This is a genomic window from Cryobacterium sp. Hz7 (assembly GCF_004402815.1).
GTDB lineage: Bacteria > Actinomycetota > Actinomycetes > Actinomycetales > Microbacteriaceae > Cryobacterium > Cryobacterium sandaracinum.
On the sequence record NZ_SOFB01000023.1, the window covers coordinates 1 to 46,418 of the forward strand.

The window sequence follows — 46,418 nt, forward strand, 5'->3', positions numbered from 1 at the left end:
TCGGCTTCAAATCACCCGACGCCCTCATCGCCCTCGCCATGCTCAGCCTCGGCGGCCACAAACCAGTGCTCCCCGGCCGGGATTAACCCACAGAAGCAGCAGGAGAGCCGAGATTTTGCCTGTATCGGCCACGGACAGCCGGAAAACCGGCCATTTCCCGAAATTCTCCGTCGAATTCGTGCAACGCCGGATGCGATCGGGTGGCGTGACCCGATCCGCTGCCGAGGGTGCTGCCGAGGGTGGTAGCCTGCACTTATGTTTTTCGGTGAGCTGCTTCTTCGCTGCCGCGACGAGTCCTAATCTGAGGCCTCCCTCGTCGCGGAGTTCGTCGTTGGCTACCCACCATTCGCGAGGAGATCCCAGATCATGAAAAACAATCAGACCGCATCCCAGATGCCGATTCACAAGTACCGCCCGTATCAGGAGCAGTTCACGATCAAGCTGCCCGACCGCACCTGGCCGGACAAGCACATCACCGCGGCCCCGCGCTGGTGCGCCGTCGACCTGCGGGATGGCAACCAGGCGCTGATCGATCCGATGAGCCCCGAGCGCAAGCGCATCATGTTCGACATGCTCGTGCGGATGGGCTACAAGGAGATCGAGGTCGGCTTCCCGTCGGCCAGCCAGACCGACTTCGACTTCGTGCGCAGCCTGATCGACGGAAATGCCATTCCAGACGACGTGACCATCCAGGTGCTCACCCAGGCGCGCGAGCACCTGATCCGGCGCACCTACGAGTCGATCGCGGGCGCCAGGCAGGCCATCGTCCACCTCTACAATTCCACCAGCGTGCTGCAGCGCAAGGTCGTGTTCCGCGAAGACAAGCAGGGCATCATCGACATCGCGTTGGCCGGCGCGCGTCTCTGCCGCGCCGCCGAGGCATCCGTCCCCGGCACCACGGTCTACTACGAGTACTCCCCGGAGAGCTACACCGGTACCGAGCTGGGATTCGCCGTCGACGTCTGCAACCAGGTGCTGGAGGTCCTCGAGCCCACGCCGGAGCGCAAGGTCATCATCAACTTGCCCGCGACCGTCGAGATGGCCACACCCAACGTCTACGCCGACTCCATCGAGTGGATGTCCCGCCACCTCGCCCACCGCGAGAACGTGCTCATCTCCCTGCACCCGCACAACGACCGCGGCACAGCCATCGCGGCCGCGGAATTGGGCTACCTGGCCGGGGCCGACCGCATCGAAGGCTGCCTGTTCGGCAACGGGGAGCGCACGGGCAACGTCGACCTGGTGGCGTTGGGCGTCAACCTGTTCACCCAGGGCATCGACCCGCAGATCGACTTCAGCAACATCGACGAGGTCAAGCGCACCGCGGAGTACTGCAACCAGCTGCCTGTGCCCGAGCGCAGCCCCTGGGCCGGCGACCTGGTCTTCACCGCGTTCAGCGGCTCGCACCAGGACGCCATCAAGAAGGGCTTCGAGGCCATGGCAGTGGATGCCGCCACGCAGGACTGCGGCGTCGACGACCTGCTCTGGGCGGTCCCGTACCTGCCGATCGACCCGAAGGACCTCGGACGCAGCTACGAAGCCGTGATCCGGGTCAACTCCCAGTCCGGCAAGGGCGGCGTGGCCTACCTGCTCAAGACCGACCACGCCCTGGACCTGCCGCGCAAGCTGCAGATCGAATTCTCCGGCGTCGTGCAGTCCAAGACCGACCAAGAGGGCGGCGAGGTCACCAGTGAGCAGATCTGGGAGATCTTCAACGACGAGTACCTGCCGGCCAGCCACACCACGCCCGACGCCAAGTGGGGTCGGTTCGAGCTGCACGCCACGCGCACCTCGAGCGACCTTTCCGGTTCGGTCGAACTGTCCGTTGACCTGCGCGACGACACGACCGTGTCCAGCGCGGTCGGCGCGGGCAACGGCCCGATCGCGGCGTTCCTCGGCGTGATGGCCGAACGCGGCATCGCCATCACCCTCTACGACTTCGTCGAGCACGCCATGTCGGCAGGCGGCGACGCCCTCGCCGCGGCCTACGTCGAACTCGACGTCAACGGCACGCGGTTCTGGGGCGTCGGCATCGACGCGGACATCTCGACCGCCTCGCTCAAGTCGGTGGTGTCGGCGGTCAACCGCGGCATCCGCGCCGAGGCCGGCAAGCGGTCTCTGGCGGACGCGACCACCTGACCCCGGGTAGCCTCAGCCGGCACGTGAACTCATTCGGCGCGTGAACTCAGTCGGCGCGTGAGCAGAAAATCGTCAGCCCGGCCGAGTGCCTTCCCCGGGGGAGGCGCTCGGCTGGAGCGGTGGTTCTCGGCTGCGTGCTGTCAGTCCGGCTCTAGACCCGCGCCGTGTCCTTCGTCTTCGCCCGGTGCGTCGGAGCGACGTGAATCGGGTCGGCAGTCGCCCTGGCCGGTCGTGCCTTGGGCGCAGGGGTCAGCACCATCGTGCAGTCGTCGATCGCGCCGGCGAGCAGGTCGTAGAGCTGGCCGTCCGGGTCGGGAACGCACGCTTCCGCGATGCCCTGCACGGACACCCGGATGATGGTCTCCGCCGTGCGGTCCGTGAACTTGCTCCGAGACCAGGATCCCATCGAGGCGATGAAGTCTCGCGCCCACCGTTCGGTCGCCGGTGCCGCGTCAAACGAATTGCGGATGCGCAGGGCGACGTCGTCGGGAATGGTGCCGTTGGCCTCGGTCAGGTACCGTTCGCAGTTGAGGATCCCCACGGCAAGGGCCCGTTGGTGGTCTGCACTTGTGACCGGGAGCGCGGATGTGGCCGCCCGCAGAGCGATCAGCAGGCGCACCCGTGCGTTGTCCCCGCGCAGACCGATCACCGACGGGATCAGCGGGACCAGCCGGGCCCGGGCGGTGTCCGACGTGCAGTCGTTCACCATCCGAGCGACGGAGGCGAGTAACGGATGAGTGCAGGCAGGGTGGTCACTCCAGGCCACTCCGGCGAGATAGGAGGCGAACTCCATGAAACAGGCGCCGGAACGTGGGTTTCTGTGCTTGCCTCGGGACAGGACCGGCATCAAATCCGGCATCGAATCGGGCACGTTGCCCTTCATCATGTTCATGAGGTTCCTCCAAACGACGTGAGATCTTCTTACCAGTCTGACCCGGGACGCAATGAAAGGCGAGAGCGGAATCCGTCGTTTGTGGACCAGTTTCGGGCCCGTTCGGGGCCTCAGGCGCCGCGGTTCCTGCGCCGCCGGAAGGCGACGATATTGTCGCGCCGCCACCGGGGCCAACTGCCGATCGCGCGCTGCTGCGGAAGGCTCCAGCCGTACCGCGCAGCGAGGATCCGGATGACCGTCGTCACCACGACGCAGGCGATCCCGGCGATGGTGATGGGCACCTGCAGCATGAAGAGCACCACGAGCAGGCCGCTGCCGACCCCGGCCGCGACGGCGTAGAACGAGCCGACGTGCATCACGGCGATCGGCACGTTCAGCATCATGTCCCGCAGGGCCGACCCACCCACCGCCGTGACGACCCCGACGAACAGGGCGGGGATCTCCGGCAGGCCGGCGGCGAGTGCCTTGCTCGTGCCGAGGGCGCCGAACAGCCCGATGGTCACGGCGTCGAGGGCGATGATGAACGGGCCGAGCCGGTTGAACAGGCTCTGCAGCAGCATGCCGAGCAGAGCCGCCCCCGCGCACACCGGCAGGTACCAGTTACTCTGCAGCGCGGCCGGCACGCCGCCCAGCAGGATATCGCGGAGCAAACCGCCGCCGAGCCCCACGGTGACGCCGATCAGCGCGATGCCGAGCAGGTCGAAGCGGCGGTCGGTGAAGCGGCCGGCGAACATGGCGCCCTGCACGGCTCCGATGGCCACGGCCGTGAGGTCGAGCCAGAGCGGGATGAAGAATGAGGTGGAGGGCACCCCTAATGAAACCACTGAAACGGTGGGTATCGGCGCGCTTGACGACCCCGCGCTCCCGCCAGGTGGGAGAATTCAGGGGTGCCTGTCTACCGTGATGATGTCGTCGTGCTGCGCACCCAGAAACTGGGCGAAGCCGACCGCATCGTCACCATGCTCACGCGCCAGCACGGGAAGGTGCGCGCGGTGGCCAAGGGTGTGCGCCGCACCGCGTCGAAATTCGGGGCCCGGCTCGAACCGTTCATGGTCGCCGACGTGCAGCTTTGGGAGGGGCGGAGCCTCGACGTCATCACGCAGGCGGAGTCCATCGCTTCTTACGGAGCCCTGATCACGGCCGACTACCCGAGCTACACGGTGGCCAGCGCCATGGTCGAAACCGCCGACAAGCTCACCGAGGCGGAGGGTTCGCTGCAACAGTACCTGCTGCTCGTGGGTGCCCTCCGGTCGCTCTCCCGCCGTGAGCACGGCGCCGGCCTCACCCTCGACTCCTATCTGCTCCGAGCACTGTCGATGGCCGGCTGGGCACCCAGTTTCCAGGACTGCGCCCGGTGCGGAGCCCGGGGAGCCCACTCAGCGATGGTTGTGCAGGCTGGCGGGATCGTCTGCGACGATTGCGCAGCCCCTGGTTCGCCGAGGCTCGATCCGGCCACCATCACCCTGCTCGGCTCCCTCCTGACCGGCGACTGGGAGCACACCAAATCCACCCCTCCCCAGACCAGAGCCCAGGCCACCGGGGTTGTCGCCGCCTACACGCAGTGGCACCTCGGGCGCGGCCTTCGATCGTTGGAACACGTGAGTCGATGACCCCTGCGCCCTTCCTCAATCCTTTCGGCCAGAAGCCCCTGACCCACAAGGATGCGGTGCCGTTCAAACCCTTGGACTGGACGGGCCTGTACCCGCCCGCCCTGCCGAAGCAGGCCGTTCCCGAGCACGTGGCGGTCGTGATGGACGGCAACGGCCGGTGGGCGAACGCGCGCGGGCTGCCTCGGGTGGAAGGCCACAAGGCGGGGGAGGCCGCGCTTCTCGACGTCGTCGCCGGGGCCATCCAGATCGGCGTCAAACACCTGAGCGTCTACGCGTTCTCCACCGAGAACTGGAAGCGGTCACCCGACGAGGTTCGCTTCCTGATGGGATTCAACCGGGACGTCCTGCACCGCCGGCGCGATCAGCTCAACGAATGGGGGGTGCGCGTGCGGTGGGCCGGACGCAAGCCCCGGCTGTGGGCATCCGTCATCAAGGAACTGCAGTTCGCCGAACGGCTGACCACCGGGAACGACGTGCTCACCCTCACCATGTGCGTGAACTACGGCGGGCGCACCGAGATCGCGGATGCCGTGCGCGCCTTGGCTGAGGACGTGGCCGCAGGCAGGTTGAAGCCCGCCGGGATCACCGAGAAGTCGATCCAGCGGTACCTGTACACCGCGGACCTCCCCGACGTGGACCTGTTCGTGCGCAGTTCGGGGGAGCAGCGCACCAGCAACTTTCTGCTCTGGCAGAGCGCCTACGCGGAGATGGTGTTTTTGGACACCCTCTGGCCGGACTTCGGCCGGGGGGACCTGTGGCGGGCGATCGAGCTCTACGCGGCCCGTAACCGCCGCTACGGCGGCGCCGTGGACGCGCCGACCGTCTAGGCCGGGAATACAACGTGGGGCTCCATCGGTTGACCTCACAGTGAGTGAAGCCATCAAAGTAGACATCTGGTCCGACGTTCAGTGCCCCTGGTGCTACATCGGAAAGCGCAAGTTCGAGGCCGGGGCGGCCCTGTTCGACGGGAACGTCGAGGTTGAGTATCACAGCTTTGAACTCGCCCCGGATACCCCGGTCGACTTCGATGGCAGCCCCGTCGACTATCTCAGTCAGCGCAAGGGCCTGCCGGTCGCCGAGGTCGAGCAGATGCTCGAGCGCGTCACCGGCATTGCCGAGAGCGTCGGGCTGCACTACGACTACGACTCCGTGCATCAGACCAACACTGTCATCTCGCACGAGCTGCTGCACTACGCGAAGGCGCACGGCCGCCAGCTCGACATGAAAGAACGACTGCTCAAGGCCTACTTCGTCGACGGCCGCCACGTCGGCCGGATCGCCGACCTCGCAGACCTCGCCGCCGAAATCGGCCTGGACCGTGACGACGTCATCCGCGCCCTGACCGCCCACGACTTCCTCGCGGATGTCAAGGCCGACGTCGCTCAGGCCAACGCCTACGGCATCCAGGGGGTGCCCTTCTTCGTCATCGACGGCAAATACGGGATCTCCGGCGCCCAGGACCCCGACACCTTCGCCCAGGCCCTCCGCCAGGCGCACACCGAAAAATCCGAGGAGAAAAACAAATGAGCGACGCACCAGATACCACCGCCCCGGTCGCCCCCGCCGAGGCCGCGTCCGTTCCCACGATCGAACTTCTCGGCCAAGCCGCGGCCGGCGGATGCTGCGGCGGCGGCTCCTGCGGCGTCTAGCCGGGGCGTCAGGTAGGCGTTCCGGCGTGGGGGAGAATTGAACGGATGACTTCCGTAACCCAGACCAGCCCGGCGAACCTCACGATCGGCCCGCTCACGCTCGACGTGCCCGTCGTTCTCGCGCCCATGGCAGGGATTACCAACACGGCGTTTCGTCGTCTGTGCCGTGAATACGGCGCAGGCCTCTATGTCAGCGAGATGATAACCTCCCGTGCGCTGGTCGAACGCACGCCGGAGTCGATGCGACTGATCAACCATCACGAGAGCGAAAAGACCCGCTCAATCCAGCTGTACGGCGTGGACCCGAAGACCGTCGCCGAGGCGGTCACCCTGCTTGTGGCCGAGGACCGGGCCGACCACATCGACCTCAACTTCGGCTGCCCGGTTCCCAAGGTCACCCGCAAGGGCGGCGGCGCCGCCCTGCCCTGGAAGCTCGGGCTCTTCCGTCAGATCGTCGAGGGTGCCGTCACCGCGGCCGGTGACGTGCCGGTTACCGTCAAGATGCGCAAGGGCATCGACTCCGATCATCTGACCTATCTGGAGGCCGGCAAGGCGGCCGAGGGCGCCGGTGTCGCGGCCATCGCCCTGCATGCCCGCACGGCCGCCGAGTACTACTCCGGCCAGGCCGACTGGTCCGCCATCGCGACCCTCAAGAAAACCGTCACCAGCGTGCCCGTGCTCGGCAACGGTGACATCTGGTCCGCCGAGGACGCCCTGCGCATGGTCGCGGAGACCGGCTGTGACGGCGTCGTCGTCGGGCGTGGCTGCCTGGGCCGCCCCTGGCTGTTTGGTGACCTCGCCGCGGCTTTCCGCGGCGGCGAGTTCGGCGCGGCGGCTGCCAGGATCCAGCCCAACCTGGGCCAGGTCGCCGACGCCTTCCGCCGCCACGCGGTGCTCTTGACCGAATTCTTCGAGAGCGAGGAGCGAGCCTGCCGGGACATCCGCAAGCATGTGGCCTGGTATTTCAAGGGCTACCCGGTCGGCGGCGACCTGCGGGCGAGCCTGGCCTCGGTCGTCTCGCTCGCGCAGCTCGACGATCTGCTGGGCACCCTCGACGGCGATCAGGACTACCCCGGCGAGGGCGCCGAGGGGCCCCGGGGTCGGGCCGGCAGCCCGAAGAAAACCTCACTTCCTGAACACTGGCTCGACTCCCAGGAGCTGGTGTCGGCGGAACGCGCCAATCTGACCGAAGGTGAAGGGGACACAAGCGGTGGCTAATGAGACCGGATACAGCAGGCACGACGAGGAACGCTGGCTGCCTGAGGAGCACGGCTCCAGGCGCAGCGATTTCGCTCGCGACCGGGCCCGGCTTTTGCACTCGAGCGCTCTGCGCCGGTTGGCCGCGAAGACCCAGGTGCTGAGCCCGGCCGCCGGTCTCGATTTCGCGCGCAACCGACTCACCCATTCTCTCGAGGTCGCCCAGGTCGGGCGCGAACTCGCTCTGCGGCTGGGCCTCGACCCGGACATCGTCGACACCGCCTGCCTGGCGCACGACATCGGCCATCCGCCCTTCGGCCACAACGGCGAGAAGGCCCTCAACACCTGGTCCGCAGACATCGGCGGCTTCGAGGGTAACGCGCAGACGCTCCGCCTGCTCACCCGACTCGAACCCAAGGTCTTCGGCCGTCACGGCCGCAGCTATGGGCTCAATCTCACCCGGGCGAGCCTCGACGCGAGCTGCAAATACCCCTGGCCAGCCGACTCGTCGGTCGCCGATCCGAGCGGCCGCGCCAAGTACGGCTTCTACCCGGACGACAGGGAGGCCTTCGAGTGGATGCGCGCCGGCGCCGCGGAGCGCCGGCGCTGCATCGAGGCGCAGGTGATGGACCTCTCCGACGACATCGCGTATTCCGTGCACGACTTCGAGGACGCCGTCGTCAACGGCTACATCGACGTCGGCCAGCTCGGCAGCCGGACCAACCACGAGTCGCTTCTGGCCACGATGACCGAGTGGACCGGCGATGGTCTCTCCGAGGAGGACCTGGCCGACGCCTTCGACCGGCTGGACTCGCTCAACGCCTGGCTTGAGACCTGGTCGGGCAGCCGCCGCGACCAAGGCCTGCTGAAGAACTTGACCAGCCAGCTGATCGGCCGCTTCAGCGGTGCCGCCGTGCGCGCCACCCGCGACGCCAACCCGGGGGGCGACCTGATTCGGTTCGGCGCCCACGTGGTCGTGCCGCGGGAGGTCGAGGCGGAGATCGCCGTGCTCAAGGGCATCGTGGCGACCTTCGTGATGACGCGACAGACCCGCAAGCCCATCTATGTGGAGCAGAGGCAGGTGCTCACCCTGTTGGCGCGCACGCTGCACGCGACGGGGGACGAACACCTCGACGCGGGATACCGGGAGGACTGGCACGCAGCCGCCGACGCCGCAGCCCGCAAACGCGTCGTCGTCGACCAGGTCGCCAGCCTTACCGACCAGTCCGCGCTGGCCTGGTACGAACGCCTGGTAAAGCACTGACCCGCGCGATCAACAGCACGGACAGCACGGGCAGCACCGCACAGAACGACGCCACTACACCGAACACCGACACGGGCAGGACTAACATTCAGCTATGGCAGGCCTGATTCGACAAAACGACATCGAAGAGGTCAAGTCCCGCACCAACATCGCCGACATCGTCGGCGACTACGTGAGTCTCAAGTCCGCCGGCGTGGGATCGATGAAGGGGCTGTGCCCCTTTCACGACGAGCGCAGCCCAAGCTTCCACGTGCGCCCACAGGTCGGTTTCTACCACTGCTTCGGTTGCGGCGAGAGCGGCGACGTCTACTCCTTTCTGCAGAAAATGGACCACGTCAGTTTCAGTGAGGCCGTCGAACGGCTCGCCGGCCGGGTCGGTATCGAGTTGCACTACGAGGGCGGCGCCGGCGAGGCTCCCGACCACACCAATCGGGCCCGCCTGTACGCCGCCAACCAGGCCGCGGCCGACTTCTTCGTGGAACGCCTCGGCAGCCCCGGCGCCCTGGTCGGGCGTACCTTCCTCGGCGAACGCGGCTTCGACTCCCTCGCGGCCGCCCGGTTCGGGGTCGGCTTCGCCCCGAAAAGCTGGGACGAGCTCACCAACCACCTGCGCGCCAGGGGGTTCTCCACCGAGGAACTCACGCTGTCCGGTCTCGTTTCCAGCGGCGACCGCGGCGTGTACGACCGGTTCCGCGGCCGCCTGGTCTGGCCGATCCGGGACATCACCGGGCAGACCATCGGCTTCGGGGCGCGTCGGCTCCTCGACGACGACAAGGGACCCAAATATCTGAATACCCCCGAAACGCCGATCTACCACAAGTCCCAGGTGCTCTACGGGCTTGACCTCGCCAAACGCGACATTTCCCGAGGCCACCAGGTCGTCGTCGTGGAGGGATACACCGACGTCATGGCCTGCCACCTTGCCGGGGTGACGACCGCGGTCGCCACCTGCGGCACATCCTTCGGGGTCGATCACATCAAGGTGCTGCGTCGCGTGCTCGGCGACGACAGCGGGGTCGGCGAGGTCGTGTTCACGTTCGATCCGGATGCCGCCGGCCAGAAGGCCGCCGTGCGCGCATTCAGCGAGGAGCAGCGTTTCTCCGCCCAGACGTACGTGGCCGTCGCGCCCGAGGGACTGGACCCGTGCGACCTGCGACTGCACCGCGGCGATGACGCCGTGCGCCGACTGATCGACTCGAAAAAGCCCATGTTTGAATTCATGATCCGGCAGTTGCTCGGCCAATACAACCTCGACACGGTGGAGGGTCGCGTCGCCGCGCTTCGCGCCGCGGCGCCGATCGTCGGCGACATCCGTGACCCGACCCTGCGACCCGGTTACACGCACGAGCTGGCGCGCATGCTCGGCATGGAGCTCGGCGAGGTCGGCAAGGCCGTCTCCGCCGCTCTGTCGCGCTCCCGGAGCACCAGTACGGCCACTCCGGGAGCTCGGCCGGGGGAGAACGAGCCGGTGCCCCGGGAGCAGCCGTTCTCCATGATCGACCTGGCGACCGACCCCGTCACCCGGCTGGAACGCGACGGCCTGATGGCCATGCTGCAGCGCCCTACCGTCGTCGGGGTGGATCTGATCCAGCGCGCCGCGGCCACGAACTTCGTGAACACCTCCCTGGCAGTGGTGCGCGACGCCATCGCGGCCACCGCGCCCCACCACGACGCCGTCGACTGGCTCGACCGCATCGTCGCCGAGGTCCCGGCCACGCTGGAAAACCTGGTCAAGGAGTTGGCGATGGCTTCCCTGCCCGAACGGTCCGAACGCGAAATCGGCCGCTACGTGCGCGACATCACCGTGGCCCTGATCGACCGGGACCTGCTTCGCCAGAAGGCCGAACTGCTCGGTCGGCTCCAGCGCGCGGATGCGACCAATCGCGACGTCTATGTGGCGCTCCAGCGGGAGCTGGTGCGAGTCGAGGCCGAGCGCCGCAACCTCCGGGAGGATTAGACCGGGCTCGTCTCGCCCGGCTCCTCCTTGGTTGCAGCTCGATAAAGATGCATCGTATTGCGCCGGGACACCGCGCATTCTGTGCTACTTCTTTTCCTACAGCAATGCTGGCCGTGCACGATTCCTGCGCCCGGCATCGGTTTTCTAGAGGAAGAGGCTCACGGCTATGGCATTCTCATCCACTTCACGCGCGAGAGGGCTCAGTGCCGCCGCGGTTGTCGCGGTCGCCGCGTTGACCCTGGCGGGCTGCTCCGCCGGCGGAACCGACGACGAGACCAGCTCGGGTGGCGAAGCCATCACGATCGGCACGACCGACAAGATCACGTCGCTTGACCCGGCCGGTTCCTACGACAACGGCTCGTTCGCGGTGCAGAACCAGGTCTTCCCATTCTTGATGAACACGCCCTACGGCAGTCCGGACGTCGAGCCCGACATCGCCACGGCCGCCGCGTTCACCAGCCCCAACGAGTACACGGTCACCCTCAAGCCCGGTCTGAAGTGGGCCAACGGCAACGAACTCACCTCCTCCGACGTCAAGTTCACCTTCGACCGCCAGCTGGCGATCGCGGACGACAACGGCCCCTCCTCGCTGCTCTACAACCTGGACAGCGTCGCGGCCCCCGATGACACCACGGTTGTCTTCACCCTCAAGCAGGCGGACGACCAGATCTTCCCGCAGATCCTGTCCAGCCCGGCTGGCCCCATCGTCGACGAGGACACCTTCTCGGCCACGAAGCTCACGCCGGACCAGGACATCGTCGACGCCAACGCGTTCGCCGGCCAGTACGTCATCACCAGCTACGACTTCAACAACCTGGTCGGCTACAAGGCCAACCCGGACTACGAGGGTCTCCTGGGCGCGGCCAAGACCGACGTCGTCAACGTGAAGTACTACGCCGACGCCTCCAATCTGAAGCTCGAAGTGCAGCAGGGTGATATCGACGTGGCGTTCCGTAGCCTGTCGGCCACCGACATCGAGGACCTGCGCGGCAACGACAAGGTCAAGGTCGTCGACGGACCCGGCGGCGAACTCCGCTACATCGTCTTCAACTTCGACACCCAGCCGTTCGGCGCCAAGACCGCCGAGGCCGACCCGGCCAAGGCCCTTGCCGTGCGCCAGGCCGTGGCCGACCTGGTCGACCGCGACGAAATCGCCGAGCAGGTCTACAAGGGCACGTACACCCCGGTGTACTCCTACGTTCCCGCCGGACTGACCGGTGCCACCGAGTCCCTCAAGGGCCTCTACGGCGACGGTGAGGGTGCCCCCGACGTCGACAAGGCCGCGGCAACCCTCAAGGCCGCCGGCGTGACCGGTCCGGTAAAGCTCAACCTCCAGTACAGTAACGACCACTACGGCCCGTCGTCCGGCGACGAGTACGCCCTGGTCAAAGACCAGCTGGAAGCCTCGGGCCTCTTCACCGTCGACCTGCAGACCACCGAGTGGGTTCAGTACTCGAAGGACCGCACGACGGATGTCTACCCCATCTACCAGCTCGGTTGGTTCCCGGACTACTCTGACGCCGACAACTACCTGACCCCGTTCTTCCTCGAAGGCGGCTTCCTCAAGAACCACTACAGCGACACGGTGGTCGACGCCCTGATCCTGAAGCAGGCCGTCACCGCCGATCCCGCCGAGCGCACGAAGCTGATCGAGGAGATCCAGGACAAGGTCGCCGCGCAGCTGTCGACCGTGCCGCTGCTCCAGGGCGCCCAGGTTGCCGTCACCGGCCCCGATGTGACCGGAACCAGCGACACGCTCGACGCGTCGTTCAAGTTCCGTTACGCGGCACTGGTCAAAGGTTAGTTCGTCAACCGGTTAGCATTTTCTAATTTGAAACCCGGGGGCATCCAGCCGCTTGCGCGCTGGGTGCCCCCGTCACGTTCTAATCGCACAGTCCTATCGTTAGGCAGGAATGACCACTGTGACCACGCGCCCCCCGTCGCCCCGCGCGACGGGACGCAAGAAACGTCCCGCAACTGACGGCGGGATCGGCCGGTACATCCTGATCCGCTTTCTGCTGATCTTTCCCACCATCTTCATCCTCGTGTCCATGGTCTTCTGGCTGATGCGCACGACCGGTGACCCGATCACGGCCGCTCTCGGCGGGCGTCTCGGGCCCGAACAGCTGGCCGAGCGCATCCAGGCCGCCGGCTACGACCGGCCCATCTTCGTGCAGTACATCGAGTACCTGGGTCAGGTGTTCACCGGCAACTTCGGCACGACCATCAGCACCAACCGTCCCGTCTCCGAGATCCTGGTCACCTATGGGCTGGCCACGTTCGAGCTCGTCTTCTACGCCCTCGTCGTCGCGTTCATCGTCGGGATTCCCCTGGGCATGGTCGCCGCCTATTGGCGGGACAAATCCGCGGACGCCTTCCTCCGGGTTTTCGCGATCCTCTGCTACGCCACGCCGGTGTTCTTCTCCGGGCTGTTGTTCAAACTCGTCTTCGCCGTCTACCTCGACGTGCTTCCCGTCTCCGGGCGGGCCTCGACCGGTTCCGAGCTGCAGATGCAGCTGTTGCCGAACCAGACCGGCCTGTACACGATCGACGCCATCCTGACCGGGGACCCGACCGTGCTCGGGGACGTTCTCGAGCATGCCGTGCTCCCCGCGCTGACGCTCGGGCTGCTCACTGCGGGGGTCTTCCTCCGCCTCGTGCGCACCAACGTGATCGGAACCCTCGGCACCGATTACGTCGACGCCGCTCGCTCGCGTGGGGTGAGCGAGTTCCGCCTGGTGCGGAAGCACGCCTACCGGCCGGCCCTGATCCCGATCATCACCGTGATCGGCCTCCAGATCGCCCTGCTGCTCGGCGGCGCCGTGCTGACCGAGACCACCTTCGAATGGAAGGGCCTGGGCTTCATGCTCTCCGAGTTCCTCAAGGCCCGGGACTTCGTGGCCGTGCAGGGGATCGTCGCCCTGCTCGCCGTGATCGTCGCCCTCTCCAACTTCGTCGTCGATATCATCGCCGCACTGATCGACCCGAGAGTGAGGTACTGAGATGAGTGACGCCACCGTGATCTCCGCCCGGCAGAAGCGCAGCGTCTGGTCCCGCCTCCCCGTCGTGCACCAGCTCAGGCAGAGCATCGGACTCCAGCGCGGGATGCTGGTCGCCGGCCTGGTGATCACCACTCTCTTCGTGCTGACCGCCATTTTCGCCCCCGTGCTCGCGCCCTACGGCTTCAGCCAACTGCGCGACGCCGACGGCGCCTTCGGAGCCCAGCAGCCGCCCGGGGGCGCGCATCCGCTGGGCACCACCGTCAGCGGCTACGACGTGCTCTCCCGGGTGCTGTGGGGTGCCCAGACCGCCCTGTTCGTGATCATTGTGGCCGTCCTACTGTCGATCTTCGCCGGGGTGTTCCTCGGACTGGTGTCGGGCTATTTCGGCGGCTGGCTCGACCGGATCCTGGTGGTCGTCTCCGACGCCGTCTACGCGTTCCCATCGCTGCTTCTCGCCATCGTGATGTCGATCGTCATCTCCGGGGGCAAGTCCAACCTGATCGGCGGTGTGCTGGCGGCGGCGATCTCGATCACCGTGGTCTTCATCCCGCAGTACTTCCGAGTGATCCGCGCCGAAACGGTGCGGATCAAGGCGGAGGCCTACGTGGAATCCGCACGCGTGCTGGGTGCCGGCAGCGGCCGGATCATGTTCCGGCACGTGTTCCGCAATGCCACCCGCACCCTTCCGCTGATCTTCACCCTGAACTCGTCGGAGGCCATCCTGACCCTCGCGGGCCTCGGCTTTCTCGGGTTCGGCATTGAACCGACGGCCGCCTCCGAGTGGGGCTACGACCTCAACAAGGCCCTCTCGGACGTCACCAGCGGCATCTGGTGGACGTCACTGTTCCCCGGCCTGGCCATCGTGCTCGTCGTGCTCGGCATTACGCTGGTCGGCGAAAGCCTCAACGACCTGGCCGATCCCCGCCTGCGCGGACGCCGCGCAGTCGGCCAGTCGGCCGGGATCGTCGCGCAGACCTCGGTCGTTCCCGGTGGCACCCTCGTCGCCGGCCCCGGCGGTCTCGACGGACTGGAAGGCGCCGCAACCCATCACACCGAAGGACTCGAGGAGCGACCATGACCGACGTGCTCACCATCACCGATCTGGGCATTTCGTTCGCGACCGACGCCGGAGCCGTTCGGGCCGTTGACGGCGTCACCCTGCGGGTCGCTCCCGGCGAGGTCCTGGCCATCGTCGGCGAGAGCGGGAGCGGCAAGACCGTCACCGCCAAGACCATCCTCGGGCTGCTGCCGGAGACGGCGACCGCCTCCGGGGCCGTCATCCTCAGCAGCAAGGACGGCTCGAGCGAGAGCAACGTCATCGCGCTCAGCACAGCCCAGCTGCGGCAGGTTCGCGGCACCGACGTCTCAATGGTGTTCCAAGAACCCTCGACCGCGCTGAACCCCGTCTTCACGGTGGGTTGGCAAATCATGGAGGGCATCCGCGCGCACGGCCAGTTCAGTCGCAAGGAAGCCCGCAAGAAGGCCATCGAGGTCCTCGGGCGGGTCGGTATCCCCGACGCGGAAACCCGCGTCGACTACTACCCGCACCAGTTCTCCGGTGGCCAGAAGCAGCGCGTCGTGATCGCCATGGCCCTGGTGCTCGACCCCGGCCTGATCGTCGCCGACGAGCCGACCACGGCGCTCGACGTGACCGTGCAGGCCGAGATCCTGGACTTACTGCGCCGCTGCCGCGATGAATTCGGCACGGCGATCGTGCTCATCACCCACAACATGGGCGTGGTCGCAGACCTCGCCGACCGGGTTGCGGTGATGTACCAGGGCAAGGTCGTCGAAGAGGCGGATGCCCAAACCCTCTTCCGCTCGCCGCAGAACGACTACACGAAGAAGCTGCTCGCCGCCGTGCCTCACGTGGGCCAGGGGGTCGTGCACGCCGCCGCCCGTGCCACGGCCCGCGCGGCCGGCTGGGAGCAGCAGGCGCCGGTCGTCGTCGCCGACCAGCTCCGAATCGAATACCCCGGCCGGCTCGGCCGGTCCGGTTTCACCGCCGTCGACGGCGTGAGCTTCCTGATCCGGCCCGGTGAGGTTCTCGGTCTGGTGGGGGAGAGCGGTTCTGGCAAGACCACGATCGGGCGGGCCATCGCCGGCCTGACCCGGGTGACCGGTGGCTCTCTGACCGTGATGGGCCACGAGATGAACGGGTTCAAGGAGCGTGCGTTCCGGAAGTTCCGCAGCGACATCGGGTTCGTCTTCCAAGACCCGGCGTCGAGTTTCAACCCGCTGCTGACCATCGCCGACTGCGTCGCTGAACCGCTGGTGGTGCACGGTCGGGCGAAGAACGCCGCCCACGCTCGCCCGCGGGTCAACGAGCTCCTCGAGGCCGTGCAGCTGCCGCGTGCCTACGGCGACCGTTACCCGCACGAGCTGAGCGGCGGCCAGCGCCAGCGCGCGAGCCTGGCGCGGGCGCTCGCCCTGGAGCCGCCACTGCTGATCGCCGACGAGCCCACCAGCGCTCTCGACGTCTCCGTGCAGGCGCGGGTGCTGGAGCTGTTCGCCGAACTCCAGCGGGAGTTCGGCTTTGCCGCGCTGTTCATCAGTCATGACCTGGCTGTCGTCGACCTCGTCGCGGACCGGATCGCGGTGCTGTACCGAGGAAAACTGGTCGAGGAGGGCACCAGCGCCGAGGTTCTCGGTGCACCCAAGGATCCCTACACCCAGCGGCTCCTGGCCTCCTTGCCCGTGCCGGACCCGGCCGAGCAGGCCCTGCGCCGGGAGGGACTGCGCCGGCTGCGTGAGGCAGGATAGACACATGATCCGCGGCGCCGCACCGACAAGTCCGACAAGTCCGACAAGTCCGATCTCCACCAGTGACCTGACGGTCGAGTACCCGCCGCACGGTGCCAGCGGCGCATTCACGGCCGTGCGTGGCCTTACCCTGCAGGTCGGGGTCGGCGAGGTGCTCGGACTTCTCGGGCAGAGCGGTTCGGGCAAGAGCACGCTGGCCCGGGTTCTGTCGGGCGCCGCGTTCAGCCACGGCGGCGGAGGCACCGGCGACGTTCGACCAGAGATCACCGGGGGAGAGGCGACGGTGCTCGGGTACCGGCTCCGCGGCATCCGTCGGCGCAAGCTGGCCCGGCTCACCTTCGGGGTGGGGCACCTCGCCCAGGATGCCGCCGACACGCTGCCCTCGACTCTGACGGTGGCGGAGATCGTGGCCGAGCCCGTGCTCGACCGAGACCGGCGCTACGACCGGCACATCCTCGACGAGCAAGTGGCGACCATGGTCGACGCGGTGCGGCTTCCGTTGTCGGTGCTCACCAAATTCCCCTACGAGCTGAGCAATGGTCAGCGTCAGCGGGTGGCGCTGGCCCGGGCGCTGGTATTCGGGCCGTCGGTCCTGATCGCGGACGAGCCGACGGCCGGCGTCGATGCCACCGTCCGGGACGCCGTGGTCGACCTGATCGGCGAGCTGCAGCGCGAGCGGGCCTTCTCGGCGCTGGTGATCAGTTCCGATCTCAGCGTGCTTCGCCGGGTCGCAGACCGAATCGCCGTGCTGCACCAGGGCGTGCTGGTGGGGCTGGGCACGATCGACGAGGTGTTCGACGACCCGTGGCATCCGTATGTCGCCGGCCTGGCTGCGGCTCTGATGGGGGAGGCGCCGGACGAGGAGAACGACGACGACAACTACGATTACGAGAGTGAATCCGACGAACATGTCATCGAAAACTGAATCCGTGCAACACCAGGCCGTTCTCACCGACGAGGTCACGCCCCTTCCGGCGCACCGACGACCGGCCCCCGGTCCGATCACCATCCTGCCGCGGCCGGAACCGGCCTTCTCCCGGGCGGTCGAGGCTGCCGGGGGAACCGTGACGGAGCTCTCCGGCGAGACCCGCGGACTGATCTGGCTGGACTACGGCCGGGCCGACGAGCTGCGCGCCACCCTGCACGCGTATCCCGGCATCGGGTGGGTGCAGCTCCCCTGGGCGGGCGTCGACGCCTTCAGTGGGGTGCTTGCCGGCCTGGACCGCCCGGACCTTCTCTGGACCAGCGCGAAGGGCGCGTACGCGCAGCCCGTCGCCGAACACGCCCTGGCTCTCACCCTGGCGCTGTTGCGGGTGCTGCCGAAGCGCGCTCGGGCCGAGGGCTGGAGCACGCTGTCCGAGGGGCGCTCGCTCTACGGCCTCAACGTGACCATCATCGGCGCTGGTGGGATCGCCCGTGAGCTGATCCGCCTGCTCGCGCCGTTCGGCACCCACGTCACAGTGGTGCGCCGCAGCACCGAGCCGGTGCCCGGTGCGGCTCAGACGGTGGTGACGGACGCCCTCTCCGGCGTTCTCCAGACCAGCGACGTCGTCGTCGTGGCCGCTGCGCTCACGGGCGGCACCCGCCACCTGATCGGCCGGGCCGAACTCGAGCTGATGCGGCCCGAGACCGTGCTCGTCAACATCGCCCGCGGCCCGCTCGTCGACACGGACGCTCTGGTGGCAGCGCTGGCCGCAGGAACCATCGCCGGCGCGGCCCTCGACGTGACGGATCCGGAGCCGTTGCCGCAGGGGCATCCGCTCTGGGCCGAGGCGCGGTGCTTGATCACGCCGCATTCGGCCGACACGCCCGAGATGACCGCCCCGCTCCTGGCCGAGCGGATTCGCCTGAATGTGGGTGCCTTCCTTGCGGATGGGCGGTACGTCGGGGTCGTTGACCCTCAAATCGGCTACTGACGGTTGACGCCGATTTGGCAGATCACCAACTTTTGATAAAGTAACAGAGCTGTTCAAGCGACATTCCTCGATAGCTCAATTGGCAGAGCAGCGCACTGTTAATGCGCAGGTTCTTGGTTCGAGTCCAAGTCGGGGAGCGAAAGGCCACCAAGGGCTCCACCCCTGGTGGCCTTTTTTGTATCCCGTTCATTTCCGTGCGACGCGGTCGCAGAAAAGGCGGCATCCGTGGAGTCCTGGCTCACCGTGAGCACCGTTCTGGCCGTGCTCGTCGTCGGGCTGCTCGCCCTCTGGCTGGTCACCCTTGTCCGGGCTCGGCGCGTGGTCTTCGACCGCACGGCGGCCGAACGGCTACGCATTGACCTGCAACTGTCTCTTGCCGAACAACAGGGCCGGCTCGGCATCATCCGGGATCTTCAGGACGTGGCCGTGCTGTCCGTCGCGCGGCTGATCACCCGTGCCGAAGGTGCCCGCTACACGGCCGAGAGCGACCCGTCCAGCGCCGTGCGGGTGGCGACGGCATTGGTCGACGATGGCCGGGTGGCGCTGGCCGACATGCGCCGCGTGCTGACGATCGTGCGCGAGGGTGAATCTGTCTCCGCCGCCCAGCCGGGCCTGCAGTCGGCGAAGGACCTGTTCCGAGTCATGCGTGACGCGGGCGTCACCGTGGTCTTCACCGAGTCAGGCGAGCGGTTCCCGCTCAAGCCGGGCGCCGAGCTGGCCGTCATCCGTATCCTGCAGAGCGCGCTGGCCAACACCCTCACTCATGGAGGACGAGGCACGGAGGCTCGGGTCACGATCTCGTGGACTCAGGACGGGCTGCAGCTGCTGGTCGCGGATGACGGCATCCGTGCGGTGGCTCGCCGGGACAGTGCCGACGCCGCCGACTTCGCCGCGCGCACGAAGTACACGATCGACGACGACCTCAAGGCGCTGAGTGCGAACGTAGCCGGGGCAGGCATCACCCAGATGCGCGAGCGCACCGCGATGTTCGGTGGCATCTTCAACGCCGGGACCGTGCCCGGCGTCGGGTTCACGGTCACGGCCATCTTCCCGTCATTGCGCTTCCACAACGGCATCCACGGAGTGGACCTCGACCGCGGCTGATTCTTTCGCCGGGCCAGCGGATCAGGCCGGGCCTACCTGGTCAATCTTCAAGGTTGTCGACGCCGGGCATCCAGCTGAGCCCGGGCGTGCCCCAGCCACGCTTGCGGGTCACCTTGAAGGCGATCTTGGCGTAGAAGTGCTCGAGGCGATCCACGTACAGGGTGCCGTCGAGGTGGTCGTACTCGTGCTGGAAGATGCGGGCCAGCCAGTCTTCGGCGTGAATCTCGAAGGGCTTCTGCTCAAGGTCCACCGCGCGCAGGCTGGCGGAGGGGGAGCGTAGCAGCGGGAAGCGTTCGCCCGGATAAGACAGGCAGCCCTCGACGTCCTCGTTCTCGTCGGCCTCGCCCGAGGGAACCGGGGTGATCCACAGTTCCGGGTTGATGGCCGCGCCACGCCACAGGTGGCCGTCGTCATCGAGGTAGTTGTAGGTGAAGAGCCGGAGCGGCACTCCCACCTGCGGCGCCGCCAGACCGACGCCGGGCGCGGCATCCATTGTCTCGAACATGTCCCGCACGAGTTCATGCAGATCATCGTCGAAATCAGTGACGGGAAGGGCGGGGAAGTGGAGAACGGGATCTCCTGAAATTGCTATCGAACGAACGGCCATTCTTCAAGGATAACGGGCCGGTTCTCGATAGGCTCGTTTGAGTGAACCCCGACCTGACCGACCTGGCTGCGGAAATCGCAATCAATCCACGTCAGGCAATAGGGATTCCGCTCGCCCTGGTGGGTGCCGTATTCCTGTCGCTGGGAGCTCAATTCCAGCATCGCGGCGTCACGAAGGTCGAGGCCAAAACGGCTGAGGTCACCGGGGGACTCAACCCGCGCCAGTTGATGCTGCTGCTCGGTCGGCCTTCCTGGGTCTTCGGCACGATAATGCTCGGGCTGGCGATCGTTTTCCAGCTCTCCAGTCTGGCCTTCGCCCCCATCATCATGGTTCAACCGCTCGGCGCCGTCGCCCTCGTGATCACGTCCATCCTGAACTCCCGCATCACCCGGGTCCCCGTCAACCGCGCGTCGAAGATCGCGATCGCGATGTGCGTCGGCGGCGTGGCCCTTTTCGTCACAGTGGCCGCGTTCACCGCCGTGGACAAACCAGTCACCGACGGCAACCTGATCACGATCCTGATCGTGCTCGGCGTCGTGTTGTCTCTCTTCGGCGTCGCGTTCCTCAAGCTGCGTACCCAGTTCAAGGCGATGTTCTACATTGTCGGCGCCGGGGTGCTCTACGGGTTCGTCGCGACGCTGGCCAAGGTCGTCATCAACCGAACCCAGAACGGCAACTTCGAGTGGCTGACCCTGACCTGCGTCATCGGGCTTTTGCTGGCGGCGGTGCTCGGCGCCTACTTCGTGCAAAACGCTTACGCGTCCGGCCCGCCGGACCTGGTCATCGCCGGACTCACCGTGATCGATCCGCTGATCGCCGTCGGCATCGGCATCGTCGTTCTGGGCGAGATCGAACAGGCTCCGCCGTGGGCGGCTGTCGCCTTCCTCGTCGCGGGTGTCGTCGCCATCGTCGGGGTCTTCCTGTTGGCCCGGTATCACCCTCTCGCCGACGACTGACGGCGCTCCAAGCACTCCGTTGGGCGTCCGCGTGGGCGCGCCGCCCCCGGTATGGCTGTTGCAGCACCGGATTAGAATAGGGTTCTAGAAGACTTCGTCAGCGTACGCGCCGTCGAAAACATGATTTATCGCCGGATGACGAACTCCGGCTCACTTACGTTGGGACATTGTCTTTTGTCAGATTTGACCGATTTGCCGAGCGAGTCGTGCCCCCGCGAGCCGGCGAAGAAGCCTCTCCGCATCCTGATCGCGGCGGACACCTTTGCCCCCGACGTGAACGGCGCGGCCCGGTTCGCCGAGCGTCTTGCCGCCGGGATGGTGGGCCGCGGGCACGAAGTGCACATCATGGCTCCAGCCGCGTCACGCAAGTTCGGCACGTGGACCGAGGTGCATGAAGGCCAGCCGATGGTCGTGCACCGTCTGCAGAGCTGGCGCTGGTACCCGCACGATTGGCTGCGGTACGCCCTGCCGTGGTTCATTCCGCGAGAGACCCGGAAAATCCTTGATACGGTCAAGCCGGATGTCGTCCATTTCCAGTCCCACATCAACGTGGGTCGTGCCGTCACGATCGAGGCAGCGAAGCGCGGCATCCGCATCATCGGCACGAACCACTTCATGCCAGAGAACATGCTGGAATTCACCCTTGTCCCAAAGGGCCTGCACGATCGCCTCATCAAGGCCGCCTGGCGGGCTGCGAGGCGTACCTACGGCCGGGCGGAAGCGGTCACCACACCGACCCTGCGAGCCGCCCAGTTCCTGGAGCGCTACACCGGCCTCGAGGGCGTGCTGGCGATCTCATGCGGCATCGACGCCCACAACTACTCGCCGACTTTCGCGCCACGCACCGAGAACCGCATCCTTTTCGTTGGCCGCGTGACCGGCGAGAAACAGATCGACGTGCTGCTGCAGGCCGTGGTCCTGCTCTCGCCCGACCTCAATGTGAAGGTGGAGATCGTCGGTGGCGGCGACCAGAAGCGCAACCTCGAACATCTGTCGCAGACGCTCGGACTCAGTGGTCGGGTCACGTTCACGGGTTATGTGACGGATGCCGAACTGGCGACCGCCTACACCCGCTCGACGGTGTTCGCGATGCCGTCGATCGCGGAGTTGCAGAGCATCGCGACTATGGAGGCGATGGCGTCTGGATTGCCGATCGTGGCCGCCAACGCCATGGCGCTCCCACACCTCGTGCACGATGGCCAGAACGGCTACCTGTTCGAGCCCGGAAACGCTCAGGACCTCGCCGACAAGCTCACGACAGTTCTGACAGCCGCACCCGACGACCTGAACGCGCTCAAAAACAGTTCCCTCCGGCTCATCGGTGTGCACGACATCAACCGCACCCTGAACACGTTTGAGTGCCTGTATCGCGGGGAACCGGTTATCGACGCGGTCACCTCCGACGCGGCCGCCCACGGCGCGGAGTAGGCGGGCGAGCCCGCCTTTCGAGCCTGTATCGTTGAACCCGGTGATCCACCCGATCACCACAGAATCGGTCGCACACTCGTCAGAGCAGTTGCGTCGATTGGGGCGGTAGCTCAGCTGGTTAGAGCAGCGGACTCATAATCCGTCGGCCGTGGGTTCAAGTCCCACCCGCCCTACAAAAAAACTTCACTTGATCAGGGTGTTTAGTTTCCGCAGCAGAAGCGAGATTCAGACCCATCAACTGACTTTCCTGGATTCAAATACCGGCTGCTTCGCCCGAAGTGCCTTGTGATCAGCAAATCTTGCAGTCATTGGATGGGCGAGCACTCGAGACGGGTACCGTTTATCCACCGTTTATGCCGCCACGCTGGCCTGTTCCGGTCGCTCGTTCACAAGGTGCACGGTCCAGTTGGGATGGCCTCGAGTGTCCTCGAGAGACCACGTGATGGGCCTGGGCTCGAGCGGCTGAGCTCGGAGACGAGGGAGAATTGGGAAAGTACCGAAGCTGGCGATGACGGCTTCACGGAAGGAAACACAACATGACACAGGGACTCAATACCGCCGATGGCATCACAGATGCCGCCATAGAGAGCACCACGGGACACGTTCTCCTCGACCGGGTTTTCGATGCGGTCCTCTTCGATATGGACGGCACCCTGGTCGACTCGACGCGGGCCGCGAATCGCTCGTGGTTGCGTTGGGGTGCGGAAGCGGGCCTCGGGCCCTCGTTCACCGGCGTGGAGCACGGCGTGCCGGCACGGCAGATGGTCGCCCGCCACGTCCCAGAGGACAAAATCGAATGGTCCATCGCTCGGGTCCTCGAGCTGGAGCTCGGCGACCTCGAGGGCGTCGAGATCCTGCCCGGGGCAGCGGAGCTCATGCGGTCCCTGCCCGAAAACCGCCGGGCCATCGTCACCTCCTGCTCCCGTGCGCTGTGCCTGGCCCGGCTCGAGTCCGCGGGCTTTGCCATCCCGGCGACTGTCGTGACCATGGATGACACGCCCCGCGGCAAGCCGTTCCCCGAGCCGTTCCTCAAGGCGGCTGCACGACTGGGCGCGGATCCGCGCCGGTGCGTCGTGGTCGAAGATGCCCCCACCGGCCTCGCAGCCGGCCGTGCGGCCGGCTGCCTGACGATCGGTGTCGTCGGAACGTACACGGCCGACCAGCTTGACGCTGACCTCGTGGTGCCGAGCCTCGACCGTCTGCGCATCAGAGTGCTGGACACCGGCGTCATGTTCGAGCTGCTCCCCGAGTAGTCCCAGGGCGGATATGACGGGGGCTCGTGATCGGTCGCAAGACTTAACACTTACGTTACGGTAGAGTTTGTGGGTCGGGTTGGTTGGCATTCATAGAAGCCAACAACCTGACAATTATCAAAAAGGCTCGTTCGCGCGCTCTCCAGCGATCCACGATCGCCGACGCGCTGAGCGGTCTGCAACTTTGCAAGGAGCACAGTGAATTCAAATTCCTACGTATCAACAACCACTCGCATCGACGGGGTCGGGGGCTACGTCACCCTGGCGTTCCGTCAGACTGCGGAGGCCACCGGCTATGTCAGCCACGCCGAGCCGCGGCCCCGCGTCGGCCGCTTCATCTCTGATGCGCCGAGAGTGTCCCCGATCCGGGCTTAGAGCTCACAGGGAAAAAGACGAGTGGCCCCGCCAGCTGGCGGGGCCACTCGTCTTTGTTGGGATCGGGGCTCAGTGGCCGCCGCCGAGGTTCCCGGCCAGGCGGGTGTGCATCGTGGAGCTGGCTTCGTTCATGCCCACGATGACGACGCGCTTGCCGTGGCGCTCGTACTTGTTGGTGATCGCGTCGAGTGCGGCGACGGTGGAGGCGTCCCAGATGTGGGAGTTCGACACGTCGATCACGATGCGTTCCGGGTCGTCCGCATATTCGAACTGGGTCGTCAGGTCGTTGCTCGAGGCGAAGAACAGGGCCCCGGTGACCGTGTAGCAGGCGGTGGGTACGGTTTCACCCTCGGGCAGGGTGCGTTCCACGTTGACGAAGTGGGCGACGCGGCGGGCGAAGGCGACCATGGCGACGATGACGCCCACGATGACGCCGATGGCGAGGTTGTGGGTGAGCACGATCACGATCACGGTGGAGACCATGACGCTGGTCTCGCTCTTGGGCATGCGCTTGAGGGTGCTCCAGCGGATGCTGTGCCAGTCGAAGGTGAGGTAGGCCACGATGATCATGACGGAGACCAGGGCGGCCATCGGGACGACCGCGAGCAGGTCGCCGAGTCCGAGGACCAGGACGAGCAGGAAGATGCCGGCGAGGAAGGTGGAGATGCGGGTGCGGGCGCCGGAGGCTTTCACGTTGATCATGGTTTGGCCGATCATGGCGCAGCCGCCCATGCCGCCGAAGAATCCGGAGAGCATGTTGGAGACGCCCTGGCCCCAGGCTTCGCGGGTCTTGTGCGAGTGGGTGTCGGTGACTTCGTCGACGATCTTGGCGGCCATCAGCGATTCGAGGATGCCGACCAGGGCCATGCCGAGGGCAAATGGCGCGATGATCGTGAAGGTCTCCCAGGTGAGCGGGACGTTGGGGATGAAGAGCTGGGGCAGGCTGTCGGGCAGGTCGCCCTGGTCGCCGATGGTGGGCACGTTGATCGCGATGACCACGGTGGCGATGGTCAGCACGACGATCGACACCAGCGGCGCGGGAATGACCTTGGTGATGCGGGGCATCACGACCATGATGATGATGCCGACCGCGACCAGCGGGTAGACCATGAACGGCACATTCAGGAGCTGCGGCAGCTGGGCCGTGAAGATGAGGATGGCCAGGGCGTTCACGAAGCCGACCATGACGCTGCGCGGGATGAAGCGCATGATCTTGGCCACGCCGATCACGGCCAGGATGACCTGGAAGACGCCCGCGAGGATGACGGTGGCGATGAAGTAGTCCAGCCCGTAGTCACGGGCGACCGGGGCGATGACGAGGGCGATCGCGCCGGTGGCGGCGGTTATCATCGCGGGGCGGCCGCCGAGGAAGGAGATGGACACGGCCATGACGAACGAGGAGAACAGGCCGACGCGGGGGTCGACGCCCGCGATGATCGAGAACGCGATGGCTTCGGGGATGAGGGCCATCGCCACGACGAGGCCGGCGAGTACTTCCCGGGTGAGGATGCGCGGTGTGCGCAGCGCGGTCATCACCGTCGGTTCAGCCTGGTAGCGATTGGGCGTGGGGGTTTTTTGGAGCAGGGCCATGGGGCCTCCAGTGCGTGGGTCTCTGAAAGAAACCGGGATGGGCAGAAAAAAGGGGGAGGGGGCGCCGCGATGCGCACGCCGACACTGTCACAGGCGACAATGGGGGGTGGGCTCACACCGTAGTGTCAGCCAACACTCGCAACACTACTCTAACGTTAGGGTTGGGTGTTAGTTGATGAACGAAAGGATCCCAGATGACCGCGGATACAGCGACCGGAACGATGCACATCGGCGAGCTGGCCGAGAAGACCGGATTGTCGTTGCGAACGATTCGTCACTATGACGAAATCGGCCTGCTCAAGGCGTCCGGCCGCACTGAAGGTGGGTTCCGGCTCTATACCCAGGAAGACCTGTCGCGGCTGATTTTGATTCGCCGGATGAAGCCGCTCGGGTTCTCGCTCGAGGAAATGATCGAGCTGCTGAAGGTCATCGACATACTCCAGGGCGGCGAGTCGGGCTCGGACAACCCGGAGGTGCGCGAGGAGCTGGGCAACTTCATCCGCCTCGCAGTCGAGCGGCGCGAGAAGCTGCAGCAACAGCTGAAAATGGCAGACGAGTTCCTGGACCTGCTACGCCGCCAGTAGTCACGTAGTCACGCAGTCAGGAGTGCCGTGGCGGCTTCACGAAGAGCGCCAGGACGGCCACGCTGATCGGAATCAGCGCCAGCACCATCGCCGGTACGGTGAACCCTCCGGTCGCGTCGAATCCCAGTGAGAAGGCCACCGGCCCGAACGCCGTCGACGCCAACCCGATCGACATTGCCACCCCACGGATGCTGCCGATATGCACGGTGCCGTAGAAACGAACATAGGACGCCGCCTCCATTCCGCGCAGGCTGCCGCCGGCTGCGCCGAGCACCAGGCCGTAGACGACGGCGGTCCAGCCGGATCCCACGAGTGGCAGCATCAGGAGCGTCGCCGTCAGCGTGCCCATCGCGAACACCATGATCAGTTTCGGGTTGACCCGGTCGACGAGGCTGCCGGTGAGAACGGTGGCCAGAATTCCCGTGATCGTCTGGGGGAGGAAGTTCGCCGCGGCTTCCAGCGGGCTAAGCCCCTGCTCGCCCAGGAGGGCGATCTGGTGGAAGGCGAGTCCGGTGGTCAGCATGCCCGAGGTGGCCAGGCTGGCGGCGAGGAGCCAGAACATGCCCGTTCGGATTGCCTCGGGCAGCGTCCAGGATGGACCCTGAATGGTGATCTGGGCCGTCGATGGCAGTGGCGGCGATGCCGGCGTTGGCCCGGTTGGTACCGTGCGGCGGGTTTGCCGAGGGAACGCGAAGGCAAGGGGAATCACGATCACGGCCACCGCCGCCGCCTCCCACCGCCAGGCGTTGTGGATTCCGACCAGGGCGATGAGTCGTTCCAGGCCGATCGGGGCCAGGGAGATCCCGGCTGAACCGATGGCGCTGGTCAGACCCAGGGCCAGGCCCCGCCGGTGGTGGATGGCGCGGGCGACCGCGGTCGTCGTCGCGAGAGTCAGAGCACCCTGCCCGACCATGCGCACGCCCACGAACCCGGCGGTGAGTCCACCGATCTCACCGACGAAGCTGAGCGAGAACAGGATCAGGGCGAAGGCGGCCCCGAGGGCGATGGTCACCGGGCGGGCGCCCCACCGGTCCAGGGCTCGGCCGACCACAGGTTGGGCGCTTGCGCCCAGGAGCGTTCCGATCAGGTAGCTGACGGAGATGTCGGTGCGAGAGACCCCCAGCTCGGCAATGAGCGGATCGGTGAACACCGACAGCCCGGCCGTTTGGCCGGGCGCCGTCATGACCGAGATCAATCCGGCCGCGCCCACGAGGCTCACCCAGGTCCACGGGACCCGCCGACGAGAGCGGGACGTTCCCGCCGATGCTCTGTCGCTGAGCGGCAGGTGCGAGGCTTCGGTACTGGGGGGTGCTGCGGGAGAAGACACGAGACCTTTCACGGAAGGGGGAACGCACGTCGGCGTTGTCGAGCGTATGCGACCTATTTACCTTACTCTTACGTAAGAGGAGGGTAGACGTTGTGTTCGCTCCGGGCCGCCATCGAATACGCCACTCATCCCTTACGTTACGGTAGGGTTGAGATGTGGGGGCAACTCGCCACTCGCGCTCTGGAGAGGAGCAACTCATGTTCGTTCATCCGCTGGCCCGCACCGATCAGCACCTGATCCAGGACTTCATGCTCACCAAAATCGCTTTGCTCCTGGCCCGGCACGCCGAGCGCTCGGAGTGGATCTTCGAAATGAGAGCCATGGACGAGAAGGCGCGAGAGGGCAGCTCCGGCGGCCCGGCGTTTCTATTCGTCTATACCGTCGCGCGGTACTACATCGCCGTGACGCGCACCCAGCCCGAGGCTCCGGCTGACACCGGCCGGTTAGGCAAACCCCGTTCGACGTTTGTCGATGACTTCACGGATGCTGTCGCCGCCAACGATCCGCAACGAGCCCTGTCCCTCTGGGTGACTTCACCCTTCAGCGTTAAAACCGGTGTGGCCGCACCAGCAACCCAGGAGCTCGCTTTCGGCTTCATTGATCGGCTCACCGATTCCGAGCCGGCCGTCACCGCTAACAACGTGGCGGACTTCCTCCCGGACCCGTTCGTCCCTGTTTTCCTCGGCAACGAGAAGCCTCAGCCCTAGCCCACAGGGTCCACCCGATTTTGCTACACCCATCACCAGGCACCGCCTAATGTGGGCGGCACTGAATATCAAGACCGGCACGCTGGTATGCGCCCGGCCTCGCACCAAGAAATGAGTTACTTTGACCAAGCATCAGCTCGACCTGTCCACCCCGCCGCCTCTGCCCAAGCGAGGCCTGCGCGTCACGCCCCTCGGCGGTCTCGGTGAGATCGGTCGCAACATGACCGTCTTCGAACACCAGGGCAAGCTCCTGATCGTCGACTGCGGTGTGCTCTTCCCGGAGGAGAACCAGCCCGGCATCAACGTGATCCTGCCTGACTTCTCTTCCATCCAGGACCGGCTGCAGGACATCGAGGCGATCGTGCTCACCCACGGCCACGAAGACCACATCGGCGGGGTCCCCTACCTGCTGCGCGAGCGCAAGGACATCCCGATCATCGGGTCGGAACTGACTCTGGCCTTCATCAGCGCCAAGCTCGAAGAGCACCGCATCACGCCCCGCCTGATCGAGGTCAAGGAAGGGCAGCGCCGTAAGGCTGGCCCGTTCGACCTCGAGTTCCTGGCCGTGAACCACTCCATCCCCGACGGGCTCGCCATCGCGATCCGCACCGAGGCCGGCCTGGTGCTGCACACCGGTGACTTCAAGATGGACCAGTTCCCCCTCGATCACCGCCTCACCGACCTGCCCGGATTCGCCCGGCTCGGCACCGAGGGCGTCGACCTGTTCCTGGTCGACTCGACCAACGCCGACGTGCCCGGATTCACCACCACCGAAGGCGACATCCGCCCGGCCATCGACGCCGTGTTCCGCACGGCGCCGCGCCGCATCATCGTCTCGAGTTTTGCCAGCCACGTGCACCGCATCCAGCAGGTCATCGACGCTGCCGCCCGTCACGACCGCAAGGTGGCCTTCGTCGGCCGCTCGATGGTGCGCAACATGGGCATCGCCGCGAAGCTCGGCTTCCTCGACATCCCGCAGGGACTGCTCGTGGACGCCAAAGCCCTGGAACGGATGAAGGACAACAAGGTCGTGCTCATCTGCACCGGTTCGCAGGGGGAGCCCATGGCCGCCCTGGCCCGCATGGCCAACCGTGAGCACACCATCCGGATCGGGGAGGGCGACACGGTTCTTCTGGCGAGCTCGCTGATCCCCGGCAACGAGAACTCGATCTACCGGGTCATCAACGGCCTCACCCGCTGGGGTGCCAACGTCGTGCACAAGGGCAACGCTAAGGTGCACGTCTCCGGCCACGCCTCGGCCGGCGAGCTCACCTACTGCTACAACATCGTCAAGCCCAAGAATGTCATGCCGGTGCACGGCGAATGGCGCCACCTCACCGCCAACGCGAACCTCGCCATCCGTACCGGTATCGACGAGGAACAGGTCCTGGTCGTGGAGGACGGCGTGGTCGTCGACCTCGTCGACGGCGTCGCCAAGGTCACCGGCCGAGTCGCGGCCGACCTCGTCTTCGTGCACGGGATGACCGTGGGCGGTGAGGGGTCGGATGAGGCCCTTGCCGACCGGGTCCAGCTCTCCGAAGACGGCGCCCTGACGATCCTCGGCATCCTGGATACCCGAACGGGCCTTCTCGTCGAGCCGGTGGAGTTCATCGCCCGCGGCTTCGTGCAGGATGACGAGTGGATTCGAGGTGCAACCAAGTCGATCGACGACGCCCTCGCCGCCGCGAACAAGGTCAAGACCGTCAACGGGGCCGAACTCGAGGACATCTTCACCCAGAGCGTGACCCGGTGGATGCAGCGCAAGTACCGCCGCATTCCGGTCATCACCTCCGTCGTCGTCGACGCCTAACCGGCCCGGCGTCACCAGCACGTCGAATGGGCGGCCGCGTAATGCGGCCGCCCATCTGTGCACCCGGTGAGACGTGCGCCTAGTAGTCGGTGGGAACCGCGGTGCTGCCCGTGGCGAGATCCTCGAGTGTCAGCTCGGGGTGGTCCCTGACTGTGTTGCGCAGCCGCCACGGAGTGCTGAACAGGGCTAGGAGGGTGCCGTCGGACCGCAGCAGCACCTCGACCTGGCGGTCGTGCCCGAGGATCTCGGCGCTTTCCCGATCGGTGCGCCGGGCGAGTTGGTAAGGAAGTGCTTCCAGACGGATGGCGGCGCCGAAGTCGTGAGTCATGCGGTCCTCGACGACTTCGAACTGCATCGGTCCGACGGCGCCGAGCACCGGCGCCTGGTCACAGCGCAGTTCTGAACGCATGACCTGGATGACGCCCTCGTGGTCGAGTTGGTCGATGCCGCGCCGAAACTGTTTGTGTTTGCTGCTGTCTGCCGGGTGTGCCACCCGGAAATGCTCGGGTGCGAACAGGGGCATGGGTGGGAATTCAACCGGGTCCTGGTCGTAGAGGGAGTCTCCGACGCGCAAGGATGCCGCATTGATCAGGCCGACCACGTCGCCGGGCCAGGCTTCGTCGGCCGTTTTGCGTTCCTGGCCGAACATCTGCTGGGCGTACTTGGTAGCGAACGGCCGTCCGCTGGCGGCGTGGGTGACGACCATTCTCCGGTGGAAGACTCCGGAGCAGACGCGGACGAATGCGACGTGGTCGCGATGTGCGGCGTTCATCCCGGATTGGACCTTGAACACGAATCCGGAGAACGCGGCGTTGACGGGGCGGCGGCGGCCGGCGATATCGGCTCGCGCTTCGGCCGGTGGGGCGGATTCGACCAGCGTTTCCAGAAGCTGCTGCACGCCGAAGTTCAGCACGGCCGCGCAGAACAGCACGGGTGTGGTCTCCCCGGCAAGGAATCGGGCCTCGTCATGGTCCTGGCCCTCGACTCGGAGCAGACTGGATTCCTCGGACGCTGTCACCCAGGCGTCCCCTTCTGCGGTTTCCGCGTCAGCCGGGCTGAAGCGGTCTTCGACCGCGGCCGTGGCGCCACCGGGCGTGCGGGTGTACCGCACATAGTCGCCGGACCGGCGATCGAGTACCCCGCGAAAATCTCCCGAGATGCCCACCGGCCAGGTGAGCGGCGTGGGTATGAGGCCGGTACGGGCCCGGATCTCGTCCATCAGGGCGAGGGCGTCCTCGCCGGGGCGGTCCCACTTGTTGATGACGGTGATGACGGGCAAGCCGCGCTGCCGGCACACGTCGAAGAGTTTCATCGTCTGCACCTCGAGGCCTTTGCTGGCGTCGACGAGCATGACGGCGGCATCGACGGCGGAGAGCACCCGGAACGTGTCTTCGGAGAAGTCCGCGTGGCCAGGGGTGTCCACCAGGTTGATCACCGTGTCGCGATAGTCGAACTGGATCGCGGCCGAGGTGACGGAAATGCCGCGGGCCTGCTCCATGGCCATCCAGTCGGACACTGTTCCTCGTCGGCCGGCCTTGCCATGCACCGCGCCTGCCTTGTCGATCGCGTGGGCGTGCAAGAGCAGCGCCTCCGTGAGGGTGGACTTGCCGGCGTCGGGGTGGGAGATCACCGCGAACGTGCGACGGCGGAGGGCCTCGGACAGAACGTCGAGGTTGGACACCTCTGGGGGATGGATCATTGATTCTTTCCTCGGGAAGGGACGGTGACACGGCATCTGGTGCCAGGGGAGTCAGAGGGCGCGGAGCATCTCCACGAAATCGCTTGCCAAGCCGATCCGTTCACGCAGGGCGTGTTCGCGACATTCGGCGTCGGCCAGTATTGCGGCCAGCTCCCGGCGATCGGCCGGTGTTGGTGCAGAGGAGGCGGATTCGACCCGGTCCAGTATCGCCAGGTCGTCCCGGATTTCGGTTGTGCTCAGCGACAGTGCGCGCATGGCACGGATGACCCGGGCCCGGTCCAGGTCTGCGGGAGCGTAGAAACGGTATCCGCACTCGCTACGCCCGGAGGCCTGAAGCACTTTGATCTCGTCATAGTGCCGGACGGTGCGTTGAGAGAGTCCGGTCCGGTCGGCGAATTCACCGATAAGCATGACAGCCACCTCTTTTCGTGCAGAAAGAACCGCACATATCTACTCTAACGTAAGAGTAGTGTTTGTGGTTGAGACAAAGATCTGAGGACTATGAATAGTGGAACCAAGCAACATCCGTGGTCACGTTATGTGGCTCTGGGCGATTCCTTCACCGAGGGCATCGGCGATCCGGAACCGGCCAGCCTGGGCGGGTATCGGGGCTGGGCCGACCGCATCGCGGAAGTACTCAGCGCCGGCACGGACGACTTCGCCTACGCCAATCTCGCCGTTCGCGGAAAGGTGCTCCGGCAGATTGTCGACGAGCAGATCGAGCCGGTGCTCTCGTTGCGCCCGAACCTGATCACGATTTCGGCTGGCGGGAATGACGTCATCCGGCCGCGCAGTGACCCGGACGAGGTCGCGGTCCGGTGCGAGGCCGCCATCGAACGGCTCAAGCGGGACAACGCGACGATCGTGCTGTTCACCGGTCCTGACCTCGGCTTCTCCCCGGTATTTCGCGGCGTTCGCGGCAGGATCGCCATCTACAACGAGAATTTGCGGGCCATCGCGGTCAGACAGGAGTGCGTTGTCGCTGACCTGTGGGCCCTGACCGAGATTCAGGATCCCCGCATGTGGGCGCCCGACCGGCTGCACTTGAATGCCCTCGGACATCACGCGGTGGCCCGCAGCGTGCTCTCGGCTCTCAATGTCGCGAATGTACTCCAGGCCTATGACCCCGAACCGATGCCGGACGGTACCTGGCGAGGCGCCCGCACCGATGATCTCGTGTGGGCTCGCACCTATCTGGCGCCCTGGCTGCTTCGACGGGCCAGGCGGCAGTCCTCGGGTGACAATCTGCTCCCCAAACGGCCCACTGCCCTGTCCCTGAACGGGCCTCGGGCCTGAGCTGCAGTCGTCGCGGCGGTGGCCTCTAGAGCTCGAGCGCCCCGATGACCTCGCTGTAGCGGGTCTGGCCGACGTCGGTGAATCCGACGCGGTGGAAGAAGGCCTCCGGCCCGGCGGCCCCGGGTTCCCAGATCACGGTGACGCGATGGAGTCCTCGGTGGCGGGCTTCGTCGGCGAGGGCGGCGACGGCGAACGTCCCGACGCCCTGACCCTGGGCGTCCGCGTGCACGCTGATGCGCCAGAGGCACGCCCGGAATTCTTCCTCTTCGGCGTCGGGGTCGAAGTTGCCATGGATGAATCCGACGACTTGGTCTTCGTGCAACACCACTCGTTGCCAGGAAACGGTCGGATTTGTCGCTGCTGCTGCCACCGAATATGAAACGGGGGTGATGAATTGCTCCTGCCCCGGCTTCAGACTCAGGTTGTTGGCCGCAACTACGTTGCTGGCGGACAGTACTTCCAATCGCAGCTCAGTCATACGAATCGATTAGCCTTTCTGGTCTTCGTTCTCTGGTCTTCGTTCTCTGGTCTTCGTTCTCTGGTCTTCGTTCTCTGGTCTTCGTTCGCTGGTGGAACAACGGCGGTCGCATCGATGCGGGCGATGCGGCCGCCGCTGGTCGGGTGGGCGGCGTCAGCCGAGTGCCGCCATCAAGTGGGTCAGGTTCGTTTCCGGTGTCGGCAGGGTCAGTGTGATGACGGGGAGTCCCTGGTCCAGGAGATCCTGGGTGTCGCCGGCGGCCTGGGCGGCCAGAAGCTGCTCGAACGTGAATGGGCGACCCGGGATGAAGAGATCTGTGGATCCGGTTGTTGTGATCTGCAGGAACACACCCTTCGCCGAGCCTCCGTCTTGGTAGAGGCCGGTGGAGTGCAGGAATCGAGGACCCCAGCCCAGGGTGACAGGTCGGCGGGCCTTGGTGGCCAGGCTGTCGCGCAGATCTTCCAGTTGGGGGAAGGCCAGGCGGTTGGCATAGACCTGCACGGCCACATAGCCGTCGTCGCCGAGGTATGACAGCAGGGAGTCCACGGCCTCCTTCAGCGTGTGGGAGTCGTTGACGATGTCGGCGGAGCCGCGCACTTCGATCCGTTCCGAGGTCAGGGCGGGGGGCACGGGTTGAGATCCCATCCGGACGAGTGCGCGCGTCGCCATATCCGATGCGTCGATGTCGGGCTGTGCGAACGGGTTGATGCCCAGAATTCGTCCGGCCACCACGGTCGCGTACTCCCATAGGAGGACCAGGCCGCCCAGGGAACCGCTGACGATGATGTCCCCCGGCCGGGAGTCCTCGTAGGAGTCGGCGTCATCGACCAGACGTACGATCTGCAGATCGGGCAGGTGCATGGCCTCCCGGGCGTCGAGCTCCGGTGCGTTCGGGGCGAGCGTGAACGGGAAGAGGCCTCCTGCTCGCTTGCCGATGGACTCGGTGATCAGCTGTTCGGCCCAGAGATCGAAGCCGACGGCACTGGTCCCGGTGACGATGAAGCCGAGCTTGTCCCGCAGGGGGTTGGTGGCCGCGATTGCGGCACCGAGAATGAACCCGGGATTCTCGATCGCGTCCACGGCCAGATCCGGGGTGATCGCCTCCGCCTCGTCCAGGAGCTGCTGGATATCGGCGCCGGCCAGGCCGGCCGGAACCAGCCCGATGGCCGTCAGTGCCGAGTATCGGCCGCTGATGCGGGGGTCAGTGAGGAAAACGTAGTAGCCAGCGTGGCGTGCGCTGCCTTCGAGCGGGGTGCCAGGGTCGGTGACGACGATGATGCGTCCTCGAGGATTGATGCCGGCATCGACAAATGCCTTCTCGTAGGCGCGGAGTTGGCTGTCTGTTTCTATGGTTTCGCCCGACTTCGAGCAGATGACGAGTGCCGTGCTGCTCAGGCGGTCGTGGAGGGCGGCGTGCACCCGGTCGGGATCGGTGGTGTCCAGAACGGTGAGCTCGACCCCGGCGTTGCGGGCGATCATCTCCGATGCCAGGGCGGATCCGCCCATCCCGCCCAGCACGATGTGGCTGATCCCCGCGGCGGCGAGTTCACCACGCAGGGCGAGGATCTCAGGAATGAGGGGCCGGGCCGCGGCGACTGCCGGTGTCCAGCCGAGACTGATTCGGGCGGTCGCCTCCGCGGCGGCTCCCCACAGGGTTGCATCCTGGGCGCAGAGGCGCGTGGCGACCCTATCCGCGACAAGCAGGGGGACTGCGCGTCGGACAGCCGATTCCGTGTCACGGCTGCGGCGAATCGTGACGCTCATTTGGCTGCCTCCAGGGCCAGGCGCACGGTTTGGAGGAGGTCGTTCCAGGACGCCCTGAATTTGTTCAGCCCCTCTTCCTCGAGGTGGTCGGTCACTCCGGCATAGGAGATGCCGAGGGCAGCGATCCTGTCCAAGATCTTCACGGCGGCCGGGTATGAGCCGGTGATCGTGTCACCACGAACATTCCCATGGTCGTGGGTGGCCTCGAGCGTTTGCTCGGGCATCGTGTTCACGACATCACTGGCGGCAAGCTCGACGACGTACATCGTGTCGGGCCTGGTCGGGTCCTTGACGCCGGTTGAGGCCCAGAGCGGCCGTTGTTCGTTGGCTCCGGCCGCGATCAGTCCCTGTGCGCGCTGGTCAGTGAACGATTCCTGGTAGACCTCGTAGGCGAGCCTCGCGTTGGCGATTCCTGCTTGTCCCCGCAGGGCGTGGGCCTCGTCCGTGCCAATGGCGTCCAGGCGGCGGTCGATCTCCGTGTCCAGTCTCGACACGAAGAAGGATGCAACGGAGTGGATGCTGGTCAGGTCCAGTCCGGCTCTCTTCGCCCTCTCCAGCCCCGCCAGGTACGCTTCGATCACCTCGCGGTAACGGTCCAGACTGAAAATGAGGGTCACGTTGACGCTGATCCCCGCACCGATGACCGCCGTGATTGCCTCCAGTCCGGCAGTCGTAGCGGGAATCTTGATCATCACGTTGTGCCGGTCGATTCGGGACCAGAGGGCCTTCGCTTCGGCGATCGTGGCATCGGCCCGATGGGCGTTCATGGGCGCACACTCGATCGAGACCCGCCCGTCGAACCCCTGGGTCTGCACGTAGATGGGTCGGAGAATATCCGCCGCCAAGGCAACATCCGTGCTCGTGATTTCAAAGACCGCATCGGCCGCGCTCGTACCTTCGCCCGCCAAATCCCTGATCTGCTCGGCGTATGCCTCACCGTGGGCGAGGGCCGCCGCGAAGATCGTCGGGTTGGTTGTGACCCCGACCACATTGCGGGTCTTGATGAGCTCTTTCAAACTCCCGGACTGGATTCGCTCCCGCGACAGGTCATCAAGCCAGATGCTGACTCCCGCATCAGAGAGCCTCTGCGTGGGAGTCATTGTGGACGTGTGGTTCATAGCTGTTATCTCCTTGACGCTGGCAGTAGACAAGGCCAGCTGGTTTCGTCGCGGTGATCACGGGAAGATCGTTGCCTGTTGCAAACGTGGGGGAGGGTTCAGCTTCTATCGCTACCGGATCACAGCACCCCAACTCTACACTTACGTAAGAGTATGTTTCGAAGATCAGGTCGTGGTGACGTAGACGGTGTTGGTCGACGTGCCGCCGGTGATCCGGTTGTCGAAGGAGATGACGTGGGCGGTGGACGTCACGAAGACGCTGCCCAGGCTCGCCATGAAATCGTCGTCGGGCGGATCGTCGGACCACAGCGCGAAGATGCCCCCGACCTGGAGGTGACGCGCGAGCGCCTGCAGACCAGAAACGGTGTATAGATCGGCATGACTGGGATCCAGCTGGTGGCGCGGCGAGTGATCGATGTCGACCAGGATCGCGTCGTAGCGTGGGGAATCGGGCGTCGGCTCAGCGCGCATCAGTGCGAAGAAGTCGTCGACCTGCAGTCTGGTTCGTGCGTCACCGGTGAGGGCGCTCGACGTGGGAAGCAACCCCCGCTGGTGCCAGTCGATCACGGTGGGAAGCGCGTCGACGACGGTGAGCGCGGTCACGCGCGGGTCGGCCAGGGCCGCCAGTGCGGTGTAGCCCAGTCCGAGTCCGCCGACGAGCACGGCCAGTTCGTCGCCCTCGGTTGCAGCGAGGCCCAGGTGTGCCAGCTCTTTTTCCGCGACGGTGAAGAGGCTGGACATGAGGAACTCCTCGCCCAGCTTCACCTCGAAGACCTCAACCCCCAGCGTGGGCTCGATCCGACGCCGAAGAGTCAGCTCGCCCATCGGCGTCGGCTGCCAGTCCAGTTCTTCGAATCTCGCGATCATCGGCGGCCTCTTTCCATCACTGCCTTATTCCGGTGCACGGTTACTCGCCGCCGAGATTCCCGGCGAGACGGGTGTGGATGATGGTGCTGGCGTCGTTCAGGCCGACGAGGATCACCCGTTTGCCGTGACGTTCGTACTTGTTGGTGATCGCGTCGAGTGCGGCGACGGTCGAGACGTCCCAGATGTGTGAGCGAGTCATGTCGATCACGATGCGGTCGGGGTCGTCCGCGTACTCGAACTGGGTGGTGAGGTCGTTGCTGGAGGCGAAGAAGAGCTCGCCGGTGACCGTGTAGAACGCGGTGGGCACAGGCTCACCCTCGGGCAGGGTCCGCTCGACGTTGACGAAGTGGGCGACCCGGCGGGCGAAGGCGACCATGGCCACGAGCACCCCCACGATCACGCCGATCGCGAGGTTGTGGGTGAGCACGACGACCACGACGGTGGCGACCATGACCGTCGTCTCGCTCTTCGGCATCCGTTTCAGGGTGGACCAACGGATGCTGTGCCAGTCGAAGGTCAGCACGGCCACGATGATCATCACGGCGACCAGGGCGGCCATTGGGATGATCGCGACCAGGTCGCCGAGGCCGACGACGAGGATCAGCAGGAACACTCCGGCGAGGAATGTGGAGATGCGGGTGCGGGCGCCGGAGGCCTTGACGTTGATCATGGTCTGGCCGATCATGGCGCAGCCGCCCATGCCGCCGAAGATGCCCGACAGCATGTTGGCGACGCCCTGGCCCCAGGCCTCGCGGGTCTTGCGGGAGTGGGTGTCGGTGATCTCGTCGACGAGTTTCGCGGTCATCAGGGACTCGAGCAGGCCCACGAGCGCCATTGCGATGGCGTAGGGGGCGATGATCGTGAAGGTGTCCCAGGTGAGTGGAACGTTGGGGATGAACAGTTCGGGCAGGCTCTTCGGCAGTTCGCCCTGGTCGCCGACGGTGGGCACGTTGATCGCGGTGACGACGACGACCACGGTGAGAAGCACGATCGCCACGAGCGGGGCGGGAACGATCTTGGTGAGGCGGGGCATCGCCACCATAATCAGCAGTCCCACGGCGACGAGCGGGTAGACCAGGAACGGCACGCCGAGAAGGTGGGGAAGCTGGGCCATGAAGATGAGGATCGCGAGGGCGTTGACGAAGCCGACCATCACGCTGCGGGGGATGAACCGCATCACCTTGGCCACGCCGAGCACCCCGAGAACCACCTGGAAGACCCCGGCCAGGATGACCGTGGCGATGAAGTAGTCCATCCCGTACTCGCGGGCGACGGGGGCGATCACCAGTGCGATCGCGCCGGTCGCCGCGGTGATCATCGCCGGTCGACCGCCGAGGAACGCGATCGACACGGCCATCACGAACGAGGAGAACAGTCCGACCCGGGGATCGACGCCGGCGATGATCGAGAACGAGATCGCCTCGGGAATCAGCGCCATCGCCACGACGAGGCCGGCGAGAACCTCCCGGGTGAGCAGGCGCGGAGAGCGCAGCGCGGTCAGCACCGAAGGGTCGGCCTTATAGCGAGTGGATTTGGGCGAACTCGTGAGAACAGCCATGAGGCCTTCCGGCAGGGAACGAAGCCGGACCTGGGAGGACAGCCGACAGGGAAACGCTACCCTAACGTCAGGTTAGGGGTGCTCAGGGGGGTGGCATTCCTACGCCACTAGCTGGACCTGGAACCGTCAACCTAACACATACGTTAGGGTTGAGTTGCGACGTTCGGACGTCTCTGATGCGCCTCCACGCCGCGATCAGCCACGCCGGGATCAGTCCTGATCCGATCAGTTGACGCGATACGCATCCGGAGTGCACCTCCGCAGGAGAAACACATGACAGACACCCTTACCACCGACGAGGCAGCCGAACATCGTTACCTCGCGAAGACGCTCGAGCTTTTGGAGTCGGCGCACGCGAACATGGTTGATTCGATCGACCGCACGGCCATCTCGATCGGTCAACAGAAGCGCCAGATGTGGGAGCATCAGCGCGATATGGATCACGCGGAGAAGGCGAATGCCCGCATGGAGGTCTCAACGACGATCACGGTCGGCAATTACGCGGTCAAATTACGTGACTCTCTCGAGCGGCTGAGAAACTCGCCCTACTTCGGGCGGGTCGACTTTCTACGCACGGACACGGATGTCTCACTGCCGTATTACATCGGCGTGCACGGTTTCTGGGACCCCGAGACGCAAGACCTCCGGGTGCACGATTGGCGTGCACCGGTTTCGAGTCTCTACTACGACTACGAGACCGGTTCGGCGTCGTTCCTCGCGCCTGAGGGGGTCGCCGAGGGCGAGATCACGGGCAAGCGCCAGTACAAGATCGAGGGCGGACAGCTGCAATATCAGCTCGAGAGCTCGATCAATATCGGTGACGAGGTGCTGCAGCGCGAGCTCAGCGAGTCAGCCGATGACAAGATGCGCAACATCGTCGCGACGATCCAGCGTGAGCAGAACGCGGTGATCCGCAACGAGACGGCCACTGTGCTCATCCTGCAGGGCGTTGCGGGCTCCGGCAAGACCTCCATCGCACTGCACCGGTTGGCGTTTCTGCTCTACCGGTTCAAGGACACCCTGTCGTCCAGCAACGTCATGATCCTGTCTCCGAACAAGGTCTTCGCCGACTACATCGCCGACGTCCTCCCCGAGCTGGGCGAGGAGCAGGTCGCGGAGATCGACCTGGACCGCATCGCCGCGCGCTTCCTCACCAAGGTCGTGCAGCACCAGACTTTCAGCGAGCAGGTCAGCGGCCTCCTCGACGACGTCGACCAGGCTGCCGCCGATCGGATGCGAGCCAAAGCGACCCCGGAGTTCGTCGAGGCCCTGAACGAGTGGATCGCCGCCCGGGCAGAGGACTTCATGCCCGATGGGATTCTGCAGCATTCAGAGCGGGTGACCGCCGACTGGGTCGCAGAGACCTACGCGAGCGGACACACCTCTCCCGTTTTCACCCGACTGGATCGGGTTGCCGACAGTGCTATCCACCTGATGAAGCAGCGCGTGCTCGACCGAGACGGCAAATGGAGTGCCACCGACTCGACCGGTGTTCGCAAGCAGGTTCGCGCAATGTTCCCCTTCAGAGACGCTCTCGCGCTGTACCGGGCGTTCTTCGATCAGCCATCGCGTCTCGGACAATTCAAGATGCTCGATCGGAAGCGCATCGAGCACTCGGACGTTGCACCGTTGATCTTCACGATCATTGCGACGGCACGCCATGACAGCTACGAAGACATCCGTCACCTGCTCGTCGAGGAGATGCAGGACTACACCCCCATCCAATACGCGGTGCTGCGGAAGCTGTTCGCCTGCAACATGACGATCCTCGGCGATTCCAACCAGTCCGTGAACCCGTTCAGCTCTTCGAACCTCGAGACGATTTTCAGCATCTTTCCCGAAGCCGACTGCCTCGAGCTCTGCAAGAGCTACCGCTCGACCACCGAGATCACCGAATTCGCTCAGAACATCTCCCGCAACGACAAGCTCATTCCCATTGAACGCCATGGCCAGCCGCCGCAGCTCGTCGGCTGTGACACTCCACAGGACGAGACCGCGCTCATTCTCGACATCATCGCGGCGCACGAGCGAAGCGAATACCGATCGCTCGGGATCGTCTGCAAAACTCTCGACCAGGCCGAGCAGCTCTATCGAGCCGTCGCTGCGGAGGGGATCGAACTCACCCTCCTCGATTACGACAGCAAGACCTTCACCGGTGGGATCATCATCACCTCGGCCCACATCGCCAAGGGACTCGAGTTCGACGTGGTCATCGTCCCGCACGTCAATGACGCCGTCTATGCCACCGATATCGACCGCAGCATGCTCTACATCGCGTGCACGCGCGCCATGCATCAGCTCCACCTCACTCACAGTGGCACTGCATCGACGTTCCTACAATTCGAGCGTGAGCGAAGCGGATCGTACTGAACCGGTAGAGCCCTGCCCTGTCAGGACGTTCAAGTGATCGAAACTAAGCGGCAGTCGGTTTACTCTTCTCTCTGGGGCATGAAGGGCCTCATCGGCCGCCGGTAAGCGATCTCGTCCTCAAGACTCTGAGGGCACCACGGGAAGCTCGAGTCCGCAGTTCCAAAACAAAATTGCGGGCTGCTCGCGGTAAAAGCTCGACACCGACACCGACACCGACACCGACACCGACACCGATCCAGCATCCAAGGTTATCTGAGACGCGAATCGCGGGGCCATTCGCACGTACACGGCCGTGAGGATGCGCAGGAAGTGGCCATGCGCGACCAGGGCGACATCCCCGTCGGCCAACTTCCGGCACCGCGGCCAAGATCCTCTCCTCGAGCAGTGGCGGAACATCCGTGAGTCCTGTGTGTTTGCCATCCCTCGACCACTCCGTCTCGCCGTGACGAAGGAGAAGCAGCCTCCCCGACGGGTTATCCGGAGTGGGGTATTCGGTTAGTGGATCGCCAGTGAGCACACGGCATCAGTAATACCGAATCCACTCCGGGAGGGTCAAGTTCTGTTTGGTGGTGTTTCGTTGTTGGTCAGGGGGCGACCTCGAGCGCCCTCGACCTTGTTGCAGTACAATGCAACACAGGAGGACTAAGATGTCGACAACGATTGCAGACACGCGCCGGGCAGTCGGGTGGACGGTTCGTGATCTCGCTGAGAATCTGGGTGTTGCTCCCAGTACAGTCACGCGGATGGAACAGTCCGAGCGGGACGACCGGATTCAGCTCGGAACGCTCAAGCGTGCCCTGGCTGTGATGGGGCGCCGTCCTCGCATGGAGGTCGTTAACACTCGTCGTGAGGAGAGGGTGACGATGGAACTGCATCGCGTTCTCGCGAACAAGCTCAGGACCGATCCGCAGGCTGTGCTTGATGTGGTGCCGGACAACCTCGCTCGCCTTCGGGCTCGGCTTCGTTCCCCGATCGGGCAGAAGTGGGTGGATCGTTGGACCGAGCTTGTGGATGGTCCCGTGGACCTACTCATCCTGGGCATGCTCGCGGACACTCCGGAAGGGCGAGAACTCCGACAGAACTCGCCGTTCGCTGGCGCTCTCACTCAGGGCGAGCGGGTCGCAGCAATCGAGCGGGCTAACCAGGAATGAAACGCAGGGAACTCGAGGAGGCGATCCGGCAAGTGACCAGGGTCACTGAGCAACGCGAGGTACTCGTCATCGGCAGCCAGGCCATCCTCGGAGTGGTCGCAGTTTCACATGGACCACGGCTTCTACGTGCAGGGTGTCAACGTCACGACCGCGGTGCTCCCGAATGGCTGGGAGACCCGCACGGTTCAGCTGGCACCAGACGGTCCCAACGGCGCACTGGCCCGATGCCTCGATCCACACGACCTGTGTGCCGCGAAGCTGGTTCGCGGTGACGAAAAGGACCTGGAGTTTGTGGATGCGCTAGTCGAAGCCGGGCTCATCGATCCCGTCTCCCTCGTGCGGATCTGCAAGAAGCTCCCGGTCACCGATACCCGACGCAACATTACGATCCAGCGCGCGCAGGACTTCTTGTCTGGATAGTTCGTCATGGACTATAGATCCCTGAAGAATGGAGCGCCGGTGCCGAGGCCTCGTGTGCCGGCATCCCTGGACTCCGTCGCCGCCCTTATCTCAAAGATTTAGGGACGATTGATGGAAAAACCGCCCGAAGGAACCATCAACGCGGCGTTGGTCGCGATCAACCGATCGGGTAGCCCATGACGGTCACGAAGAACCACTCTGCGGTCTCCGGTTGCGGATCATCGGCAGACTTGATGCGCGCACGTTTATGCACCGTTTATTGCCTCGAGACCGGCCTAGGTGGGTCGAAGTGGGTCGATACAATTGGCTCAGAAATTGCAAGGAACTACCGGTCAGGTCGAGATCACTCGAGGTCACGACGCTCGGGTCGAGACGTTCAGCGGGGTCGTCGGAAACCGTCGGTCCTGGGTTCAAGTCCCAGCCGCCCTACTTTAAAATAACCGCTGATCGGGATTTATTTTTATTACAATGGGTCTTTCGCCTAGTCGGATTGCACCCACCTCCGCTCTAGACTCCGGTCTAGGTTTGAGCTCCGGGCAGAACTCCGTTACGCGTCCCTTCGCTTTGGGTACGCAGTGGACGTCCCGTGTCTCCGAGGCTGTCATTTTCCGTTCACGATTGCACAATGTGAGTTCACGCCTGCACAGCTCGTCCGTCTGCTGCGGAGCTGCCCGGCGGGCAACTCGTCGCGGGATACATGCGCGGCAGCACCCTTCCTGTGCGCGGCATTTGCCGCCGGTTTCACTGAGGGAGACCGCCAGGCGCAGTGGTGCTACCCAAAAAACGGCGGCTGGGGAGCTGTCGGCGGCTCGACCTAGGGTGCGCGGCATGGCAATGGCCTATGCATTCATCGATGAGCAGGGCAGAAGGCACGGAGAGAGCAACCCGAAACCGCCTCACCGCACATTCGTTTACGTGCCGACTACTGGACGGTTCGCCGGCCAGGGCCTGGTTATGCACGCCTCCTCGTGGGACGGAAACGTGAGCGGTGCGTGGTTAGAAGTCGTGCATCGCGGTGGCTGCTTTGCAACCATGGAAGTTGAGGCCCTTCTAGATATGGGCCCGACTCCTGGCGAAGTCGATTACCGCGCCCGTTAGGGGATCGTCGCACCGACATTCCCCGGCGGGAACGTGTCCGGTCGGCTTTGGGCGCTCGTCCACGCAGATATTGGCCTTACCCGGTCCTTGTGCCGAGGACGGGAGAGGTGATTTGCTCTGATCACGTCTGTATCGACGTCAAGTGGTGTCGTCGAAGACATGGCAGGGGGTATTTGTAATGATCTTTGATAGGAAACGAAAAGCATGGGGTGCGGTGGCCGTCGGTTCGGCCGGCGCGCTTCTGGTACTCGGAAGCGCCTTGCCAGCGTCGGCGAGCTCCTCAACTACGGCTGCTGACCCGATCCAGACCTATGAGCCAGACACTTCACTGGTCAGCGCATCTGAGCAGGCCGAGGCAGAGAGTGTCGTTGCGGTGTTCGTCGCGGAGAATCCCGTTCCGGAGCACACGCCCGGATCGTCGGACTCAGACTTCGCGGCGTATAACGACGAGCTCGAAACCTACTGGAACACAGTGCCCTGGGAGTCGGTCATGGAGCAGTGGGGTTGTACTCTGACCGAAACCCCCACCGTAAGCGTGCAGACGACAGGGTTCGGCACAGAAACCGTTGTTCTTGAAGAGGGACACATCTGTGGCGACAATGCGATTGCAGCACCCGCTGCGGGCATTGTCGAGTCGCGTTCAGTCATCCTGGACGATGAAGGCATTGCCTTCGCCGATTCGACTCTGCCGTCTGACGGCGGAGTATCAACTCAGGGAACCGGTTACGGCACGAACGTCACACTCTTGTCAACGCCGACCGAAAACAGGACCATTAACGCCGATTGAAAACAGGACCACCGACCAGTATGGAAGGTGATCAATATGGACGATTGGGCGAAGATACGCCAACTGTTTTCGACGGGTGAGTACTCGAAGCGGGAGNATCTTGGCCGGACGAGGCACGTCGACGCCGAAAACCAAGGACGGCCCCGTTGAATGCCTCCGCGTCCTCCGTGCCGCCCGCAGTTCAGCGATGAAGGCCCGCACAATTGCCATCAACCAGATCAAGGCGATACTTGTCTCCGCTCCGGAGCACGTGCGCAGTCGGTTCCGCCCGCTTGTTAACGCCGATTGAAAACAGGACCACCGACCAGTATGGAAGGTGATCAATATGGACGATTGGGCGAAGATACGCCAACTGTTTTCGACGGGTGAGTACTCGAAGCGGGAGATCGGGCGGCTCGTCGGCGTCTCGCGGGGGACGGTGGAGCGGGCGCTGGAAACGGACCGGCTGCCGAAGTACCAGCGGCCCGCTGTCGGGTCGAGTTTCGACGCGTTCGCCCCGCAGGTTCGGGCGTTGTTGGCCGTGACGCCGTCGATGCCGGCGTCGACGTTGGCCGAGCGCGTCGGCTGGCCCGGGTCCGCGTCGGTGTTCCGCGAGAAGGTCGCCGGCGTCCGGCCGGAGTATGTCCCGCCGGATCCCGCGGACCGCCTCGTTCACGAGCCGGGCCGGCAGGTCCAGTGCGACTTGTGGTTCCCGCACGAGCCGTTGCCGCTGGGACACGGGCAAGAGGGCATGCCGCCGGTGCTGGTGATGACGTCGACGTTCTCCGGGTTCTTCCAGGCGCTGATGTTGCCGTCGCGGAAGACACCCGATCTGCTCGGCGGGATGTGGTCTCTGCTGCAAGCCGCGCAGGCGGTGCCGAAACGGCTGCTTTGGGACAACGAGACCGGCATCGGCCGCGGCAAACTCACCGAGCCTACGGCCGCGTTCGCCGGGACGCTGGGCACCGCGATCAAGCTCCTCAAGGCGCTTGATCCGGAGTCCAAGGGCATGGTCGAGCGCCGCAACCGGTTCTTCCGCTCGTCGTTCATGCCGGGCCGCGGCTTCGCCTCACCGCAGGACTTCAACGAACAGATGGCGGCCTGGCTGCCGATCGCGAACGCGCGGCACTCCCGCTCACGGCGGGCCAGTCCGATCGACCTGATCGCCCAGGACCGGGCCGCGATGCGCCCACTCTCACCCGTGGTCCCAGATGTTTTGTTCCGCAACACGGTTCGGCTGCCGCGGGATTACTACGTTCGGGTGCACTCGAACGACTACTCCGTCGCGCCGGCCTTGATCGGCAGGCTTGTGGACGTGACCGCTGACCTCGAGCGCATCCACGTCGCTCACAACGGTGTCACCGTCACCTCCCACGACCGCGCTTGGGCCAGGCAGTTGACCGTCACCGACCCCGACCACGTCGTCCAGGCGGCCGTGTTGCGCCGCCAGTTTCAGACGCTGCGCCGCCATCAACGACCCCAGGCTCACGTCGCTTTCGTCGAGACAGCCAGCCTCTCGTCCTACGACGACGTGTTTGGTGTTGACACCGGTCGCGGCCTGACTGATCTGAGCCTGATCGCATGAGCGCGACGGCATCTCAGATCGAGTACTGCGCCCGCGCGCTGCGCGCCCCGAGGATCGGCGACGCGTTCCGGCGCCTGGGCGACCAAGCCCGCGACGCCGGCTGGTCGCACGAGGAATA

40 protein-coding genes and 2 tRNA genes are annotated in these 46,418 nt (G+C 65.3%); 30 read left to right on the top strand and 12 right to left on the bottom strand.

Features of this window, described 5'->3' with window-relative positions:
• The first annotated feature begins 366 nt into the window (after nt 1-366).
• Nucleotides 367-2,139: a 2-isopropylmalate synthase gene (leuA, locus tag E3N86_RS05340; protein ID WP_134511519.1), complete on the top strand. Its 1,773-nt coding sequence runs from the start codon at nt 367-369 to the stop codon at nt 2,137-2,139.
• A 151-nt stretch (nt 2,140-2,290) separates the two neighbouring features.
• Here leuA and E3N86_RS05345 read toward each other — a convergent pair whose 3' ends face one another.
• Nucleotides 2,291-3,031 carry a hypothetical protein gene (locus E3N86_RS05345; protein ID WP_174842997.1) on the bottom strand — a complete coding sequence of 247 codons (741 nt, stop codon included), beginning with the start codon at nt 3,029-3,031 and terminating at the stop codon, nt 2,291-2,293.
• 110 nt (nt 3,032-3,141) lie between these two features.
• Entirely contained in the window at nt 3,142-3,840 is a 699-nt protein-coding gene (locus tag E3N86_RS05350; RefSeq protein ID WP_241980904.1) for a trimeric intracellular cation channel family protein, read from the bottom strand.
• Nucleotides 3,841-3,918: 78 nt separating this feature from the next.
• On the opposite strand from E3N86_RS05350, the gene recO reads away from it, so the two are divergent.
• The 15 genes from recO (at nt 3,919) to E3N86_RS05420 (ending at nt 19,493) form a co-directional block, all read left to right on the top strand.
• Complete coding sequence (gene recO, locus E3N86_RS05355; RefSeq protein WP_134511520.1) at nt 3,919-4,641, top strand: DNA repair protein RecO; 723 nt, start codon at nt 3,919-3,921, stop codon at nt 4,639-4,641.
• Complete coding sequence (locus E3N86_RS05360) at nt 4,638-5,468, top strand: isoprenyl transferase (protein ID WP_104194227.1); 831 nt, start codon at nt 4,638-4,640, stop codon at nt 5,466-5,468. Before recO ends, E3N86_RS05360 begins: the two co-directional genes overlap by 4 nt.
• A 40-nt stretch (nt 5,469-5,508) precedes the next feature.
• The gene (locus E3N86_RS05365; protein WP_134343376.1) at nt 5,509-6,168 is read left to right on the top strand and encodes a DsbA family protein; all 660 of its coding nucleotides are present in this window, start codon (nt 5,509-5,511) and stop codon (nt 6,166-6,168) included.
• Complete coding sequence (locus E3N86_RS17610) at nt 6,165-6,290, top strand: hypothetical protein (protein WP_255409015.1); 126 nt, start codon at nt 6,165-6,167, stop codon at nt 6,288-6,290. Before E3N86_RS05365 ends, E3N86_RS17610 begins: the two co-directional genes overlap by 4 nt.
• A 45-nt stretch (nt 6,291-6,335) precedes the next feature.
• Nucleotides 6,336-7,508 (top strand): tRNA dihydrouridine synthase DusB, encoded by a 1,173-nt coding sequence (gene dusB, locus E3N86_RS05370; RefSeq protein ID WP_104099986.1) that lies wholly within the window; start codon nt 6,336-6,338, stop codon nt 7,506-7,508.
• Nucleotides 7,501-8,751 (top strand): deoxyguanosinetriphosphate triphosphohydrolase, encoded by a 1,251-nt coding sequence (locus E3N86_RS05375; RefSeq protein WP_174842998.1) that lies wholly within the window; start codon nt 7,501-7,503, stop codon nt 8,749-8,751. The genes dusB and E3N86_RS05375 overlap by 8 nt, the downstream gene beginning before the upstream one ends.
• Nucleotides 8,752-8,845: 94 nt before the next feature.
• Entirely contained in the window at nt 8,846-10,708 is a 1,863-nt protein-coding gene (dnaG, locus tag E3N86_RS05380) for a DNA primase (protein WP_134375012.1), read from the top strand.
• 166 nt (nt 10,709-10,874) lie between these two features.
• Entirely contained in the window at nt 10,875-12,512 is a 1,638-nt protein-coding gene (locus E3N86_RS05385; protein ID WP_134343379.1) for an ABC transporter substrate-binding protein, read from the top strand.
• 109 nt (nt 12,513-12,621) lie between these two features.
• Nucleotides 12,622-13,710 (top strand): ABC transporter permease, encoded by a 1,089-nt coding sequence (locus E3N86_RS05390; protein WP_104099982.1) that lies wholly within the window; start codon nt 12,622-12,624, stop codon nt 13,708-13,710.
• A 1-nt stretch (nt 13,711) separates the two neighbouring features.
• Nucleotides 13,712-14,788: an ABC transporter permease gene (locus E3N86_RS05395; RefSeq protein ID WP_134375010.1), complete on the top strand. Its 1,077-nt coding sequence runs from the start codon at nt 13,712-13,714 to the stop codon at nt 14,786-14,788.
• Nucleotides 14,785-16,473 (top strand): ABC transporter ATP-binding protein, encoded by a 1,689-nt coding sequence (locus E3N86_RS05400; RefSeq protein WP_134375008.1) that lies wholly within the window; start codon nt 14,785-14,787, stop codon nt 16,471-16,473. The genes E3N86_RS05395 and E3N86_RS05400 overlap by 4 nt, the downstream gene beginning before the upstream one ends.
• A 4-nt stretch (nt 16,474-16,477) precedes the next feature.
• Complete coding sequence (locus E3N86_RS05405) at nt 16,478-17,398, top strand: ATP-binding cassette domain-containing protein (RefSeq protein WP_134343381.1); 921 nt, start codon at nt 16,478-16,480, stop codon at nt 17,396-17,398.
• Entirely contained in the window at nt 17,382-18,389 is a 1,008-nt protein-coding gene (locus tag E3N86_RS05410; protein ID WP_104099978.1) for a D-isomer specific 2-hydroxyacid dehydrogenase family protein, read from the top strand. The genes E3N86_RS05405 and E3N86_RS05410 overlap by 17 nt, the downstream gene beginning before the upstream one ends.
• Before the next feature lie 64 nt (nt 18,390-18,453).
• Nucleotides 18,454-18,526 (top strand) — tRNA-Asn (locus E3N86_RS05415).
• Nucleotides 18,527-18,614: 88 nt separating this feature from the next.
• Complete coding sequence (locus E3N86_RS05420) at nt 18,615-19,493, top strand: sensor histidine kinase (protein ID WP_134343382.1); 879 nt, start codon at nt 18,615-18,617, stop codon at nt 19,491-19,493.
• 40 nt (nt 19,494-19,533) lie between these two features.
• Here the strand turns inward: E3N86_RS05420 and def are convergent, their stop codons facing one another.
• Nucleotides 19,534-20,100, bottom strand: a complete 567-nt coding sequence (def, locus tag E3N86_RS05425; RefSeq protein ID WP_104099976.1) for a peptide deformylase — start codon at nt 20,098-20,100, stop codon at nt 19,534-19,536.
• A 41-nt stretch (nt 20,101-20,141) separates the two neighbouring features.
• On the opposite strand from def, the gene E3N86_RS05430 reads away from it, so the two are divergent.
• The 5 genes from E3N86_RS05430 (at nt 20,142) to E3N86_RS16750 (ending at nt 24,112) form a co-directional block, all read left to right on the top strand.
• Entirely contained in the window at nt 20,142-21,056 is a 915-nt protein-coding gene (locus E3N86_RS05430) for a DMT family transporter (protein WP_104099975.1), read from the top strand.
• A 192-nt stretch (nt 21,057-21,248) separates the two neighbouring features.
• Nucleotides 21,249-22,484 carry a glycosyltransferase gene (locus E3N86_RS05435; protein ID WP_241985956.1) on the top strand — a complete coding sequence of 412 codons (1,236 nt, stop codon included), beginning with the start codon at nt 21,249-21,251 and terminating at the stop codon, nt 22,482-22,484.
• Between the two features lie 99 nt (nt 22,485-22,583).
• Nucleotides 22,584-22,657: transfer RNA gene (locus tag E3N86_RS05440), tRNA-Ile, on the top strand.
• A 363-nt stretch (nt 22,658-23,020) separates the two neighbouring features.
• On the top strand, nt 23,021-23,737 hold the full coding sequence (locus E3N86_RS05445) for an HAD family phosphatase (protein WP_134375000.1): 717 nt from the start codon (nt 23,021-23,023) through the stop codon (nt 23,735-23,737).
• Nucleotides 23,738-23,935: 198 nt separating this feature from the next.
• Complete coding sequence (locus E3N86_RS16750) at nt 23,936-24,112, top strand: hypothetical protein (RefSeq protein ID WP_166785024.1); 177 nt, start codon at nt 23,936-23,938, stop codon at nt 24,110-24,112.
• Nucleotides 24,113-24,181: 69 nt separating this feature from the next.
• Here E3N86_RS16750 and E3N86_RS05450 read toward each other — a convergent pair whose 3' ends face one another.
• Nucleotides 24,182-25,702: a SulP family inorganic anion transporter gene (locus E3N86_RS05450; protein ID WP_134374998.1), complete on the bottom strand. Its 1,521-nt coding sequence runs from the start codon at nt 25,700-25,702 to the stop codon at nt 24,182-24,184.
• A 194-nt stretch (nt 25,703-25,896) separates the two neighbouring features.
• Here E3N86_RS05450 and E3N86_RS05455 point away from each other — a divergent pair, with 194 nt between their 5' ends.
• A complete protein-coding gene (locus E3N86_RS05455; RefSeq protein ID WP_134374996.1) occupies nt 25,897-26,286 on the top strand; it encodes a MerR family transcriptional regulator in 390 nt (129 codons plus the stop codon).
• Between the two features lie 16 nt (nt 26,287-26,302).
• On the opposite strand, the gene E3N86_RS05460 is transcribed toward E3N86_RS05455, so the two are convergent.
• A complete protein-coding gene (locus E3N86_RS05460) occupies nt 26,303-27,505 on the bottom strand; it encodes an MFS transporter (RefSeq protein ID WP_241980902.1) in 1,203 nt (400 codons plus the stop codon).
• Nucleotides 27,506-27,810: 305 nt separating this feature from the next.
• Between E3N86_RS05460 and E3N86_RS05465 the strand changes: the two genes are divergently transcribed.
• Nucleotides 27,811-28,320, top strand: a complete 510-nt coding sequence (locus E3N86_RS05465) for a hypothetical protein (RefSeq protein WP_134374994.1) — start codon at nt 27,811-27,813, stop codon at nt 28,318-28,320.
• A 121-nt stretch (nt 28,321-28,441) separates the two neighbouring features.
• On the top strand, nt 28,442-30,130 hold the full coding sequence (locus E3N86_RS05470; RefSeq protein ID WP_198412885.1) for a ribonuclease J: 1,689 nt from the start codon (nt 28,442-28,444) through the stop codon (nt 30,128-30,130).
• Nucleotides 30,131-30,209: 79 nt separating this feature from the next.
• Here E3N86_RS05470 and E3N86_RS05475 read toward each other — a convergent pair whose 3' ends face one another.
• Complete coding sequence (locus E3N86_RS05475; RefSeq protein ID WP_134511523.1) at nt 30,210-31,829, bottom strand: peptide chain release factor 3; 1,620 nt, start codon at nt 31,827-31,829, stop codon at nt 30,210-30,212.
• 51 nt (nt 31,830-31,880) lie between these two features.
• Nucleotides 31,881-32,240 (bottom strand): MerR family transcriptional regulator, encoded by a 360-nt coding sequence (locus E3N86_RS05480; RefSeq protein WP_134374990.1) that lies wholly within the window; start codon nt 32,238-32,240, stop codon nt 31,881-31,883.
• A gap of 90 nt (nt 32,241-32,330) precedes the next feature.
• Here E3N86_RS05480 and E3N86_RS05485 point away from each other — a divergent pair, with 90 nt between their 5' ends.
• Complete coding sequence (locus E3N86_RS05485; protein ID WP_134374988.1) at nt 32,331-33,125, top strand: SGNH/GDSL hydrolase family protein; 795 nt, start codon at nt 32,331-32,333, stop codon at nt 33,123-33,125.
• A 25-nt stretch (nt 33,126-33,150) separates the two neighbouring features.
• Here the strand turns inward: E3N86_RS05485 and E3N86_RS05490 are convergent, their stop codons facing one another.
• The 5 genes from E3N86_RS05490 to E3N86_RS05510 all read right to left on the bottom strand — a co-directional run bounded on the left by E3N86_RS05490 (nt 33,151) and on the right by E3N86_RS05510 (nt 38,910).
• Nucleotides 33,151-33,603, bottom strand: coding sequence for a GNAT family N-acetyltransferase (locus tag E3N86_RS05490; RefSeq protein ID WP_134374986.1), 453 nt, complete (start codon nt 33,601-33,603; stop codon nt 33,151-33,153).
• Between the two features lie 153 nt (nt 33,604-33,756).
• The gene (locus E3N86_RS05495; protein WP_134511524.1) at nt 33,757-35,367 is read right to left on the bottom strand and encodes a glucose-6-phosphate isomerase; all 1,611 of its coding nucleotides are present in this window, start codon (nt 35,365-35,367) and stop codon (nt 33,757-33,759) included.
• Entirely contained in the window at nt 35,364-36,485 is a 1,122-nt protein-coding gene (tal, locus tag E3N86_RS05500; protein ID WP_134511525.1) for a transaldolase, read from the bottom strand. The genes E3N86_RS05495 and tal overlap by 4 nt, the downstream gene beginning before the upstream one ends.
• Nucleotides 36,486-36,650: 165 nt before the next feature.
• Entirely contained in the window at nt 36,651-37,352 is a 702-nt protein-coding gene (locus tag E3N86_RS05505; protein WP_134511526.1) for a spermidine synthase, read from the bottom strand.
• Between the two features lie 40 nt (nt 37,353-37,392).
• On the bottom strand, nt 37,393-38,910 hold the full coding sequence (locus E3N86_RS05510) for a SulP family inorganic anion transporter (RefSeq protein ID WP_134511527.1): 1,518 nt from the start codon (nt 38,908-38,910) through the stop codon (nt 37,393-37,395).
• A 273-nt stretch (nt 38,911-39,183) separates the two neighbouring features.
• Here E3N86_RS05510 and E3N86_RS05515 point away from each other — a divergent pair, with 273 nt between their 5' ends.
• The 5 genes from E3N86_RS05515 (at nt 39,184) to istA (ending at nt 46,300) form a co-directional block, all read left to right on the top strand.
• Nucleotides 39,184-41,280: a 3'-5' exonuclease gene (locus tag E3N86_RS05515; protein WP_134511528.1), complete on the top strand. Its 2,097-nt coding sequence runs from the start codon at nt 39,184-39,186 to the stop codon at nt 41,278-41,280.
• Between the two features lie 647 nt (nt 41,281-41,927).
• Nucleotides 41,928-42,431 carry a helix-turn-helix transcriptional regulator gene (locus E3N86_RS05525; protein WP_166785025.1) on the top strand — a complete coding sequence of 168 codons (504 nt, stop codon included), beginning with the start codon at nt 41,928-41,930 and terminating at the stop codon, nt 42,429-42,431.
• Between the two features lie 108 nt (nt 42,432-42,539).
• A complete protein-coding gene (locus E3N86_RS05530) occupies nt 42,540-42,851 on the top strand; it encodes a hypothetical protein (RefSeq protein ID WP_134374971.1) in 312 nt (103 codons plus the stop codon).
• A 1,276-nt stretch (nt 42,852-44,127) separates the two neighbouring features.
• Nucleotides 44,128-44,736, top strand: coding sequence for a hypothetical protein (locus tag E3N86_RS05535; RefSeq protein WP_166785026.1), 609 nt, complete (start codon nt 44,128-44,130; stop codon nt 44,734-44,736).
• Nucleotides 44,737-45,061: 325 nt separating this feature from the next.
• Nucleotides 45,062-46,300, top strand: coding sequence for an IS21 family transposase (gene istA / locus E3N86_RS05540; protein ID WP_134374967.1), 1,239 nt, complete (start codon nt 45,062-45,064; stop codon nt 46,298-46,300).
• Nucleotides 46,301-46,418 lie beyond the last annotated feature (118 nt).

What these genes read in the sequence shown, in the direction of transcription:
- leuA (WP_134511519.1), top strand. Translation starts at nt 367, where the DNA reads ATGAAAAACAATCAGACCGCATCCCAGATGCCGATTCACAAGTACCGC.
- E3N86_RS05345 (WP_174842997.1), bottom strand. Translation starts at nt 3,031, where the DNA reads ATGAACATGATGAAGGGCAACGTGCCCGATTCGATGCCGGATTTGATG.
- E3N86_RS05360 (WP_104194227.1), top strand. Translation starts at nt 4,638, where the DNA reads ATGACCCCTGCGCCCTTCCTCAATCCTTTCGGCCAGAAGCCCCTGACC.
- E3N86_RS17610 (WP_255409015.1), top strand. Translation starts at nt 6,165, where the DNA reads ATGAGCGACGCACCAGATACCACCGCCCCGGTCGCCCCCGCCGAGGCC.
- dusB (WP_104099986.1), top strand. Translation starts at nt 6,336, where the DNA reads ATGACTTCCGTAACCCAGACCAGCCCGGCGAACCTCACGATCGGCCCG.
- dnaG (WP_134375012.1), top strand. Translation starts at nt 8,846, where the DNA reads ATGGCAGGCCTGATTCGACAAAACGACATCGAAGAGGTCAAGTCCCGC.
- E3N86_RS05385 (WP_134343379.1), top strand. Translation starts at nt 10,875, where the DNA reads ATGGCATTCTCATCCACTTCACGCGCGAGAGGGCTCAGTGCCGCCGCG.
- E3N86_RS05390 (WP_104099982.1), top strand. Translation starts at nt 12,622, where the DNA reads ATGACCACTGTGACCACGCGCCCCCCGTCGCCCCGCGCGACGGGACGC.
- E3N86_RS05395 (WP_134375010.1), top strand. Translation starts at nt 13,712, where the DNA reads ATGAGTGACGCCACCGTGATCTCCGCCCGGCAGAAGCGCAGCGTCTGG.
- E3N86_RS05400 (WP_134375008.1), top strand. Translation starts at nt 14,785, where the DNA reads ATGACCGACGTGCTCACCATCACCGATCTGGGCATTTCGTTCGCGACC.
- E3N86_RS05405 (WP_134343381.1), top strand. Translation starts at nt 16,478, where the DNA reads ATGATCCGCGGCGCCGCACCGACAAGTCCGACAAGTCCGACAAGTCCG.
- E3N86_RS05410 (WP_104099978.1), top strand. Translation starts at nt 17,382, where the DNA reads ATGTCATCGAAAACTGAATCCGTGCAACACCAGGCCGTTCTCACCGAC.
- def (WP_104099976.1), bottom strand. Translation starts at nt 20,100, where the DNA reads ATGGCCGTTCGTTCGATAGCAATTTCAGGAGATCCCGTTCTCCACTTC.
- E3N86_RS05445 (WP_134375000.1), top strand. Translation starts at nt 23,021, where the DNA reads ATGACACAGGGACTCAATACCGCCGATGGCATCACAGATGCCGCCATA.
- E3N86_RS05450 (WP_134374998.1), bottom strand. Translation starts at nt 25,702, where the DNA reads ATGGCCCTGCTCCAAAAAACCCCCACGCCCAATCGCTACCAGGCTGAA.
- E3N86_RS05455 (WP_134374996.1), top strand. Translation starts at nt 25,897, where the DNA reads ATGACCGCGGATACAGCGACCGGAACGATGCACATCGGCGAGCTGGCC.
- E3N86_RS05465 (WP_134374994.1), top strand. Translation starts at nt 27,811, where the DNA reads ATGTTCGTTCATCCGCTGGCCCGCACCGATCAGCACCTGATCCAGGAC.
- E3N86_RS05475 (WP_134511523.1), bottom strand. Translation starts at nt 31,829, where the DNA reads ATGATCCATCCCCCAGAGGTGTCCAACCTCGACGTTCTGTCCGAGGCC.
- E3N86_RS05480 (WP_134374990.1), bottom strand. Translation starts at nt 32,240, where the DNA reads ATGCTTATCGGTGAATTCGCCGACCGGACCGGACTCTCTCAACGCACC.
- E3N86_RS05485 (WP_134374988.1), top strand. Translation starts at nt 32,331, where the DNA reads ATGAATAGTGGAACCAAGCAACATCCGTGGTCACGTTATGTGGCTCTG.
- E3N86_RS05490 (WP_134374986.1), bottom strand. Translation starts at nt 33,603, where the DNA reads ATGACTGAGCTGCGATTGGAAGTACTGTCCGCCAGCAACGTAGTTGCG.
- E3N86_RS05495 (WP_134511524.1), bottom strand. Translation starts at nt 35,367, where the DNA reads ATGAGCGTCACGATTCGCCGCAGCCGTGACACGGAATCGGCTGTCCGA.
- tal (WP_134511525.1), bottom strand. Translation starts at nt 36,485, where the DNA reads ATGAACCACACGTCCACAATGACTCCCACGCAGAGGCTCTCTGATGCG.
- E3N86_RS05505 (WP_134511526.1), bottom strand. Translation starts at nt 37,352, where the DNA reads ATGATCGCGAGATTCGAAGAACTGGACTGGCAGCCGACGCCGATGGGC.
- E3N86_RS05510 (WP_134511527.1), bottom strand. Translation starts at nt 38,910, where the DNA reads ATGGCTGTTCTCACGAGTTCGCCCAAATCCACTCGCTATAAGGCCGAC.
- E3N86_RS05515 (WP_134511528.1), top strand. Translation starts at nt 39,184, where the DNA reads ATGACAGACACCCTTACCACCGACGAGGCAGCCGAACATCGTTACCTC.
- E3N86_RS05525 (WP_166785025.1), top strand. Translation starts at nt 41,928, where the DNA reads ATGTCGACAACGATTGCAGACACGCGCCGGGCAGTCGGGTGGACGGTT.
- E3N86_RS05530 (WP_134374971.1), top strand. Translation starts at nt 42,540, where the DNA reads ATGGACCACGGCTTCTACGTGCAGGGTGTCAACGTCACGACCGCGGTG.
- E3N86_RS05535 (WP_166785026.1), top strand. Translation starts at nt 44,128, where the DNA reads ATGATCTTTGATAGGAAACGAAAAGCATGGGGTGCGGTGGCCGTCGGT.
- istA (WP_134374967.1), top strand. Translation starts at nt 45,062, where the DNA reads ATGGACGATTGGGCGAAGATACGCCAACTGTTTTCGACGGGTGAGTAC.